Annotated in this window: 48 protein-coding genes, 3 pseudogenes and 1 riboswitch (2 of these 52 cut by a window edge); of the genes and pseudogenes, 39 read left to right on the top strand and 12 right to left on the bottom strand. The window is 70.1% G+C overall.

Annotated features, from left to right (window positions below; translation table 11 throughout):
* Positions 1-176, bottom strand: the start of a protein-coding gene (locus tag ACZ7L5_RS12425) for a saccharopine dehydrogenase family protein (protein ID WP_471516556.1). 1,006 nt of this gene lie to the left of the window's left edge; 176 of the gene's 1,182 nt are visible here — the first part of the coding sequence; the start codon lies at positions 174-176; its stop codon lies off the left edge, out of view.
* 91 nt (positions 177-267) lie between these two features.
* On the opposite strand from ACZ7L5_RS12425, the gene ACZ7L5_RS12420 reads away from it, so the two are divergent.
* The 6 genes and pseudogenes from ACZ7L5_RS12420 (at position 268) to ACZ7L5_RS12395 (ending at position 7,334) form a co-directional block, all read left to right on the top strand.
* Complete coding sequence (locus ACZ7L5_RS12420) at positions 268-651, top strand: MmcQ/YjbR family DNA-binding protein (RefSeq protein WP_328877942.1); 384 nt, start codon at positions 268-270, stop codon at positions 649-651.
* A gap of 135 nt (positions 652-786) precedes the next feature.
* A complete protein-coding gene (locus ACZ7L5_RS12415) occupies positions 787-1,953 on the top strand; it encodes a CaiB/BaiF CoA transferase family protein (protein ID WP_471516555.1) in 1,167 nt (388 codons plus the stop codon).
* Entirely contained in the window at positions 1,950-3,092 is a 1,143-nt protein-coding gene (locus ACZ7L5_RS12410) for an acyl-CoA dehydrogenase family protein (protein WP_471516554.1), read from the top strand. Before ACZ7L5_RS12415 ends, ACZ7L5_RS12410 begins: the two co-directional genes overlap by 4 nt.
* A gap of 45 nt (positions 3,093-3,137) precedes the next feature.
* On the top strand, positions 3,138-4,352 hold the full coding sequence (locus tag ACZ7L5_RS12405; RefSeq protein WP_363042954.1) for an acetyl-CoA C-acetyltransferase: 1,215 nt from the start codon (positions 3,138-3,140) through the stop codon (positions 4,350-4,352).
* Positions 4,353-4,386: 34 nt separating this feature from the next.
* Positions 4,387-6,564 carry a 3-hydroxyacyl-CoA dehydrogenase NAD-binding domain-containing protein gene (locus ACZ7L5_RS12400; protein WP_471516553.1) on the top strand — a complete coding sequence of 726 codons (2,178 nt, stop codon included), beginning with the start codon at positions 4,387-4,389 and terminating at the stop codon, positions 6,562-6,564.
* A 99-nt stretch (positions 6,565-6,663) separates the two neighbouring features.
* Positions 6,664-7,334 (top strand): annotated as a pseudogene (locus tag ACZ7L5_RS12395) (SDR family NAD(P)-dependent oxidoreductase).
* Here the strand turns inward: ACZ7L5_RS12395 and ACZ7L5_RS12390 are convergent.
* Positions 7,311-8,042 (bottom strand): MerR family transcriptional regulator, encoded by a 732-nt coding sequence (locus ACZ7L5_RS12390; protein ID WP_471516552.1) that lies wholly within the window; start codon positions 8,040-8,042, stop codon positions 7,311-7,313. The pseudogene ACZ7L5_RS12395 and the gene ACZ7L5_RS12390 sit on opposite strands and share 24 nt — an antisense overlap.
* Before the next feature lie 230 nt (positions 8,043-8,272).
* Here ACZ7L5_RS12390 and ACZ7L5_RS12385 point away from each other — a divergent pair, with 230 nt between their 5' ends.
* Both ACZ7L5_RS12385 and ACZ7L5_RS12380 read left to right on the top strand, forming a co-directional pair.
* Positions 8,273-9,739, top strand: a complete 1,467-nt coding sequence (locus ACZ7L5_RS12385; protein ID WP_471516551.1) for an amino acid permease — start codon at positions 8,273-8,275, stop codon at positions 9,737-9,739.
* Positions 9,740-9,904: 165 nt separating this feature from the next.
* Positions 9,905-10,774, top strand: coding sequence for a PfkB family carbohydrate kinase (locus tag ACZ7L5_RS12380; protein ID WP_471516550.1), 870 nt, complete (start codon positions 9,905-9,907; stop codon positions 10,772-10,774).
* Between the two features lie 14 nt (positions 10,775-10,788).
* Here the strand turns inward: ACZ7L5_RS12380 and ACZ7L5_RS12375 are convergent, their stop codons facing one another.
* Positions 10,789-12,282: a M1 family metallopeptidase gene (locus ACZ7L5_RS12375; RefSeq protein ID WP_471516549.1), complete on the bottom strand. Its 1,494-nt coding sequence runs from the start codon at positions 12,280-12,282 to the stop codon at positions 10,789-10,791.
* Between the two features lie 207 nt (positions 12,283-12,489).
* Between ACZ7L5_RS12375 and ACZ7L5_RS12370 the strand changes: the two genes are divergently transcribed.
* The 5 genes from ACZ7L5_RS12370 to ACZ7L5_RS12350 all read left to right on the top strand — a co-directional run bounded on the left by ACZ7L5_RS12370 (position 12,490) and on the right by ACZ7L5_RS12350 (position 20,422).
* The gene (locus ACZ7L5_RS12370; RefSeq protein ID WP_471516548.1) at positions 12,490-14,448 is read left to right on the top strand and encodes a Xaa-Pro dipeptidyl-peptidase; all 1,959 of its coding nucleotides are present in this window, start codon (positions 12,490-12,492) and stop codon (positions 14,446-14,448) included.
* Positions 14,445-15,716 carry a M14 family metallopeptidase gene (locus ACZ7L5_RS12365; protein ID WP_471516547.1) on the top strand — a complete coding sequence of 424 codons (1,272 nt, stop codon included), beginning with the start codon at positions 14,445-14,447 and terminating at the stop codon, positions 15,714-15,716. The genes ACZ7L5_RS12370 and ACZ7L5_RS12365 overlap by 4 nt, the downstream gene beginning before the upstream one ends.
* Before the next feature lie 88 nt (positions 15,717-15,804).
* The gene (locus ACZ7L5_RS12360) at positions 15,805-17,508 is read left to right on the top strand and encodes a BCCT family transporter (RefSeq protein WP_363042970.1); all 1,704 of its coding nucleotides are present in this window, start codon (positions 15,805-15,807) and stop codon (positions 17,506-17,508) included.
* A 170-nt stretch (positions 17,509-17,678) separates the two neighbouring features.
* On the top strand, positions 17,679-18,701 hold the full coding sequence (locus ACZ7L5_RS12355) for an oxidoreductase (RefSeq protein WP_365053384.1): 1,023 nt from the start codon (positions 17,679-17,681) through the stop codon (positions 18,699-18,701).
* 80 nt (positions 18,702-18,781) lie between these two features.
* The gene (locus tag ACZ7L5_RS12350) at positions 18,782-20,422 is read left to right on the top strand and encodes an ABC-F family ATP-binding cassette domain-containing protein (RefSeq protein ID WP_471516546.1); all 1,641 of its coding nucleotides are present in this window, start codon (positions 18,782-18,784) and stop codon (positions 20,420-20,422) included.
* Here the strand turns inward: ACZ7L5_RS12350 and ACZ7L5_RS12345 are convergent.
* From ACZ7L5_RS12345 to ACZ7L5_RS12330, 4 genes are all read right to left on the bottom strand, one after another.
* The gene (locus ACZ7L5_RS12345; RefSeq protein ID WP_471516545.1) at positions 20,419-20,994 is read right to left on the bottom strand and encodes a putative glycolipid-binding domain-containing protein; all 576 of its coding nucleotides are present in this window, start codon (positions 20,992-20,994) and stop codon (positions 20,419-20,421) included. The genes ACZ7L5_RS12350 and ACZ7L5_RS12345 overlap by 4 nt on opposite strands.
* A gap of 82 nt (positions 20,995-21,076) precedes the next feature.
* Positions 21,077-23,452 carry a Tex family protein gene (locus ACZ7L5_RS12340; protein ID WP_471516544.1) on the bottom strand — a complete coding sequence of 792 codons (2,376 nt, stop codon included), beginning with the start codon at positions 23,450-23,452 and terminating at the stop codon, positions 21,077-21,079.
* Positions 23,453-23,575: 123 nt separating this feature from the next.
* Positions 23,576-23,707: an LPFR motif small protein gene (locus ACZ7L5_RS12335; protein ID WP_010042827.1), complete on the bottom strand. Its 132-nt coding sequence runs from the start codon at positions 23,705-23,707 to the stop codon at positions 23,576-23,578.
* Between the two features lie 114 nt (positions 23,708-23,821).
* Complete coding sequence (locus tag ACZ7L5_RS12330) at positions 23,822-24,691, bottom strand: SCO6745 family protein (protein WP_471516543.1); 870 nt, start codon at positions 24,689-24,691, stop codon at positions 23,822-23,824.
* A 113-nt stretch (positions 24,692-24,804) separates the two neighbouring features.
* Between ACZ7L5_RS12330 and ACZ7L5_RS12325 the strand changes: the two genes are divergently transcribed.
* Together ACZ7L5_RS12325 and ACZ7L5_RS12320 are read left to right on the top strand one after the other, a co-directional pair.
* Positions 24,805-25,764 (top strand): GlxA family transcriptional regulator, encoded by a 960-nt coding sequence (locus ACZ7L5_RS12325; protein ID WP_363042980.1) that lies wholly within the window; start codon positions 24,805-24,807, stop codon positions 25,762-25,764.
* Positions 25,765-25,811: 47 nt separating this feature from the next.
* A pseudogene (locus ACZ7L5_RS12320) lies at positions 25,812-26,448 on the top strand (DJ-1/PfpI family protein).
* On the opposite strand, the gene ACZ7L5_RS12315 reads toward ACZ7L5_RS12320, so the two are convergent.
* Positions 26,435-27,190, bottom strand: coding sequence for an enoyl-CoA hydratase/isomerase family protein (locus ACZ7L5_RS12315; protein ID WP_471516542.1), 756 nt, complete (start codon positions 27,188-27,190; stop codon positions 26,435-26,437). The pseudogene ACZ7L5_RS12320 and the gene ACZ7L5_RS12315 sit on opposite strands and share 14 nt — an antisense overlap.
* Positions 27,191-27,487: 297 nt before the next feature.
* Between ACZ7L5_RS12315 and ACZ7L5_RS12310 the strand changes: the two genes are divergently transcribed.
* Positions 27,488-27,997 (top strand): ATP-binding protein, encoded by a 510-nt coding sequence (locus ACZ7L5_RS12310; protein WP_362382030.1) that lies wholly within the window; start codon positions 27,488-27,490, stop codon positions 27,995-27,997.
* 27 nt (positions 27,998-28,024) lie between these two features.
* Here the strand turns inward: ACZ7L5_RS12310 and idi are convergent, their stop codons facing one another.
* From idi to galE, 3 genes are all read right to left on the bottom strand, one after another.
* The gene (gene idi, locus ACZ7L5_RS12305; protein ID WP_471516541.1) at positions 28,025-28,618 is read right to left on the bottom strand and encodes an isopentenyl-diphosphate Delta-isomerase; all 594 of its coding nucleotides are present in this window, start codon (positions 28,616-28,618) and stop codon (positions 28,025-28,027) included.
* A 187-nt stretch (positions 28,619-28,805) separates the two neighbouring features.
* Positions 28,806-29,747, bottom strand: a complete 942-nt coding sequence (locus ACZ7L5_RS12300) for a cation diffusion facilitator family transporter (protein ID WP_328877920.1) — start codon at positions 29,745-29,747, stop codon at positions 28,806-28,808.
* Between the two features lie 166 nt (positions 29,748-29,913).
* Positions 29,914-30,897 carry a UDP-glucose 4-epimerase GalE gene (galE, locus tag ACZ7L5_RS12295; protein ID WP_471516540.1) on the bottom strand — a complete coding sequence of 328 codons (984 nt, stop codon included), beginning with the start codon at positions 30,895-30,897 and terminating at the stop codon, positions 29,914-29,916.
* Between the two features lie 277 nt (positions 30,898-31,174).
* On the opposite strand from galE, the gene ACZ7L5_RS12290 reads away from it, so the two are divergent.
* From ACZ7L5_RS12290 to ACZ7L5_RS12195, 20 genes are all read left to right on the top strand, one after another.
* Positions 31,175-32,983, top strand: a complete 1,809-nt coding sequence (locus tag ACZ7L5_RS12290; RefSeq protein ID WP_471516539.1) for a DUF5941 domain-containing protein — start codon at positions 31,175-31,177, stop codon at positions 32,981-32,983.
* Entirely contained in the window at positions 32,980-33,732 is a 753-nt protein-coding gene (locus ACZ7L5_RS12285) for a phosphocholine cytidylyltransferase family protein (protein ID WP_362381969.1), read from the top strand. Before ACZ7L5_RS12290 ends, ACZ7L5_RS12285 begins: the two co-directional genes overlap by 4 nt.
* Complete coding sequence (locus ACZ7L5_RS12280) at positions 33,720-34,781, top strand: iron-containing alcohol dehydrogenase family protein (protein ID WP_471516538.1); 1,062 nt, start codon at positions 33,720-33,722, stop codon at positions 34,779-34,781. Before ACZ7L5_RS12285 ends, ACZ7L5_RS12280 begins: the two co-directional genes overlap by 13 nt.
* Positions 34,759-35,538 (top strand): CDP-alcohol phosphatidyltransferase family protein, encoded by a 780-nt coding sequence (locus tag ACZ7L5_RS12275; RefSeq protein WP_328877915.1) that lies wholly within the window; start codon positions 34,759-34,761, stop codon positions 35,536-35,538. Before ACZ7L5_RS12280 ends, ACZ7L5_RS12275 begins: the two co-directional genes overlap by 23 nt.
* An 8-nt stretch (positions 35,539-35,546) precedes the next feature.
* On the top strand, positions 35,547-36,419 hold the full coding sequence (locus tag ACZ7L5_RS12270; RefSeq protein ID WP_391396531.1) for a glycosyltransferase family 2 protein: 873 nt from the start codon (positions 35,547-35,549) through the stop codon (positions 36,417-36,419).
* A 99-nt stretch (positions 36,420-36,518) separates the two neighbouring features.
* Complete coding sequence (locus tag ACZ7L5_RS12265) at positions 36,519-37,448, top strand: ABC transporter permease (protein ID WP_471516537.1); 930 nt, start codon at positions 36,519-36,521, stop codon at positions 37,446-37,448.
* Positions 37,441-38,229 (top strand): ABC transporter ATP-binding protein, encoded by a 789-nt coding sequence (locus ACZ7L5_RS12260; protein WP_471516536.1) that lies wholly within the window; start codon positions 37,441-37,443, stop codon positions 38,227-38,229. The genes ACZ7L5_RS12265 and ACZ7L5_RS12260 overlap by 8 nt, the downstream gene beginning before the upstream one ends.
* A gap of 358 nt (positions 38,230-38,587) precedes the next feature.
* Positions 38,588-39,517: a squalene synthase HpnC gene (gene hpnC / locus ACZ7L5_RS12255; RefSeq protein WP_471516535.1), complete on the top strand. Its 930-nt coding sequence runs from the start codon at positions 38,588-38,590 to the stop codon at positions 39,515-39,517.
* Entirely contained in the window at positions 39,514-40,476 is a 963-nt protein-coding gene (gene hpnD / locus ACZ7L5_RS12250) for a presqualene diphosphate synthase HpnD (RefSeq protein WP_471516534.1), read from the top strand. Before hpnC ends, hpnD begins: the two co-directional genes overlap by 4 nt.
* On the top strand, positions 40,476-40,619 hold the full coding sequence (locus tag ACZ7L5_RS12245) for a DUF6380 family protein (protein ID WP_328877909.1): 144 nt from the start codon (positions 40,476-40,478) through the stop codon (positions 40,617-40,619). The genes hpnD and ACZ7L5_RS12245 overlap by 1 nt, the downstream gene beginning before the upstream one ends.
* Complete coding sequence (hpnE, locus tag ACZ7L5_RS12240; RefSeq protein ID WP_471516533.1) at positions 40,616-42,043, top strand: hydroxysqualene dehydroxylase HpnE; 1,428 nt, start codon at positions 40,616-40,618, stop codon at positions 42,041-42,043. The genes ACZ7L5_RS12245 and hpnE overlap by 4 nt, the downstream gene beginning before the upstream one ends.
* A gap of 71 nt (positions 42,044-42,114) precedes the next feature.
* Positions 42,115-43,179: a polyprenyl synthetase family protein gene (locus ACZ7L5_RS12235; RefSeq protein ID WP_362382031.1), complete on the top strand. Its 1,065-nt coding sequence runs from the start codon at positions 42,115-42,117 to the stop codon at positions 43,177-43,179.
* Between the two features lie 143 nt (positions 43,180-43,322).
* Entirely contained in the window at positions 43,323-45,338 is a 2,016-nt protein-coding gene (gene shc, locus ACZ7L5_RS12230; protein ID WP_471516532.1) for a squalene--hopene cyclase, read from the top strand.
* Positions 45,338-45,979, top strand: a complete 642-nt coding sequence (locus ACZ7L5_RS12225; RefSeq protein ID WP_363034455.1) for a phosphorylase family protein — start codon at positions 45,338-45,340, stop codon at positions 45,977-45,979. The genes shc and ACZ7L5_RS12225 overlap by 1 nt, the downstream gene beginning before the upstream one ends.
* Positions 45,980-45,985: 6 nt before the next feature.
* Positions 45,986-47,008 carry an adenosyl-hopene transferase HpnH gene (hpnH, locus tag ACZ7L5_RS12220; RefSeq protein ID WP_362381989.1) on the top strand — a complete coding sequence of 341 codons (1,023 nt, stop codon included), beginning with the start codon at positions 45,986-45,988 and terminating at the stop codon, positions 47,006-47,008.
* A gap of 4 nt (positions 47,009-47,012) precedes the next feature.
* A complete protein-coding gene (gene ispG / locus ACZ7L5_RS12215) occupies positions 47,013-48,188 on the top strand; it encodes a flavodoxin-dependent (E)-4-hydroxy-3-methylbut-2-enyl-diphosphate synthase (protein WP_471516531.1) in 1,176 nt (391 codons plus the stop codon).
* A gap of 31 nt (positions 48,189-48,219) precedes the next feature.
* Positions 48,220-50,220, top strand: a complete 2,001-nt coding sequence (gene dxs / locus ACZ7L5_RS12210) for a 1-deoxy-D-xylulose-5-phosphate synthase (RefSeq protein ID WP_471516530.1) — start codon at positions 48,220-48,222, stop codon at positions 50,218-50,220.
* Positions 50,217-51,602 carry an aspartate aminotransferase family protein gene (locus ACZ7L5_RS12205; protein WP_471516529.1) on the top strand — a complete coding sequence of 462 codons (1,386 nt, stop codon included), beginning with the start codon at positions 50,217-50,219 and terminating at the stop codon, positions 51,600-51,602. Before dxs ends, ACZ7L5_RS12205 begins: the two co-directional genes overlap by 4 nt.
* Before the next feature lie 77 nt (positions 51,603-51,679).
* Positions 51,680-52,342, top strand: coding sequence for a helix-turn-helix domain-containing protein (locus ACZ7L5_RS12200; RefSeq protein WP_471516528.1), 663 nt, complete (start codon positions 51,680-51,682; stop codon positions 52,340-52,342).
* On the top strand, positions 52,339-52,461 hold the full coding sequence (locus ACZ7L5_RS12195) for a DUF6126 family protein (RefSeq protein ID WP_328877900.1): 123 nt from the start codon (positions 52,339-52,341) through the stop codon (positions 52,459-52,461). Before ACZ7L5_RS12200 ends, ACZ7L5_RS12195 begins: the two co-directional genes overlap by 4 nt.
* Before the next feature lie 86 nt (positions 52,462-52,547).
* Here the strand turns inward: ACZ7L5_RS12195 and ACZ7L5_RS12190 are convergent, their stop codons facing one another.
* Positions 52,548-53,345, bottom strand: coding sequence for a tyrosine-protein phosphatase (locus tag ACZ7L5_RS12190; RefSeq protein ID WP_471516527.1), 798 nt, complete (start codon positions 53,343-53,345; stop codon positions 52,548-52,550).
* Positions 53,346-53,534: 189 nt separating this feature from the next.
* On the opposite strand from ACZ7L5_RS12190, the pseudogene ACZ7L5_RS12185 reads away from it, so the two are divergent.
* From ACZ7L5_RS12185 to ACZ7L5_RS12175, 3 genes and pseudogenes are all read left to right on the top strand, one after another.
* Positions 53,535-55,601, top strand: a pseudogene (locus ACZ7L5_RS12185) (alpha-galactosidase).
* Between the two features lie 307 nt (positions 55,602-55,908).
* Positions 55,909-56,066, top strand: a riboswitch (cyclic di-AMP (ydaO/yuaA leader).
* 4 nt (positions 56,067-56,070) lie between these two features.
* The gene (locus ACZ7L5_RS12180) at positions 56,071-57,009 is read left to right on the top strand and encodes a LysM peptidoglycan-binding domain-containing M23 family metallopeptidase (RefSeq protein ID WP_471516526.1); all 939 of its coding nucleotides are present in this window, start codon (positions 56,071-56,073) and stop codon (positions 57,007-57,009) included.
* 263 nt (positions 57,010-57,272) lie between these two features.
* Positions 57,273-57,671, top strand: partial view of an SGNH/GDSL hydrolase family protein gene (locus ACZ7L5_RS12175; protein ID WP_471516751.1) — the 5' portion only. The gene runs 387 nt beyond the window's last position; only the first 399 of its 786 coding nucleotides appear in the window; the start codon lies at positions 57,273-57,275; its stop codon lies off the right edge, out of view.

Genomic DNA, 57,671 nt, shown 5'->3' with positions numbered 1-57,671 from the left:
TCCGGCAGCCGGTCGCGCAGCCGCTCCAGCTTCTCCTTGCTGCGACCTGCGATCGCCCAGCGCAACCCCTCGGGCGCATGCGCGGCCAGGTACTCCGCGGTGAGAATCCCGACGAATCCCGTCGCTCCGAAGAGCACGATGTCGTACGGGCGATCCGTCCTGTCCAGCCTGGTCATGACACCCCTCGGTCTCGCAGCACGCGCCGTTGTCGGTGGCCGAGGCTAGCGTGAGGGGTGCGGAGCCCGACGACGAGCCCGGAGGTTAGCGGTGGCCGTGCCCAGGACTGCCCTGAAGAAGTGGGAAAAAGTACGCGAGTTCGCCCTCGGGATGCCGGGTGCCGTCGAGGAGTTCCCCTGGGGCGAGACGGTCGCGAAGGTCAACAAGAAGGTGTTCGTCTTCCTCGGCGTCGCCGACGGCAGCTATCCGATGGGCGTCACCGTGAAGCTCAAGGACGAGTCGGCCCACGCCCACGCACTCACATGCCCGGGCGCCGAGCCCGCCGGATACGGCCTGGGCAAGGCGGGCTGGGTGAGCATCCCGCTGGAGCAGAAGGGCGCCCCGGCGGCGGAGCTGCTGTGCGACTGGGTGGAGGAGAGCTACCGGGTGATCGCGCCGAAACGGCTGATAGCGGAGCTGGACGGGCGCGACTGACCGACAGGACGGTGACCGGTCGGGTGACCGGCCGGTAAATTGGCTAAGCGCTTGCTCGTCAGGTCTTGTGTCCGCTGGAACACGTTCTTAGCATCACTGGTGTTACATCAGTTGTGTCACGCCAATGGGGGCAGGATGACAACGGCACCGACGCCCGGGCACGGCCCGCTCACCGGCGTGCGCGTGGTCGAGCTGGCCGGCATCGGGCCCGGCCCCTTCGCCGCCATGCTCCTGGCCGACCTGGGCGCCGACGTCGTCCGCGTGGACCGGCCCGGCGGCACGGGACTCGCGATCAACACCGAGTACGACATCACCAACCGCAACAAGCGCTCCGTGATCGTCGACCTGAAGTCCGCCGACGGCGCGGCCCGCGTCCTCGACCTCGCCGCCCGCGCCGACATCCTGATCGAGGGCAACCGCCCCGGCGTCGCCGAGCGCCTGGGCGTCGGCCCCGAGGCCTGCCACGCCCGCAACCCCCGCCTCGTCTACGGCCGCATGACCGGCTGGGGGCAGGAGGGGCCGCTCGCCCAACGCGCCGGCCACGACATCGCGTACATCGCGCTCACCGGCACCCTCGGCATGATCGGCAGCCCCGACGAACCCCCGGCGGTCCCCGCCAACCTGGTCGGCGACTACGCCGGCGGCTCCCTCTACCTCGTCGTCGGCGTCCTCGCCGCCCTCCACCACGCGCGCGCGACCGGCTCCGGCCAGGTCGTCGACGCCGCCATCGTCGACGGCACCTCCCACCTCGCCGCGATGATCCACGGCATGCTCGCCGCCGGCGGCTGGCAGGACCGGCGCGGTGCGAACCTCCTGGACGGCGGCTGCCCGTACTACGGCACCTACGAGACCGCCGACGGGCGGCACATGGCCGTCGGCGCGCTGGAGCCGCAGTTCTACGACGAGTTCGTGACGCTTCTGGAGATCCCCGAACACGCCGGCGCGCGCAAGGACTGGGCCCGCTGGGGCGAGCTGCGCGAGGCGGTCGCGGCGCGCTTCAAGGCCCGAACGCGGGACGAGTGGACGGCCGTGTTCGAAGGAACCGACGCCTGCGTGGCACCCGTACTGTCCCTGCACGAGGCCCCCCACCACCCGCACCTGGCGGCCCGCGGCACCTTCACCGACCACGGCGGCATCACCCAGCCCGCCCCCGCGCCCCGCTTCTCCGCGACACCCACCGCCGTACGCACCGGGCCCGCCCAGCCCGGCGCCGACACCGCGGACGTGGCACGCGACTGGGACGTACCCGACCTGATGAAGGGCCTCGATGTGGAGGACGCCGGTATGAAGGGCCACGAATGAAGCGGCAGATCTTCGCCCCCGAGCACGACGCGTTCCGCGCGACCGTGCGCAGCTTCCTGGCCAGGGAGGTGCAGCCGTACTACGAGCAGTGGGAGAAGGACGGCATCGTCTCCCGGGACGCCTGGCGCGCGGCCGGAAAGCAGGGCCTGCTCGGCTTCGCCGTGCCCGAGGAGTACGGAGGCGGCGACACCCCCGACTTCCGCTACAGCGCCGTCCTCGCCGAGGAGTTCACGCGCGCGGGCGCCCCGGGCCTCGCGCTCGGCCTGCACAACGACATCATCGGCCCGTACCTCACCTCGCTCGCCACCGACGAGCAGAAGCGGCGCTGGCTGCCCGGCTTCTGCGACGGGACGCTGATCACGGCCATCGCCATGACCGAACCCGGCGCCGGCTCCGACCTCCAGGGCATCCGCACCCACGCCGAGGACCGCGGCGACCACTGGGTCCTCAACGGCTCCAAGACGTTCATCTCCAACGGCATCCTCGCCGACCTGGTGATCGTCGTCGCGAAGACGACCCCCGAGGGCGGCGCGCACGGGCTGTCGCTGCTCGTCGTCGAGCGCGGCATGCAGGGCTTCGAGCGCGGCCGCAATCTCGACAAGATCGGCCAGAAGGCGCAGGACACGGCCGAGCTGTTCTTCCACGACGTCCGCGTGCCCAAGGAGAACCTCCTCGGCGCGCTCAACGGCGCCTTCGTCCATCTGATGACGAACCTCGCGCAGGAGCGGCTGAGTATCGCGGTCTCCGCGATCGCCGCGGCCGAGCACCTGCTGGAGATCACCACCGACTACGTCAAGGAACGCGAGGCCTTCGGCCGGCCGCTGGCCACCAAGCAGCACGTCCGGTTCGAGATCGCCGAGATGGCCACCGAGTGTGCCGTCACCCGCACCTTCCTCGACCGCTGCATAGCGGACCACGACAACGGCGAGCTCGACGCCGTGCACGCCTCCATGGCCAAGTGGTGGGCGACCGAGCTGCAGAAGCGGGTCGCCGACCGCTGCCTGCAATTGCACGGCGGCTACGGCTACATGAGCGAATTCCCGGTCGCCCGGGCCTTCACCGACGGCCGTATTCAGACCATCTACGGCGGGACGACCGAGATCATGAAGGAGATCATCGGCCGTTCCCTGCTGGGCTAAGGCTCTTTCCTGCTCGGCTGACCCTCATCCCCGAAAGGCTTCCCAGTGAGCACCGAAGCGTACGTGTACGACGCGATCCGCACCCCGCGCGGCCGCGGCAAGGCGAACGGCGCCCTGCACGGCACCAAGCCGATCGACCTGGTCGTCGGCCTCATCCACGAGCTCCGCGACCGCTTCCCGACCCTGGACCCGGCCGCGATCGACGACATCGTGCTCGGCGTCGTCGGCCCGGTCGGCGACCAGGGCTCCGACATCGCCCGCATCGCCGCGATCGCCGCCGGGCTGCCGGACACGGTCGCGGGCGTGCAGGAGAACCGCTTCTGTGCGTCGGGCCTGGAGGCGGTGAACATGGCTGCCGCCAAGGTCCGTTCGGGCTTCGAGGACCTCGTCCTCGCGGGCGGCGTCGAGTCGATGTCCCGGGTGCCTATGGCCTCGGACGGGGGCGCCTGGTTCAACGACCCGATGACCAACCTCGCCGTCAACTTCGTGCCGCAGGGCATCGGCGCCGACCTGATCGCCACCATCGAGGGCTTCTCGCGCCGCGACGTCGACGAGTACGCGGCGCTCTCCCAGGAGCGGGCGGCGACGGCCTGGAAGGAAGGCCGCTTCGACCGCTCCGTCGTCCCGGTGAAGGACCGCAGCGGCCTCGTCGTCCTCGACCACGACGAGCACATGCGCCCCGGCACCACCGCCGACTCCCTCGCCAAGCTGAAGGCGTCCTTCGCGGACATCGGCGACCTGGGCGGCTTCGACGCCGTCGCCCTGCAGAAGTACCACTGGGTCGAGAAGATCGACCACGTCCACCACGCGGGCAACTCCTCCGGCATCGTCGACGGTGCCTCGCTCGTCGCGATCGGCAACAAGGAGGTCGGCGAGCGATACGGCCTCACCCCGCGCGCCCGCATCGTCTCCGCCGCGGTCTCCGGTTCCGAGCCCACCATCATGCTCACCGGCCCCGCGCCCGCGACCCGCAAGGCGCTCGCCAAGGCCGGACTGACCATCGACGACATCGACCTCGTCGAGATCAACGAGGCCTTCGCGGCCGTCGTCCTGCGCTTCGTGAAGGACATGGGCCTGTCCCTGGACAAGGTCAACGTCAACGGCGGCGCGATCGCCCTCGGCCACCCGCTCGGCGCGACCGGCGCGATCATCCTCGGCTCGCTCGTCGACGAACTGGAGCGCCAGGACAAGCGGTACGGCCTCGCCACGCTGTGCGTGGGCGGCGGTATGGGCATCGCCACGATCGTCGAGCGCATCTGACCCCCTCCCGACGGATCACACGGAGCACCTCCACATGAGCACTGAGTCCACCACCATCCGCTGGGAACAGGACCGCGCCGGCGTCGTCACGCTGGTCCTCGACGACCCGAACCAGTCCGCGAACACCATGAACCAGGCGTTCCGCGACTCCCTCGCCGTGATCACCGACCGGCTGGAGGCCGAGAAGGACACCATCCGCGGTGTCATCATCACCTCCGCCAAGAAGACCTTCTTCGCCGGCGGCGACCTGCGCGACCTGATCCGGGTCACCCCGGACACCGCGCAGGACCTCTTCGAGGGCGGCATGGCGATCAAGCGCCAGCTGCGCCGCATCGAGACCCTGGGCAAGCCGGTCGTCGCCGCGATGAACGGCGCCGCCCTGGGCGGCGGTTACGAGATCGCGCTCGCCTGCCACCACCGCATCGCCCTCGACGCGCCCGGCTCCAAGATCGGCTGTCCCGAGGTCACCCTCGGCCTGCTCCCGGGCGGAGGCGGCGTCGTCCGTACCGTCCGCCTCCTCGGCATCGCCGACGCCCTGCTGAAGGTCCTCCTCCAGGGCACCCAGTACAACCCGCAGCGCGCCCTGCAGAACGGCCTGATCGACGACGTGGCCGCCACCCAGGAGGAACTGCTGGCCAAGGCCCGCGCCTTCATCGAGACCCACCCCGAGTCGCAGCAACCCTGGGACCGGCCGGGCTACAAGATCCCCGGCGGCACGCCCGCCAACCCCAAGTTCGCGGCGAACCTGCCCGCGTTCCCCGCCAGCCTGCGCAAGCAGACCAACGGCGCCCCCTACCCGGCCCCGCGCAACATCCTCGCGGCCGCCGTCGAGGGATCCCAGGTCGACTTCGAGACCGCGCAGGTCATCGAGGCGCGCTACTTCGTGGAGCTGGCGGCCGGCCAGACGTCGAAGAACATGATCCAGGCGTTCTTCTTCGACCTCCAGGCCGTCAACTCCGGTGCCAACCGGCCCGGCGGCATCGAACCCCGCAAGGTCCGCAAGGTCGCCGTGCTGGGCGCCGGGATGATGGGCGCGGGCATCGCCTACTCGTGCGCCCGCGCGGGCATCGAGGTGGTCCTGAAGGACGTGGCGCTGGAAGCCGCAGTCAAGGGCAAGGGCTACTCCGAGAAGCTGTGCGCCAAGGCGGTCTCCCGGGGCCGTACGACGCAGGAGAAGGCCGACGCGCTGCTGGCCCGCATCACGCCGACGGCCGACCCGCAGGACGTGGCCGGCTGCGACGCGGTGATCGAGGCCGTCTTCGAGAACCCCGAGCTCAAGCACAAGGTCTTCCAGGAGATCCAGGGCATCGTCGAGCCGGACGCGCTGTTGTGCTCCAACACCTCGACCCTGCCGATCACGGTGCTCGCCGAGGGCGTGGACCGCCAGGCCGACTTCGTCGGGCTGCACTTCTTCTCGCCCGTCGACAAGATGCCGCTCGTCGAGATCATCAAGGGCGAGCGGACGGGCGACGAGGCGCTGGCCCGCGCCTTCGACCTGGTCCGGCAGATCAACAAGACGCCGATCGTCGTCAACGACTCCCGCGGCTTCTTCACCTCCCGCGTCATCGGCCACTTCATCAACGAGGGCGTGGCGATGGTCGGCGAGGGCATCGAGCCCGCGTCGGTGGAGCAGGCGGCGGCCCAGGCGGGTTACCCGGCCAAGGTGCTGTCCCTGATGGACGAGCTGACGCTCACCCTCCCGCGGAAGATCCGCAACGAGTCGAAGCGGGCCGTGGAGGAGGCGGGCGGCGTGTGGGCGTCCCACCCCGCGGAAGCCGTCATCGACCGCATGGTCGACGAGTTCGGCCGCGAGGGGCGCAGCGGGGGAGCGGGCTTCTACGACTACGACGCGGACGGCAGGCGGGCGGGCCTGTGGCCGGGCCTGCGCGAGCACTTCACCCGCGAGGGCGCGCAGATCCCGTTCCGGGACATGCAGGAACGCATGCTGTTCTCCGAGGCCCTGGACACGGTCCGGCTCCTGGAGGAAGGCGTCCTGACGTCGGTCGCCGACGCCAACATCGGCTCCATCTTCGGCATCGGCTTCCCCGGCTGGACCGGTGGTGTCCTGCAGTACATCAACGGCTACGAGGGCGGCGTCGCCGGTTTCACGGCCCGCGCACGTGAGCTGGCGCAGCAGTACGGCGACCGGTTCACGCCGCCGGCGCTGCTGGTGGAGGAGGCGGAGAAGGGCGAGCGCTTCGGGGACGCGTGACGCCGGGGGCGGCGGGGAGTTCCTCGCCCCGCCGCCCCAAGGCCCATTGGGGAGCAAGGCCCCCTTGCCCAGTTCCTGACGGCTCATCACACTCGCCTCATGGAGACGCGTACCGCCCTGGTGACCGGAGCGGCGCAGGGCCTCGGGCAGGAGTTCGCCGTCGCGCTCGCCGGGCGCGGCTACCGGGTCGCCGGTCTGGACCTCGTCCCGCAACCGGAGACCGCCGGCAAGATCCTGGACTACGTGGAGTTGACGGCCGACGTCACCGACGAGACGCAGGTGCGCCGGGGACTGGAGCGCGTCATCGACCGGTTCGGCACGCTGCACGTCGTCGTCAACAGTGCCGACGTCCAGCCCGCGAACCCCTTCGAGGAGACGTCGGTCGAGGAGTGGCGCCGGATCATGCGCGTCAACCTGGAGGCACCGTTCCTAATGACCGCGCCGCGCTGCCGTACCTGAAGGCGGCCGGCCGGGGCCGCGTCGTCAACATCGCCTCGGCGGCCGTGCTCACCGCCCCGCCCACGATGGTCCCGTACGTCGCCTCGAAGATGGGACTGATCGGCTTCACCCGCTCGCTCGCCGCCGCCGTCGCGTCCTACGACATCACCGTCAACGCCATCGCGACCGGCCTGGTCCGCGACCGGCACACGGTGCCGAGGGCGCAGACGCCGTCCGACCTGGTCTCGACGCTGCTGTACGTCGTCGACGAGGGCAGCGGCTTCCTGACCGGGCAGACACTCAACGTGTCAGGCGGATCGGCCTTCATCTGAGACGCCGCCCAGCCAGTCCCGCAGCTCCTCGCGCAGCGACCGCTGAAAGGTCGTCAACAGGGCCTGCACCACCAGAGGTTGCATGTGCGCGGACAGCGACTTCACGTCCTGTGCCGCGCGTTCCGAGACCTCCCCGCGGAACAGCTGCGCCAACTCGTGCGCGGCGGCACGCGAGTGCTCGATGAGAACCTTGCGCGCCGCGAGGATCGCCTCCTGCGACAGCGGTACGTCCAGCAGCCCGACGCCCAGCCGCAGCAGTCCCAGGTCGACGCGATAGTCGGCACCGTCCTCGCCGCCGCCGTCCGGCTTCACCACGCCCATCGCGGCCAGCCGCTCCACGTCGTCGTCGCCGAGCGCCCGCCCCGCCCGCCGCTCCAGCTCCGCCCGCGAGACCGTCTCCACCGCCTCCGGCGCCCACGAGGCCACCACGGCCCGGTGAATGGCGAGGTCATGGGCGTCCAGATCCGGCGGCAGTTGCTGCACATACCGCTCGATCGCCGCGAGCGTCATGCCCTGCTGCTGCAACTCCTCGATGAGCGCCAGCCGGGCCAGGTGCTCGCGCCCGTAGTGGCCCACCCTGCGCGGACCCAGCACCGGAGGCGGCAGCAGCCCTTTGGTTCCGTAGAACCGCACCGTGCGGACCGTCATGCCCGCCCGCGCGGCCAGCTCGTCGATCGTGAGGGTCGTCTCCTCGGTGCCGGTCGTCATGTGCAGCAGTATCGCTGTCTCACCGGTGCTGTGACACCTCCGGCGACTCGTGGGGCGGGGCGGGACCGCCGTGTGAGAAGTAACGCTGTGTGACGTGCGCCACCGCGTGAGCCGGGTTCTCTGGGGGAAGGTGAGCCCTTGGTCTGTGCACTTATCGAGGGCACAGGCCATACGTACGTCCGGCCGCCCGAGCGCAATCCGCTCGGGCGCACCAGAGATTGGTACCACCCGTGAGCAAGGACGCCGTGAATACGGCAGTGGCCGCACCCCGCACCGACGCGGCCCAGGTGCCCGCGGATGCGGGCGACGCCGGTTACAGCAAGGACCTCAAGGCCCGCCACGTCAACATGATCGCCATCGGCGGGGCCATCGGCACCGGCCTCTTCCTCGGCGCCGGCGGCCGCCTCCACAACGCGGGCCCGGCGCTGGCGATCGCCTACCTGGTCTGCGGCATCTTCGCCTTCTTCGTGGTGAGGGCCCTCGGCGAGCTCGTGCTCTACCGCCCCTCGTCCGGCTCCTTCGTGTCGTACGCTCGCGAGTTCCTCGGTGAGAAGGGCGCCTACGTCGCCGGCTGGATGTACTTCCTGAACTGGTCGACGACCGGCATCGCCGACATCACCGCGATCGCGCTCTACACGCACTACTGGAGCCTGTTCACCGACATCCCGCAGTGGGTGCTGGCCCTGATCGCCCTGGCGGTGGTCCTCGCGGTGAACCTGATCTCGGTGAAGATCTTCGGCGAGATGGAGTTCTGGTTCGCGATCATCAAGGTCGCCACGCTGGTGGCCTTCATGTTCGTCGGCATCTTCCTGCTGGCCACTCAGCAGGAGGTGGGCGGCACGACGCCCGGCCTGAGCGTGATCACCGACAACGGCGGCGTCTTCCCGCACGGCTTGATGCCCGTCGTCCTGGTCATGCAGGGCGTGATCTTCGCGTACGCCGCCCTGGAACTGGTCGGCGTCGCGGCGGGCGAGACCGCCGAGCCGGAGAAGGTCGTCCCGCGCGCCGTGAACTCGATCATGTGGCGCGTCGGTGTCTTCTACGTCGGCTCGGTCGTCCTGCTGGCCCTCCTCCTGCCCGGCTCGGTGTACTCGGCCGACCAAAGCCCGTTCGTCACCGTGCTGTCGAAGATCGGCATCCCAGCCGCGGGCGACGTGATGAACCTGGTGGTCCTGACGGCGGCGATGTCCTCCCTGAACTCCGGCCTCTACTCCACGGGCCGCATCCTGCGCTCCATGGCGATGGCGGGTTCGGCCCCGAAGTTCACGGCCCGCATGAACCGCAGCCAGGTGCCCTACGGCGGCATCCTGCTCACCTGCGCGGTGTGCGTCCTGGGCGTCGGCCTGAACTACCTCATGCCCAGCCAGGCCTTCGAGATCGTGCTGAACGTCGCCTCCCTCGGCATCATCTCGACCTGGGTGATCATCATGATCTGTCACCTGATCTTCGTCCGCCGCGCCCGGGCGGGCCTGGTGGACCGACCGCACTTCCGCCTCCCCGGCAGCCCGGTCACGGAGATCGCCACGATCGTCTTCCTGCTCGCCTGCCTCGGCATGATGTGGAACGACCCCGAGGTCGGCCGCAAGACCCTCCTTCTCATCCCGGTGATCGCCGCGATGCTGGTCGCAGGCTGGTACGCGATCCGCCGCAGGGCGGCCCGCGCGGAGGACCAGGAGCTGACCGAGCTCACGAAGTAATCCGAAGGCCGTTGTCAGAGGCGGCCTCTACGGTGGCGTCATACCGGAGATCACGTATGTCCGGGGTGACGCCACCGTTGCGTTGGGCATGATCGCCCCAAGGGGGCGGTACGACCATGGGGGGCCGGAGTTGAGCCGAGACACCGACGTACGGGCGGCGCCGGCGTGGACACCATCGTGTACGTCCCCGAGCTGCCACTCCCGTACGCCGACAGCTACATGATCGACTCAGGGATCCGCACCCGCGCCGGACAGACCGGGGACTTCGTGGCCGTCGGTCTGAGCAGCCTCGGCCTGCGCACCCACCACGTCGACTTCCTCGGCGAGGACCCCGAGGGCGACCTCGTCCGCGCCCTGCACCGCGAACACGGCATCGCCCTCACCGCGATCCCGCAGCCCGCCGGCACCAAGCGCGCGGTCAACCTGGTCGGCCCGGACGGCAGACGGCTGTCCCTCTACGACACGAGCCGCGGACACGCCGAGGACCGCCTGCCGGAAGAGACGGTCCGGGCTCTCGCCGACGCGAGCCGCCATGCCCATGTCTCCATCACCCAGCCGTGCGCCCACGCACTGCCGCTCCTCCGCGAGGCCGGTGTCACGCTCTCCACCGACCTCCACAACTGGGACGGCGAGAACCCGTACCACGAGCCGTTCGCCCACGCGGCGGACGTCGTGTTCCTCTCGACGGCCGCCCTGGACGACCCCGAGCGGACCATGCGCCGAATCGCCGAGAAGGGGAGGGCCGAGGTGGTCGTGGCCACGGCCGGAGCCGAGGGCGCCTACCTGCTGACCGACGGCGAGCTGAGTCACGTCCCGCCGGTCCGGCCCCCGGCCCCAGTGGTCGACTCGAACGGCGCCGGCGACGCCTTCGCCGCCGCCTTCCTCTACGGCAGGCTCACCGGCGAGCCACCGCACCGATGTGCTCTGTACGGCGCGGTGGCCGGCGCCCATGCCTGCACGGTGCCGTCGACGCGGACGGCACCGATGGGCAGGGAAGAACTCATCGAGCGCGCAGCCGCATTCGAGGGTTCATAGGACGCCCGACGACGTCAGTGCTGGTGCACGCCGTTCGTCGCCGCGATCTTCTTCCAGGACTTCGGCTGTACCGGATCCGCGCCCGACCTGGCGATGGACGCCGCGCGTGCGGTCGGCGCGGCCGGCTTCGACGGCTCGAACAGCCATGTGTCGAAGAGCGCTGCCAGAGGCTGCCCGGACACCTCCTCGGCGTACCGCTGGAAGTCGGCCACCGACGCGTTGCCGTAGGCGTACTTCTGCGTCCAGCCCTTGAGGATGGCGAAGAACGCCTCGTCCCCGATCTCGTTGCGCAGCGCCTGCAGGGTCAGCGCACCCCGGTCGTAGACGGCGATGTGGAACTGCTTCTCCGGCCCCGGATCCCCGGGCTTGACCGACCAGAACGCATCGTCGGCCGCACGCGAGGCGTACACGTAGTCGGCGATCTCCTGCGCCGTGCCCTCACCCTCGTGCTCCGACCACAGCCACTGTGCGTAGCGGGCGAACCCCTCGTTGATCCAGATGTCCTTCCAGTCCTTCACGGACACCAGGTCGCCGTACCACTGGTGGGCGAGCTCATGGACGACGACGTTGGTGTTCACCCCGTTCGCGAAGTTCGCCGGGCTGTAGAACGGCCGGGTCTGCGTCTCCAGCGCGTACCCGGTGTTCGTGTTCGGCACATACCCGCCGAGGGCGTTGTAGGGATACGGCCCGAAGTACCCGGTCAGCCAGTCGGCGATCTCCCCGGTCCGCTCGATGCTCGCCCGCGCCGCGCCGTAGTTGGCGCCCAGGTCCTTGCTGTAGGCGTTGATGACCGGAATGCCGCTCTCGCTCGTCCCCGTCGTCACGTCGAACTTGCCGACCGCGAGCGTGGCGAGATAGGTCGCCTGCGGTTTGTCGGAGCGCCAGTTGTAGCGGGTCCAGCCCAGGCGTGAACTCGTCGACTGCAGCGTGCCGTTGGAGATGGCCTGCGTGCCGTCCGGGACCTGCACCGAGACGTCGTACGTCGCCTTGTCGAGCGGGTGGTCGTTGCTGGGGAACCACCACCAGGCGGCCTCGGGTTCGTTCGCCCCGACTCCGCCGTCCGCAGTGCGGTGCCAGCTGGTGAAGCCGTACGCCTTCTTCGACGACGGTACGCCGCGGTAGCGCACGACCACCGTGACGTCCGTGCCCTTGGCCAGCGGCTTCTTCGGCGTGATCTCCAGCTCGTGCTCGCCCGAGGTTGCGAACGACGCCTTCGCGCCGTTGACCCGGACCTCGCTGACGTCCAGCAGGAAATCAAGATTGAACCGGGACAGATCCTGCGTGGTCTTCGCCAGCAGGGTCGCCGTCCCCTCCAGCTCGTCCGTGGCCGGCTGGTACTTCAGCCGGAGGTCGTAGTGGGAGACGTCGTATCCGCCGTTGCCGTAGGCCGGGTAGTAAAGATCGCCGATGCCCGGAGCGCCGGGGGAGTGGCTCGCCGCCGAGGCCGGGATCGCCAGCATCAGCGAGGCGGCCGCGAGTGCGCCCGGCGCCATGAATCTGCGGTGCACGAAAGCTCCAAGTCGTAGGGGCCCGAAGTCTGTCCGGAGCCTATTCACCACCTGTGTCACGAGTGTGTCCATGACCACTGCTGTCACACGATCGCCATTCGGCCGACATGAATCCACTCGCCCGGCAGACGTTTATCGGCCACGAAGACCTCACACACCATCAGTCGCCCCCTTCTGCACGAGAGTTGACCGATGTACCGTCCGCGCATGCCGAAACGCATGCGCTTCACGATCTGGAGACCGCTCGCGACGGTGGCCGCAGCGGCGCTGACGGCCACGTTCCTCTCGCCCGCGACGGCGCACGCCGCCCCGCGGGAGAGCAAGCCCGTGTACTCGTACGACAACGCCATCCGCGAGGCCGTATGGGTGGACACGGGACTCGACGACGACCGCGACGGGAAGAACGACCGCGTCGCCGTCGATGTCGTCCGGCCCCGGGAGCCGGCGGCCCAGGGCCGCAGGATCCCCGTCATCATGGACGCCAGCCCGTACTACTCGTGTTGCGGGCGAGGCAACGAGAGCCAGAAGAAGACGTACGACGCCGACGGCGACGTCGTCGGGATGCCGCTGTTCTACGACAACTACTTCGTGCCCCGCGGCTACGCCTTCGTCGGCGTCGACCTCGCCGGCACCAACCGCTCCGACGGCTGCGTGGACGTCGGCGGCCGCTCCGACGTCCTCTCCGCGAAGGCCGTCGTCGACTGGCTGAACGGCCGCGGCAAGGCGTACACGACCCGCACCGGCACGACCAAGGCCAAGGCGACCTGGACCAACGGCCGCACCGGCATGATCGGCAAGAGCTGGGACGGCACCATCGCCAGCGGCGTCGCCGCAACCGGCGTCGAGGGCCTGAGGACCATCGTCCCGATCAGCGCCATCTCCTCCTGGTACGACTACTACTTCCAGCAGGGCGCCCCGCTGTACGACTCCGGCCCCGAGTGGCTCTCCGACTACGTCAACAGCCCCGACGCCCGCGCCAAATGCGGGGCCATCCAGCAGAAGCTCGTCGACGGGGCCCCGCGTACCGGGGACTGGACGCCGCTGTGGACCGAGCGTGACTACGTGAAGGACGCGCGCAAGGTCAGGGCGAGCGTCTTCCTGATCCACGGCATGCAGGACCTCAACGTCCGTATGAAGCACGTCGGCCAGTGGTGGGACGCGCTGGCGAAGAACGGCGTCGAGCGCAAGATCTGGCTCTCCCAGACCGGCCATGTCGACCCCTTCGACTTCCGCCGCGCCGAGTGGGTCGACACCCTGCACCGCTGGTTCGACCACGAGCTCCTCGGCTACGACAACGGCATCGACCGTGAGCCGATGGCCGACGTCGAGCGTCACCCCGACCAGTGGGCCACCTCGAAGGTCTGGCCGCCGCGCGGCACCGACCCGACCACCCTGCGCCCCGCCAAGGGCACCGAGGCGGGCGTCGGCACCCTCGGCCTGCGCAAGGGCAAGGGCACCGAGACCTTCACCGACGACCCGCAGCACAGCGAGACCGACTGGGCCGCGAACATCGACCGGACCACCCCGGACAAGGCGGGCTTCGTCACCGAGCCGCTCACCCGCGACCTGCGCCTGTCCGGCTCGTCCGAGGTCACCGTCACCGCGACCCCGACCACCTCGACGGCCCACCTCTCCGCCGTCCTCGTGGATCTCGGCCCCGACACCATCCGCGACTACGCGGCGAGCGGCGAAGGCATCACCACCCTGACCGACCGCACCTGCTGGGGCGCGAGCACCACCGGCGACAGCGCCTGCTTCAAGGAGACGCAGGCCAAGACGGCCGACGTCGGCCACACCGTCGTCAGCCGAGGCTGGGCCGACCTGGGCAACCACGCCTCCGACCTGGAGGGCGCGCCGCTCACCCCGGGCAAGGCGTACACCATCACCGTCGACCTGGCGGCCACCGACCACGTGGTCCCGGCCGGCCACCGCCTCGCCCTGATCGTCGCGGGCACGGACAAGGACCTGATCGACCCTCCGCCGACCAAGCCGACGCTCACCCTCGATCTCTCCCGTACGAAGGCCCGCGTCCCGCTGGTCGGTGGCGCCCACGCCTTCGCACGCGCCACGGCGGGTGCCGTCCTTGCAGCTCCCGAGGCCGCGCCGCTCGACGGCCTGAGCGCACCCCGCACCACCACTCACCGCATCCCGGAGGGAGGCCAGTGATCCGCACCCGAGCCGTCACCCTGGTCGCCGCGGCCCTCGCCGCATCCATCGTCGCCATACCGGCCCACGCCGCCGACTCCGCGCCCCGCACCGGCTTCGAGAAGTCGAACGGCGCCCGCTGGACCAGTCAGCCCGAGGAGCAGGACTTCCTCGCGGCCGTCGACAAGGCGAGCAACAAGGTCTCCGTCACCCGCATCGGTACGACGAAGCAGGACCGCCCGCTCCAGCTCGTCCGGATCGGCACCCGCCCCACCCCGAACAAGGTGCTGCTGATCTGCAGCCAGCACGGCGACGAACCTTCCGGCCGCGAGGCCTGTCTGTCCACCGTCCGCGATCTGGCCTGCGCGAAGGACCGGCAGACCCGGCGCTTCCTGGAGCGCACCACCCTGCTGGTGGTGCCCACGGCCAACCCCGACGGCCGGGCCGCCGACACCCGCGGCAACAGCGACGGCGTGGACGTCAACCGCGACCACCTCGCACTCCAGACCGCCGAGGGGCGCGCCATGGCCGCGGTCATCCGCGACCAGCGCCCCGACGTGATCTACGACCTCCACGAGTACGGCGCCACACCCCCGTACTACGACAAGGACCTGTTCGACCTGTGGCCGCGCAACCTCAACACGGACGCCCGCGTCCACGACGAGGCGCAGGCCCTCTCCGAGTCCTACGTGCGCCCCACCGCGTCCGGAGCCGGTTACTCGACCGGTACGTACGGGATCTGGACCGACCCCGTGACGGGCGAGCCGATCAAACAGGTCGCCGGTGACGGGCAGGAACGCATCCTGCGGAACATGTCCGGAGTGAAGCACGCGCTGGGGCTGCTGATCGAGAGCCGCGTCGATCCGCTGACCGAGGAGGAGAAGGCCGACGCGTCGCTCAACAACCGGCGCCGGGTGTACTCCCAAGTCGCCGCGCTGGACGGCCTGTTCGACTTCACCGACGCCCGTCGAGGACAGGTCGAGGTGGCGACCGGCCTGGCCAGGCTCGCGGGGTTCGCCGACACCGGACCCGTCTACATCGGCGGCGCCGACAACGACCCGGCGGAACCCGCCGAGGTGATCGCCGACCCGCCGTGCGGATACCGGCTCACCACCGACCAGTACGCGCAGGTCAAGGACGAGCTCGCGCTGCACGGAGTAAAGGCGAAATCGACCGCTACCGGGACGTTCGTCCCGCTTCGTCAGTCTTTGCGCGGCCTTGTCCCGCTACTTCTGGACGAGCGCGCTCCGTATCACCTGACTGCTGCTGAGCCGGACACCGACTGCTGAAACGGCTGCGATCGGCGGAATCTGTGGTAGGTCCTGGGAGACGACGTGGAGAGGGCGTATCCACGGTTTCCCGGGGAAGGTGCCGCTGATGACTGACGATCTTAAGAAGAGAGGTGGCCGGGAAGGCCCTGCGGACGACTCCGGCCACCGCAGCACCGACCGAGTGGTGTTCGGCGTCACCGCCGTCATCACCCTGGCCTTCGTGATCTGGGGCTGGGCAGCCACGGACTCGCTGGAGAGCGTGTCCACGAAGATGCTCAACGGCCTGATCCACAATGGCGGCTGGGCCTTCATGCTCGCCGCCTCCTGCTTCGTGGTCTTCGCCCTGTGGCTGGCGATCAGCCGCTACGGCCGCATCCACCTCGGCGCCGAGGGTGAGGAACCCGAGTTCAAGACGGTGTCCTGGGTCGCGATGATGTTCAGCGCGGGCATGGGTATCGGACTGATGTTCTATGGCGTGAGTGAGCCGCTCTCGCATTACAACACCCCACCGCCCGGCACCACCCCCGCCGACTCCGCCGAGCGCATGGAGACGGCGATGGCCACCACCCTCTTCCACTGGACGCTGCACCCCTGGGCGATCTACGCGGTGGTCGGCCTCGCCATCGCCTACAGCACCTTCCGCAAGCGCCGGCGCCAGACCATCAGCGCGGTGTTCACGCCGCTGATCGGTGAGAAGCACGCCAACGGTGCCGGGGGACGGGTAATCGACATTCTCGCGATCATCGCCACCGTCTTCGGCTCCGCGGCCTCCCTCGGTCTCGGCGCGCTCCAGATCGGCTCCGGCTTCCAGGAGCTGGACTGGATGGACGACGTGAGCGAGGGCCTGCTCGTCGCCATCATCGCCGTACTGACCCTGGCCTTCGTTCTCTCGGCCGTCTCCGGCATCGAGCGGGGCATTCAGTGGCTGTCCAACACCAACATGGTGCTCGCCCTGATCCTCGCGGTCTTCGTGTTCATCGCGGGCCCCACGATCATCGTGCTCGACCTGCTGCCCACCTCGATCTTCGCCTACCTGGGCGATCTGCCCCAGCTCGCCGGCCGCACCGAGGCCAGCGGCGGCGAGGGAGTCGCGGACTGGCTCGGCAGCTGGACCGTCTTCTACTGGGCCTGGTGGATCTCCTGGACGCCCTTCGTGGGCATGTTCATCGCGCGCATCAGCCGCGGGCGCACCATCCGGCAGTTCGTCGGCGGTGTCATCCTCGTGCCCAGCACCGTCAGCCTGATCTGGTTCGCGATCTTCGGCGGTACGGCGATGAAGCTGAAGGAGGGCGGCGCACTCGGCGGTGAGGAGACCCCGGAGGGTCAACTCTTCGCCGTGCTCCAGGAGTTCCCGATCGCGACCGTCACCAGCCTGCTGGTGATGATCCTGGTCGGCATCTTCTTCGTCTCGGGTGCCGACGCCGCGTCCATCGTGATGGGCACGCTGTCCCAGAAGGGCGCACTGGAACCCGGCCGGTTCGTCGTCGTGTTCTGGGGTGTGGTGACCGGAGCCGTCGCGGCCATCATGCTGCTCGTCGGCAGCGGTCAGGGCGACGCGCTCACCGGCCTGCAGAACCTCACGATCCTGGCCGCCGCGCCGTTCGTCCTCGTGATGATCGGCATGTGCGTCGCACTCGTGCGCGACCTGCGCCGGGACCCGATCATCGTGCGCACCGAGATGGGCTCGGAAGCCGTCGAACTCGCCGTGATCGAGGGCCACAAGAAGTACGACGGAGACTTCGAGATCAGGGTCGGCCCGGGCGCCGGCACCGAGACGGAGGGCGACCCGCTGGGCCACGACCACGGCTGAGCGGTACGCACGCAGGCGGGAGGAGGCGAGCCGGAGGGCCGCCCCCTCCCGCCTGCCTCGTCCGGGCGGGCCACGCATCCGGTCGGTCGCCTGTTCGCAGTCATCCAGGGACGTAAGCGGAATATGTCATGCCGCGCTCATATCGGTCCCGCCCTGGGGATACTCACAGCATGTCTGCCGAGTACGCGACCTTCGGCCTGGCACCGGCGATGCGTGCCGGTGGCGTCCTCGCCAACGGTGACTACCAGGTGCACCGGGACTTCGTGGACTTCATCGTCGACGGACGCCCGCTGCTGTTCCAGCTGTCCGACCTCGACGCCGTCTCCCCGCTCGCCTCCGACGTGCCACCCGCCATCTTCACCGCGCAGGTCCGCAGCCTGCTGCTGGAGGCGGAGGCCCCGCTTCCGGGCGGCCGCTATGTCATCTATGGCTGCCCCGAATGCGAGGACCTCGCCTGCGGAGCGGTCACCGCGCTCATCGACAAGGAGGGCGACGACTACATCTGGCGGGACTTCGCCTGGCAGACCGACGAACACGCCGACCTGGAGCTCAACGGCTACCACGGCATCGGACCCTTCCGCTTCCACTGCGCCGAGTACCGCTCGGCCCTGGGCTCCCTGCTCGACGGCGACTCCGAGGCACCGCGCCGCCGGGTCCTGCTCATCGGCGCCCGCGTCGCCCTCCTGGCCAAGCTCGCCGCCGCCCTGCGCACCATCGGCATCGGCGCCGAGATCACCGATGACGTGAGTGGCGTCGCCGTCGACGAACTGCGCACCTACGGCGCCGTCGCCTTCGGCCGTGGCATCGGCGAGGAGCAGCGTGCGGCCGCACGCCGTGCCTTCACGGAGGCCGGAGTCGACGTGGCGTATGTCGACGGCCTCGCGCCGATCGTGCCGTTGCTGGTCGCACAGATCGAACACGCCCTGGACCGCAGCCCGGTCGAACAGCGGCGCCTGACCCGTCTGGTGGCCGCCGACGGCGAGGCGGGTGTCGAGGTCACCTCGCCCTGCCGCGTCCAGCTCACCGCGTACCGCGTCGACCGCCTCTACCGCACCCACACCCACGAGGTCTTCGACGGCGTCCTGGAACCGGGCCGCCACCGCATCGCGCTGGACGCGAAAGCAGTGAAGGGAGAGGCGTTCGTGGTGGCGCGGACCTCGGGGGGTGTACTGGTGGAGGCGATGGCGCGGTGAGGGCGTACGGGCTCTCGGAGGCGCCGGCCCGCTGAGACGAAGGTGAACGCGGCCCTGCGCGGGGGCTAGGATCGCGCTCTGTGAGTGCCACCCTCGTCGCCAAGAACCTCGCCGCCGGTCACGGCGACCGTTCCCTGTTCAGCGGGCTCGACCTCGTCGTGGCGCCCGGAGATGTGATCGGCCTGGTCGGAGCCAACGGCGCGGGCAAGTCCACGCTGCTGCGCCTGCTCGCCGGGCTGACCGCACCGGAGGAGGGCGAGCTGCGGCTGTCCCCGCCGACCGCGACCGTCGGTCACCTCCCGCAGGAGCCCGAGCGGCGCCCCGGCGAGACCGTACGGGAGTTCCTGGCCCGGCGCACGGGAGTCGCCGAGGCCCAGCGCGCCATGGACGAGGCGACTCAGGCCCTCGTCGACGGGGCACCGGGCGCCGACGACGCGTACGCGACGAGCCTGGAGCGCTGGCTCGGTCTCGGCGGCGCCGACCTCGACGAGCGTGCCGAGGAGACCGCCGACTCACTGGGCCTGGCCGTGGACCTGGACCAGCCGATGACCTCCCTGTCCGGCGGCCAGGCGGCCCGCGCCGGCCTCGCCTCGCTGCTCCTGTCCCGCTACGACGTCTTCCTGCTCGACGAGCCGACGAACGACCTGGACCTCGACGGTCTGGAGCGCCTGGAGCGGTTCGTCGGCGGCCTGCGCGCCGGCACCGTGGTCGTCAGCCACGACCGCGAGTTCCTCACCCGCACGGTGACCAAGGTCCTCGAACTGGACCTCGCCCAGCAGCAGATCAACCTCTACGGCGGCGGCTACGAGGCCTACCTGGAGGAGCGCGACGTGGCCCGCCGCCACGCCCGCGACGACTACGAGGAGTACGCCGACAAGAAGGCCGCCCTCCAGGACCGCGCACAGACCCAGCGCGCCTGGATGGACAAGGGCGTGAAGAACGCGCGGCGCAAGGCGAGCAACGACAACGACAAGATCGGCCGCAAGTTCCGCAGCGAGGCCAGCGAGAAGCAGGCCGCGAAGGCCCGCCAGACCCAGCGCATGATCGAGCGCCTGGATGTCGTCGACGAACCGCGCAAGGAGTGGGAACTGCGCATGGAGATCGCCTCGGCACCGCGTTCGGGCGCGGTGGTCGCGACCCTGCGCGACGCCGAGGTGCGACGCGGCGCCTTCAGCCTCGGCCCGGTGTCCCTGCAGATCGACTGGGCGGACCGGGTGGCCGTCACCGGCGCCAACGGCGCGGGCAAGTCGACGCTGCTGGGCGCCCTGCTGGGCCGTATCCCCCTCACCGCCGGACAGTCGGCGCTCGGCTCCGGCGTCCTGATCGGCGAGGTCGACCAGGCCCGCAAACTCTTCCACGGGGACGAGTCCCTGCTGGACGCCTTCTGCGCCGCGGTCCCGGACACCGAACCGGCGGAAGTCCGCACCCTCCTGGCCAAGTTCGGTCTGAAGGCGGACCATGTCCTGCGCTCCGCGGCCACCCTCTCCCCGGGCGAACGCACCCGGGCCGCGCTGGCGCTTCTGCAGGGCCGGGGCGTCAACCTCCTGGTCCTCGACGAGCCGACCAACCACCTCGACCTGCCGGCCATCGAGCAACTGGAAGCGGCACTGGACGCCTACGAGGGCACGCTGCTCCTGGTCACCCACGACCGCCGCATGCTCGACGCGGTCCATGTCACGCGCCGCCTGGAGGTCGCCGACGGCAAGGTGACCGAGCGCTAGCGACGGGCTCCGCCGCCGGATCGAGCGAGTCGGCCGGCCAGCTCCGGGTAGTCGACGACCAAGCCGTCGTCGTCGAACTCGATGTCGCTGCGGAAGTCTCCGGAGGCGAAGCGAACCAGGTTGCGCCCCAGGTGCGTGTAGGTCTGCCGGGACGGCAGGACCGCCAGGTCGGGCACCGACACCCACGCCATCAGGAACTCCCGTTCCCCGGGCGACAGACGGAGCCCGTGCCGCAGCACCGGCATCGTGTTGGTCAGCGGGCACAGGCCCAGGTCGCAGTCGAGGGCGCCGTCGACGTCGGGCAGATGCTCACCGTCGGCCGTCCACCGGCCCGCTCCGTCGTGCCGCAGGTCGAGCGTGCGGGTGCCGTCCGCGGACTCGGCGGTGACGCGCAGCCGACGCGTCACGAAGCCGTCCGCCGTGTCGAGTTCGTACGAGATCCAGTACGGCTCCGGCGTCGTCCCTACGGCTCGGCCGCGGGCTCGCAGGGCATCGTCGCCGAGCTCGGCCCACGCGGTCTCGATGCCCTTGCTCCCCGACACCGCCCAGGTGATGACACGCGACTTCGGCATGCCGTCAGCCTAAGGGCGAACGGGCCCGGACCCTCCGTGTCACATCCGTGTCGTGCGGAGAGTCCGGGCCCTGCGTGTCGTGTCAGCGCTTGCCCTTCGGGTCGACCAGACCCGCGCGGCGCAGGGCGTCGGCCATGGCGCTGTTCGACGGAGGCGGTGCCTGGCGCGAGCCACCTCCGCCACCGCCACCGCCGCCGCGGCCCTGGCGCTGCTGGGGCGGCCGCCCGCCCCGCTGCCGGCGCTCGCCGCCGCCCCCGCCCTGCTGGGCCTGGGGAGCGGCCTCGTCGTCGAGGCGCAGGGTCAGGGAGATCCGCTTGCGCGGGATGTCGACGTCGAGGACCTTCACCTTGACGATGTCACCGGGCTTGACCACGTCCCTCGGGTCCTTGACGAAGGTCTTCGACATCGCGGAGACGTGCACCAGCCCGTCCTGGTGGACACCGACGTCCACGAACGCCCCGAAGGCCGCCACGTTCGTCACGACGCCCTCCAGGACCATCCCGGACGCCAGGTCGGCGATCTTCTCGACGCCCTCCTTGAAGGTGGCCGTCTTGAAGGCGGGACGCGGGTCGCGCCCGGGCTTCTCCAGCTCCTTCAGGATGTCCGTGACGGTCGGCAGACCGAACGTCTCGTCGACGTAGTCGTTGGGCTTCAGCGACCGCAGCACGCTCGTGTTGCCGACGAGTGCGGCGACCTCCTGGCCCGACGTCTTCACCATCCGCCGGACCACCGGGTACGCCTCGGGGTGCACGCTGGACGCGTCCAGCGGGTCGTCGCCGCCGCGGATGCGCAGGAAGCCCGCGCACTGCTCGTACGCCTTCGGGCCGAGCCGTGCCACGTTCTTCAGCTGCGAGCGGGACTTGAACGGGCCGTTCGCGTCGCGGTGGGACACGATGTTCTCGGCGAGTCCGGAGGTGATGCCGGAGACACGCGAGAGCAGCGGTGCGGAGGCGGTGTTGACGTCGACGCCGACGCCGTTCACACAGTCCTCCACCACCGCGTCCAGCGAGCGCGACAGCTTCACCTCGGACAGGTCGTGCTGGTACTGGCCGACGCCGATCGACTTCGGGTCGATCTTCACCAGCTCGGCGAGCGGGTCCTGGAGCCTGCGCGCGATGGAGACCGCGCCGCGCAGCGACACGTCCATGTCGGGCAGTTCCTGGGACGCGAAGGCGGAGGCCGAGTACACCGAGGCGCCGGCCTCGGACACCATCACCTTGGTGAGCTGCAACTCCGGGTGCTTGGTGATCAGTTCACCGGCGAGCTTGTCCGTCTCGCGTGACGCCGTGCCGTTGCCGATCGCGACCAGTTCGACCGCGTGCTCCTTCGCCAGTCGCGCGAGCTTGGCGATCGCCTCGTCCCACTTGTTCGCCGGGACGTGCGGATGGATCACGTCGGTGGCCACCACCTTGCCGGTGGCGTCGACGACGGCGACCTTCACACCCGTACGGAAGCCGGGGTCCAGGCCCAGCGTCGCGCGCGTGCCCGCCGGGGCGGCGAGCAGTAGGTCGCGGAGGTTGGCCGCGAACACGCCCACGGCCTCGTCCTCGGCGGCCGTGCGCAGGCGCAGCCGCAGGTCGATGCCGAGGTGAACGAGGATGCGGGTCCGCCAGGCCCAGCGGACCGTGTCCTTCAGCCACTTGTCGCCGGGGCGGCCGCGGTCGGCGATCGCGAACTTGTGGGCGACGATGCCCTCGTACGACGAGGGCCCCTCGGTGGGCTCCTCCGGCTCCAGGACGAGGTCGAGGACCTCCTCCTTCTCGCCGCGCAGCATCGCCAGGATGCGGTGCGACGGCAGGTCGGTGAACGGCTCGGCGAAGTCGAAGTAGTCCGCGAACTTCGCGCCCGCCTCCTCCTTGCCCTCCCGCACCTTGGCGGCCAGCCGGCCGCGGCCCCACATGCGCTCGCGCAGCTCGCCGATCAGGTCGGCGTCCTCCGAGAACCGCTCCGTGAGGATCGCCCGGGCGCCGTCCAGGGCGGCCTGCGGCTCGGCCACGCCCTTGTCGGCGTCCACGAACGCCGCCGCGGCGGCCAGGGGGTCGACCGTCGGGTCGCCGAGCAGACCCTCGGCGAGGGGCTCCAGGCCGGCCTCGCGGGCGATCTGCGCCTTGGTCCTGCGCTTCGGCTTGAACGGCAGATAGATGTCCTCGAGCCGCGCCTTCGTCTCGGCGCCGCGGATCCGGGCCTCCAACTCCTCGGTCAGCTTGCCCTGCTCACGCACCGACTCGAGGATCGCCGTGCGCCGCTCCTCCAGCTCCCGCAGATAGCGCAGCCGCTCCTCGAGCGTGCGCAGCTGCGCATCGTCGAGCATCTCGGTCGCTTCTTTGCGATAGCGGGCGATGAAGGGCACCGTCGAACCGCCGTCGAGCAGCTCCACGGCAGCCTTCACCTGCCGCTCTCGTACGCCGAGCTCCGCGGCGATCCTGTCTTCGATGGACCCTACGAGGGGTGTCGTCACGATCCCGTCCCGCCTTCTCACTGAGGTTGCGCGGCAATTGTGGCAGGTAGCACCGACAACCGGGGATCAGGGCGGCGACCCGGCCAGGTCGTGGCGGGTCGCGGGCCGGGCGGCGGGACGAAATCAGACCCTGCGGCTGCGCGTGCTGCTGGAGGCTCCGCCGAAGAGCCGAGCGAGAGCGCGGAACGGCAGCGTGACGACGGTCGCGATGGCGCCACCGATCTGGCGCAGTACGTCTGCGATTGCACGGAACACGTGATCACCCTTCCTTGTGGTTGGAGACCCCGAGTACCGCAGCTCGGCCCGGCTATGCAGCGTGATCCGAATGCCTTGTGCAGCCGGTTGTCCCAGCCCGGCCGGCGCAGGCGATCAGGACTTGCCGAGGAGGTCCTCGGGGAACGCCCCCGCCGCCACCACCGCGCGGGTGAACCCCGTGGCGAGTTCCGTGAGGCGGGCGACCCGCTCCGCGCCGAGGCGTTCGTACGGAGCCCGGTCGAGGCGGTCCGTCTCGGACTCGATGCGTTCGCGCAGGGCGACGCCCGCCGGGGTGAGGTCACCCGTGTCGTCCAGGAGGCCGCGCTCGCGCAGGCGGTCGGACGCCGCGTCCCAGTCCTCCCGGGTCCAGCCGCGCGTGCTGCACACCCACTTGGGCGTCATGCCCTTGCCGGTCGCCGTGTGGGTCACCACGGCTTCGAGGCCGTCGAGTCCCTCGGACATCAGTACGGCGAGGTGCCCGTCACCCCGGTGCTCGCGCAGCAGCGTCGTGGCGTGGAAGTACGCCAGGTGGGTCTCCTCGGGGACCGGCAGGTCAGCGTGCGCCGAGTACAGGGGCCGGGCGCTGCGGGAACAGGCCTCGGTGGCCTGGAGCGCCAGGTGCGCGGCCTCCGCCATCTCCGGGGACGTCACCGCCTCCTCGCCCAGCAGCCGACGCAGAGCCGCGTCGACCGCACGCGCGCGTGCCGCCAGTACGTCCTGCGGGGACGCGATCGCCCAGACCGCCGGTACGTGCCGGGCCACCAGGTCGTACTTGTAGTTGTAGAACGTCGCCGTCACCGCACCGGCCCCGACCGGGCCCAGCGCGGCCGCCCTGACCGCGAAGTTGACGGCCCGGGGGTGCGTGATCCCGAGGTCGCCCAGCTCCTTCCCCGTCTCGGGGGCGAAGTAGGACGTGGAGTGCAGGGAGTTGAGCATGTTGTGGCAGCGGCGGGCGGCACGCGGTTCCAGGGCGGAAGTAGTCATGCCCGGCACGTTACCAACCGCTTGGTACGTGATTCGTGCGGATCCGCAGCGTGGCAGGAAAGGAGGGGTCCTCGTCATTGCGGACATGCGGCCGCTCTCGAAGAATTGATGGCATGGCGCAGCGAACCGTCCTCTTCGTCCTCTTCGACGGCGTACAGAGTCTCGACGTGACCGGCCCGCTGGAGGTCTTCGCGGGAGCCGAGAAGCACCGCGCGGGCACCTATCGCATCCGCACGGCCTCCCTGGACGGCGCCCCCGTCCGCACGTCCAGCCACCTGACCGTCGTACCGGACGAGTCCCTCACCGACGTCTCCGAGCCGCACACACTGCTCGTCCCGGGCGGTGAGGGCACGCGCGGTCCTCAGCCGGGGCTGACCGACTGGCTGCGCGAGCACGGACCCCGCGCCGAGCGTCTGGTGTCCGTCTGCACCGGCGCGATCCTGCTCGCCGCCGCCGGTCTGCTGGACGGCCGCCGCGCCACGACCCACTGGGCGTACTGCGACAAGCTCGCCCGTGACCACCCGGCCGTGGAGGTCGACCCGGACCCCATCTACGTACGGGACGGGCGGGTCGCCACCTCCGCCGGTGTCACCTCCGGCATCGACCTCGCGCTCGCCCTGGTCGAGGAGGACCTGGGCCGGGACGTTGCCCTCGGAATCGCCCGCCACCTGGTGGTCTTCCTGCGCCGGCCGGGAAACCAGGCCCAGTTCAGCGCGCAGCTCGCCGCCCAGACCGCCCAGCGCGAGCCCCTGCGGGAGGTCCAGCGCTGGATCACCGAGCACCCCGACGCCGACCTGACCGTCGAGACGCTCGCCGCCCGCGCCAGCCTCTCCGCGCGCCATTTCGCCCGCGCCTTCCAGTCCGAGACCGGCATGACCCCCGGCCGCTATGTGGACCGGGTCCGGCTCGAACACGCCCGGCGCCTCCTGGAGGACACGAGCGACGGCATCGAGGAGATCTCCCGGGCCAGTGGCTACGGCACGCCCGAGGCCATGCGGCGCGCCTTCGTCAAGACGCTCGGGGCGGCCCCGATCGAGTACCGCCGCCGGTTCCGCCCGGTGCCCGCCGGCTGACTCCCTTGAGTTTCCTTCCGATGAGTTTCCTTCCGAAAGGACGAACCATGCAGATCGCGATGGTCTTGTACGACCGCTTCACCGCCCTCGACATCGTCGGACCGTACGAGGCGTTTGAGCCGCCTCCCGGACGTCCGGGTCGACTTCGTCGCCGAGTCCGCGGGACCGGTGCGTGCCGACACGGGGTTCCTCGCCCTCTCCGCCGACAAGGCCCTGGCCGACGTACCGCACCCCGATGTCGTCGTCGTGCCGGGCGGACCCGGGACGTTCGCCGAGGTCGAGAACGAGGCCTTCCTGGAGTGGCTCAGGACCGCCGACGCCACCAGCACCTGGACGACCTCCGTCTGCAGCGGCTCGTTGCTCCTCGGCGCCGCGGGCCTCCTGGAGGGCCGCCGCGCCACCTCGCACTGGCTCACCCTGGACTTCCTGCCGCAGTACGGTGCCGAACCCACGGGCGAGCGGGTCGTACCGGACGGCAAGTACATCACCGCGGCCGGTGTCTCCTCCGGCATCGACATGGGCCTGACCCTGGTCGGGAAGATCGCCGGCGACGAACACGCCCAGGCCGTCCAGCTGCTCACCGAGTACGACCCGCAGCCGCCCTACGACGCCGGCTCGCCGCAGAAGGCGCCCGCGCACCTCGTCGAGGAGTTCCGTACGAACAGCCGCTTCAGCCTGATGTAGGCACGTTCCAGGTGAAACGCGGCTGCCTGCGCTCCAGGAACGCGGCGACGCCCTCCGCGGTGTCGCCGCTTGCGCGCGCCTGCTCCGCCCAGTGATCGTCGCGGTCGGTGCGCCCGTCCGCGAACTCCTTGGCCGCGGCCTGCGTCAGCTGCGAGCGGGAGGCGAGGATCCGGGTGAACTCAGCCACCCGCTTGCCGAGTTCGCCCTCGGGCAGCACCTCGTCCACCAGGCCCGTACCCAGGGCCCGCTCCGTGCCGATCAACTCGCCCGAGAACAGCAGGTACTTGGTGGCGGCCGGGCCCACCAGCGCTGCCAACCGGCGCGTGGAGGAGGCCGGATACACGATTCCGAGCTTCGCCGGCGTCACCCCGAACAGCGACCCCTCCTCGGCGAACCGCAGATCGCACGCAGCCGCCAGCTGCGACCCGCCGCCCACGCAGTGCCCCCGGACCGCCGCCAGCGTCGGCTTCGGAAAGGCCGCCAGCGCCTCCTCGGCGGCCACCGCCAGCCCCTGAGCCTCCTGCGGCGAGCCCTGGAGCGTGGAGATGTCGGCGCCCGCGCAGAACGTCCTGCCCTCACCGGTGAGCACCAGCGCCCGTACGCCCGGATCGGCGGCCAAGGTGCCGAGCAGCGGCGGCAGCGCCCGCCACATCGCGGCCGTCATGGCGTTGCGCTTGGCCGGATGGTGGATGACGACGGTGGCCACCGAGTCGGTGACGCTGTGCAGCAGCTGGGGCTCCATGCGGCGGATGCTATCCGGCCCCGCCGAACGGCGATCAGGAAGGGGCGTTCGGCCGGCTCACGGCCCAGGGACGAGCGGAACGAGCCGGACGGCGGGGGCGCCAAACCCGTACAACCCGAATAGTTCGTGAAGTCGGCACAAGCGGCGTCGGAGTGGTCCCACAACTGACCGTGTCATACGCCAACGATCAGAAACGCTCGATACCTGCTGACTTCTGTTCAGTACTACGGCGCGGACCTGTGCGTTACCAACACTCGACGTGTGGTGACAATCGAGCGCGAGGGTGGCGACCGGACGATGGAGAACCACGGGCGCGGGTCCGGCCCACGCCCAGCAGGCGGCGCGGACGAGCCCCTCGTCCAGCGGCCGCCGAATCCACTGCCGTACGAGGGTGTCTGGCGGTTCACCGCCCCGGCCGTCGACGCCTCGGTCCCGCAGGCCCGGCACGCCGTACGGGACCTGCTGTACCGCCAGGGCGTGCCGGTCCCCGACGATCTGGTCCAGGGGGTGTTGCTGATCGTGTCGGAGCTGGTCACGAACGCCGTCCGGCACGCGGCGCTGCTGTCGCCGACGCTCGCCGTGGAGGTCGCCGTCGGCGCCGAGTGGCTGCGGGTGTCCGTGGAGGACAACCACCCCTACCGCCCGACCGCCCTGGAGGCCGACCACGGCCAGACCGGCGGCCGAGGCCTGCTCCTGGTGCGCGAGGTGACGCGGGAGGCGGGCGGTGTGTGCGACGTCGAGCACACGGCGAGCGGCGGCAAGGTGATCTGGGCCGCCGTACCGCTCAAACCCGCGCGAGTGCCCTAGGCCCCGTCGGACCCGCGCCGGCCCTCGTCACCAACCGGCCGACGGGCCCGTCAGCTCCTTGACCGCGGGGCGGGCCGCGTCAAGCACGGTCATGAACCAGGACGAGAAGGTGTCCTTGGCGTGGCGCTCGGCCAGCTCGGCCGGCGTCACGAAGGCCGTCTCGCCGACCTCCTCCGGGTTCGGCCGCAGCGGCGACTGCACGAGTCCGACGAAGAGGTGGTTGTACTCCTGCTCCACCAGGCCCGAGTCCGGGTCCGGGTGGTTGTAGCGGACCGTGCCCGCCTCGGCGAGCAGTGACGGGGAGACGCCGAGTTCCTCGTGGGTGCGCCGCGCCGCGGCGGCGAAGGGCGCCTCGCCGGGGTAGGGGTGGCCGCAGCAGGTGTTGGACCAGACACCGGGGGAGTGGTACTTGCCGAGTGCCCGCTGCTGCAGCAGCAGCCGGCCCTGCTCGTCGAAGAGGAACACGGAGAAGGCGCGGTGCAACTGCCCGGGAGGCTGATGGGCGGCGAGCTTCTCGGCGGTGCCGATCGTCACACCGTTCTCGTCGACCAGTTCCAGCAAAATCGCGTCTGCGGCGCCGTTCGACGGACTGTGCGTCGCGGTGGCAGGTGTGATCGGCATACCCATCCTTCACTTCGGTCTTGCGCCCCAAGTGTGCCGTACGAATCCGGCACTCCCGGCAGTTGATCGTGCCCGGCGCGGCGGGCACGGAACCGCCGCCGGGGGCGCTGTGAGCATCAGGACGCGGCCTACCACCGGATCGCTGCATTCCGTCCGTACTGACGTCTTATCGGACCGTACGGTTGTTTCAGTGACAGAGTCGGGCCTCGTGCTCCGCGTGCCCGATGGGCTCCAGCTGGAAGGTGCAGTGCTCCACGTCGAAGTGGTCGCCGAGGCAGCCCTGGAGCTCGTGCAGCATCTTCTCGTGGCCGATCGCGTTCAGTACGTCAGAACGCACCACGACGTGCGCCGACAGCACCGGCATACCGGACGTGATCGTCCAGGCGTGCAGATCGTGGATGTCCTCGACGCCGTCCAGGGCGAGTATGTGGGCCCGCACCTCCGCCATGTCGACGTCCTTGGGAGCCGACTCCAGCAGGACGTCGAGGGTCTCGCGCAGCAGCTTCAAGGTGCGCGGCACGATCATCAGGCCGATGACGAGCGAGGCGATCGGGTCCGCGGCCTGCCAGCCGGTGGTGAGGATCACGGCCGCGGAGATCAGCACCGCGAGTGAGCCCAGCGCGTCCGCGGCCACCTCGAGGAACGCGCCGCGCACGTTCAGGCTCTCCTTCTGGCCCTTCATCAGCAGCGTGAGCGAGATCATGTTCGCGACCAGGCCGATCGCGCCGAACACGATCATCAGGCCGCCGTTGGTGTCCGCCGGCGTCAGGAACCGTTCGATCGCCTCGTACAGGACATAGCCGCCGACGCCCAGCAGGAGCAGACAGTTGGCCAGGGCCGCGAGGATCTCCGCGCGGGCGAGACCGAAGGTGCGCTTCTCGCTCGGCGGGCGGTTCGCGAAGTGGATGGCGAGCAGGGCCATGGCCAGACCCACCGCGTCCGTCGCCATGTGGGCCGCGTCCGCGATCAGGGCGAGCGAGTCGGCGGCCACACCGCCGACGATCTGGACCACCATGACGCCGAGGGTGATCGACAGCGCGACGCGCAGTCTTCCGCGGTACGCGGCCGCCGCCGTGCCGGTCGTCGGCGCGTGCGTATGCGCGTGCCCGTGATCGTGCCCAGCCCCCATGAGAAAGCCGCCCTTCTGCGGTCCGTCGAGGATCGGAATGTCCGATCGGATTCCGTCCGGGATCACAGTGAACTACGGGTGGGGGGTATCCGGCAACGCGGCACTGAACACCGTTGTCATGTGCCCTGACCTGCGGAAACGATCCGCAGGTCAGGACGCTGCATGATCATCCGGATGTTCGGCCGCCGTGGTGCAGCAGCCACCCCTGCCACGCCGACTCGACCATCTCGGGTACCCCGCGCCGAGCCGTCCAGCCGAGCTCCTCGGCGGCCAGCGCGGCCGACGCGACCGCGCGCGGGGCGTCCCCGGGGCGCCGGGCCTCGACGACGGCGGGGCGTGCGTCGCCGGTGACTTCTCCGATCACGGTGATCAGCTCGCGCACGGAGACGCCCTCGCCGCGACCGATGTTGACCGTGAGATCGCCGCCCGCGTCCGCTTCGGTGAGCCGCCGGGCCGCCGCCAGGTGTGCCTCGGCGAGGTCGGCGACATGGATGTAGTCGCGGACGCAGGTGCCGTCCGGCGTCGGATAGTCGTCGCCGAAGATCCGCGGGGCCTCGTCGCGGGTGAGCCGGTCGAAGACCATGGGGACGATGTTGAAGACACCCGTGTCGGCCAGCTCGGGCGACGCGGCGCCCGCGACGTTGAAGTAGCGCAGGCACACCGTCGAGATGCCGTGCGCCCGGCCCGCCGCCCGCACCAGCCACTCCCCGGTGAGCTTGGTCTCGCCGTACGGGTTCACCGGAGCGCACGGAGTGTCCTCCGTGATGAGGTCCACGTCCGGGTTGCCGTACACCGCCGCGGACGACGAGAACAGGAACCGCTTGATCCCCGCCTCGGCGACCGCCTCCAGGAGCGTGGCGAGGCCCCCCACGTTCTCCCTGTAGTAGCGGGTCGGCTGCGCCACGGACTCGCCGACCTGCTTGCGTGCCGCGAGATGCACCACACCGGTTACCGCATGCTCCGCGAACACCCGCTTCAGCAGGTCACCGTCCAGCGACGAGCCCTCGACGAGCGGGACGTCCGCGGGGAGCCGTGCGGGATACCCGGCCGAGAGGTCGTCCAGTACGAGGACCCGCTCCCCGGCGTCGGTCATGGCCCGCGCCACGTGTGCTCCGATGTAGCCGGCTCCGCCTGTGATCAGCCATGTCATGGTCGCCCACCCTATGACGGGCACGCGGCGGGGCATGCAATGTCCCCGATGCCCCGGTCTGCGGGCGCGAGTTTGTGGGCGGACCCCGCGATCCCCGATGATGATCGCGGCAAAGCCCAGGGCAAACCACGTTGATCGCTCCGCCAAACGGCCGGTGAACGTTGGCTTCTATTAATCCGATAGCCTCTGCCGACACGCCGCCCGGCCGTCACCTGCGGGGGCGCCGCCACCATGTACATGACCGGCGCGAATGCCGGTATCCAGGGAGTGAGTTCGCTTGTCGACCGCCATCCTCACCGGTCAGCCGGTGCCCGGATCGTCGCTCGAGGGCGATCTGCGGTCCCTCGGCTACGACGTGCGGGTCGCCGCCGACACCGCGGACGCCGAGACCCTGCTCGCCCAGGTGCCCGGCGAGCAGCGGGTCGCCGTGGTCGACGCCCGCTTCGTCGGCCACCTGCACGCGCTGCGCCTCGGCCTGACCGACCCCCGCTTCCCGCTCGCCGCGATCCCGGGCGCCGTGACGGCCCAGTCGGCCGGACGCCAGGCGCTGACCCGGGCGATGGCTCGCGAGAACTCCGCGGGCGGCGGTACGGCAGTCGCCGTCGACAGCCTCGCCGACCGCATCGTCACCGCCCTCGACCACGACGGCACCGACGTGCACCGCCCCGAGCTCGGCAGCCTGGTCGCCGCCGTCCCGGCCGACCCGCAGGCCCGCAACGAGGCCCGGCAGGCCGTCGCCGCCGTCGACGACGAGGCCGTACGCCTGAAGTCGGCCGTGAAGTCCCGCGACGGCTTCTTCACCACCTTCTGCATCAGCCCGTACTCCCGCTACATCGCCCGCTGGTGCGCCCGCCGGGGCCTGACCCCCAACCAGGTCACCACCGCCTCCCTCATCACCGCGCTCATCGCGGCGGGCTGCGCGGCCACCGGCACCCGGGGCGGGTTCGTCGCGGCCGGCGTCCTGCTGATCGCGTCCTTCGTCCTCGACTGCACCGACGGCCAGCTCGCCCGCTACTCCCTGCAGTACTCCACGCTCGGCGCCTGGCTCGACGCAACCTTCGACCGGGCCAAGGAGTACGCCTACTACGCCGGCCTCGCGCTGGGAGCCGCCCGCGGCGGTGACGACGTATGGGCCCTGGCCCTCGGCGCGATGATCCTGCAGACCTGCCGGCACGTCGTCGACTTCTCCTTCAACGAGGCGAACCACGACGCCACCGCGAACACCAGCCCCACCGCAGCCCTCTCCGACAAGCTCGACAGCGTCGGCTGGACGGTGTGGGTGCGCCGGATGATCGTCCTGCCGATCGGCGAGCGCTGGGCGATGATCGCCGTGCTCACGGCCGTCACGACGCCCCGGATCACCTTCTACGTCCTGCTCGTCGGCTGTGCCTTCGCGGCGACGTACACCACGGCGGGGCGGGTGCTGCGGTCGCTGACCCGGAAGGCGCGCCGCACCGACCGGGCCGCGCAGGCGCTGGCCGACCTCGCGGACTCGGGGCCGCTCGCGCAGGGCCTCGCCGGGGTCTTCAAGAACGCCGCGAGCCGGCTGCCCGGCATCGCCGCCCCCGCCGTGGCCCTCCTCGGCGGCCTCGTCCTCCTCGGCCTGGCCGCGCAGCCCGGCTTCGGCGGTCCATGGGCGGTCGTCGGCGCCGTCGTCTACGCCGTCACCTCGGCCCTGGCCGTCGCCCGCCCCCTCAAGGGCGCCCTCGACTGGCTGGTTCCGCCCTTCTTCCGGGCCGCCGAGTACGGCGTCGTTCTGCTGCTCGCAGCCAAAGCCGAGGTAAACGGAGCCCTTCCTGCGGCTTTCGGTCTGGTGGCCGCTGTCGCCTACCATCACTACGACACGGTGTACCGCATCCGCGGCAACGCCGGAGCGCCCCCGGCCTGGCTGGTGCGCGCCATCGGGGGGCACGAAGGACGGACGCTGCTCGTCACCGTCCTCGCCACGGTGCTCTCCGCCTCGCAGTTCAGTGTCGCGCTCACGGTGCTCGCCGTGGCCGTGGCCTTGGTGGTGCTCGTCGAGAGCATCCGCTTCTGGGTGTCCTCCGGGGCACCCGCCGTTCACGATGAAGGAGAACCCGCATGATCGGCCTCGTGCTGGCGGCCGGCGCCGGACGGCGTCTGCGCCCCTACACCGACAGCCTTCCCAAGGCTCTGGTGCCGGTGGGGCCCGCGGGCATAGAGGGCGAACCCACGGTTCTCGACCTGACTCTCGGCAACTTCGCCGAGATCGGTCTGACCGAGGTCGCGGTCATCGTCGGCTACCGCAAGGAAGCCGTGTACGCGCGCAAGGAAGCCCTTGAGCAGAAGTACGGCCTGAAGCTCACCCTCATCGACAACGACAAGGCCGAGGAGTGGAACAACGCCTACTCCCTGTGGTGCGGTCGTGACGCCCTCAAGGACGGCGTGATCCTCGCCAACGGCGACACCGTGCACCCGGTCTCCGTCGAGAAGACGCTGCTCGCCGCCCGTGGCGACGGCAAGAAGATCATCCTCGCACTGGACACGGTGAAGAGCCTGGCGGACGAGGAGATGAAGGTCGTCGTCGACCCCGCGAAGGGCATGACGAAGATCACCAAGTTGATGGACCCCGCCGAGGCGACCGGTGAGTACATCGGCGTGACCCTCATCGAGGGCGACGCCGCCCCCGAGCTGGCCGACGCCCTCAAGGCGGTGTGGGAGACGGACCCGCAGCAGTTCTACGAGCACGGCTACCAGGAGCTCGTGAACCGCGGCTTCCGCATCGACGTGGCGCCGATCGGCGACGTCAAGTGGGTGGAGATCGACAACCACGACGATCTCGCCCGCGGACGGGAGATCGCGTGCCAGTACTGACCCGGCTGATTCCCTCGCCGGTGGTCGTGGACATCCGCCCGGGTGCCCTCGACGACCTGGCCTGTGTGCTCGCCGACGAACGCATCTCGCACTCCGGCAAGCTGGCCATCGCGGTCAGCAACGGCTCCGGCGCCCGGCTCAAGGAGCGGCTCGCTCCCGCGCTGCCCGGCGCCACCTGGTACGAGGTCGGCGGCGGCACCCTCGACGACGCGGTCCAGCTGGCCGGTGCCATAAGGGCCGGCCACTACGACGCGGTCGTCGGGCTCGGCGGCGGCAAGATCATCGACTGTGCCAAGTTCGCCGCGGCGCGCGTCGGCCTGCCCCTGGTCGCCGTACCGACGAACCTGGCGCACGACGGTCTGTGCTCGCCGGTCGCCACCCTCGACAACGACGCCGGGCGCGGCTCCTACGGTGTGCCGAACCCGATCGCGGTCGTCATCGACCTGGACGTCATCCGTGACGCCCCGGTGCGTTTCGTGCGGGCCGGCATCGGTGACGCCGTCTCCAACATCTCCGCGATCGCGGACTGGGAGCTGGCGAACCGCGTCAAGGGCGAGAAGATCGACGGCCTCGCGGCGGCGATCGCCCGGCAGGCGGGCGAGGCGGTGCTGCGGCACCCCGGCGGCATCGGGGACACCGACTTCCTCCAGGTGCTGGCCGAGGCGCTGGTGCTCAGCGGTATCGCCATGTCGGTGTCGGGTGACTCCCGCCCGTCCTCCGGCGCGTGCCACGAGATCAACCACGCCTTCGACCTGCTGTACCCGAAGCGCGCCGCCGCCCACGGCGAGCAGTGCGGACTGGGCGCGGCCTTCGCGATGTACCTGCGCGGAGCTCACGAGGAGTCGGCCTACATGGCCGAGGTGCTGCGTCGGCACGGGCTGCCGGTACTGCCGGAGGAGATCGGCTTCACGGACGACGAGTTCGTCCGCGCCGTGGAGTTCGCTCCGCAGACCAGGCCCGGCCGCTACACGATCCTCGAACACCTCGACCTGACAACCGACCAGATCAAGGACATCTACGCCGACTATGTCAAGGCCATCGGTAGCTGAACTCCGCCCCGTCGTTCACCCCGCGGGGGTGAAGGACAGGCGCAGCGGTGAGCACTGGATGGGACGCCTCTACATGCGCGAGGTGTCCCTGCGGGTCGACCGCTACCTGGTGAACACCAGGGTCACGCCCAACCAGCTCACATACCTGATGACCGTATGCGGCGTCCTCGCGGCCCCGGCACTTCTCGTGCCGGGGATCCCGGGGGCCGTGCTCGGCGTGGTCATGGTCCAGCTCTACCTGCTGCTGGACTGCGTCGACGGCGAGATCGCGCGCTGGAAGAAGCAGTACTCCCTGGGTGGCGTCTACCTCGACCGCGTCGGCGCCTACCTCACCGACGCGGCGGTGCTCGTCGGCTTCGGCCTGCGCGCGGCCGACCTGTGGGGCAGCGGCCGCATCGACTGGCTGTGGGCCTTCCTCGGCACCCTGGCCGCCCTCGGCGCCATCCTGATCAAGGCCGAGACGGACCTCGTCGGCGTCGCCCGGCACCAGACCGGCAAGCCGCCGGTCCAGGAGGCCGCGTCCGAGATGCGCTCCTCCGGCATGGCGCTGGCACGCAAGGCCGCCGGTGCCCTCAAGTTCCACCGCCTGATCCTCGGCATCGAGGCGTCCCTGCTGATCCTGGTCCTGGCGATCGTCGACCAGATCCGCGGCGACCTGTTCTTCTCCCGGCTCGGCGTCGCGGTGCTGGCCGGCATCGCGCTGCTGCAGACCGTGCTGCACCTCGTGTCCATCCTCGCGTCGAGCAGGCTGAAGTGAGCGCGCCGATGAAGGTCGGCGCGGTGATCATCACGATGGGCAACCGCCCCGACGAACTGCGCGCCCTGCTCGACTCGGTCGCCAAGCAGGACGGCGACCGGGTCGAGGTCGTCGTCGTCGGCAACGGCTCCCCGGTCCCTGACGTCCCCGAGGGCGTCCGGACGATCGAGCTGCCCGAGAACCTCGGCATCCCCGGCGGCCGCAACGTCGGCATCGAGGCCTTCGGCCCCGGCGGTCGTGATGTCGACATATTGCTGTTCCTCGACGACGACGGCCTGCTCGCCCACCACGACACCGCCGAGCTCTGCCGCGAGGCCTTCGCCGCCGACCCGCAGCTCGGCATCATCAGCTTCCGCATCGCCGACCCGGACAACGGCGTCACCCAGCGCCGCCACGTCCCCCGGCTGCGCGCCTCCGACCCGATGCGCTCCTCGCGGGTCACCACGTTCCTCGGCGGCGCCAACGCCGTCCGTACCCAGGTCTTCGCCGAAGTCGGCGGGCTGCCGGACGAATTTTTCTACGCCCACGAGGAAACCGACCTGGCATGGCGGGCCCTCGACGCGGGCTGGATGATCGACTACCGGTCCGACATGGTGCTGTACCACCCGACGACCGCGCCCTCGCGGCACGCGGTCTACCACCGCATGGTCGCCCGCAACCGCGTCTGGCTCGCCCGCCGCAACCTCCCCGCCCCCCTTGTCCCGGTCTATCTGGGCGTCTGGATGCTGCTGACCCTCGCCCGTCGCCCCTCCCGCCCCGCCCTGCGGGCATGGTTCGGCGGATTCCGGGAAGGCTGGACCACTTCGTGCGGTCCCCGCAGGCCCATGAAGTGGCGTACGGTGTGGCGGCTGACCCGACTGGGCCGACCTCCCGTCATCTGACAAGCTCGACCCTGAGAGCAGCCACCGGACCGTACCCCGGCCCCAGGTTCATGCCATGCCCGCACAGGCTGCGCATCTCGAAGACGAAAGTTTCAACTGGTGAGTGAGACAACGCACGACGGCTCAGTCGCGGTGAGCGCGCCTCCGTCGCCCGACGAGGGACTCACGGCGGCCGAGCTGGCCGCCAAGTACGGGCTGTCCGTGAGCGGCGCCCGCCCCACGCTGTTGGAGTACGTCCGCCAGCTCTGGGACCGGCGTCACTTCATCCTCGCGTTCTCGCGGGCGAAGCTGACCGCCCAGTACAGCCAGGCGAAGCTCGGCCAGCTCTGGCAGGTGGCCACCCCGCTGCTGAACGCGGCCGTGTACTTCTTCATCTTCGGCCTGATCCTCGAGGCCGACCGCGGCATGTCCCGCGAGGTGTACATCCCGTTCCTGGTCACGGGCGTCTTCGTCTTCACCTTCACCCAGAGCTCGGTGATGGCGGGTGTACGCGCGATCTCCGGCAACCTCGGCCTGGTCCGCGCCCTGCACTTCCCACGCGCCTCACTGCCGATTTCGTTCGCGCTCCAGCAGCTCCAGCAGCTGCTGTTCTCGATGATCGTGCTGTTCGCCGTGGCCCTGGCCTTCGGCAGCTACCCGGCGATGTCCTGGCTGCTGATCGTGCCGGTGCTCGTCCTGCAGTTCCTCTTCAACACCGGCCTCGCGATGATCATGGCCCGGGCCGGCTCCAAGACGCCGGACCTGGCGCAGCTCATGCCGTTCGTGATGCGTACGTGGATGTACGCGTCCGGCGTGATGTTCTCCATCCCGATCATGCTCAAGAGCAAGCCGGAGTGGATCGCGACCGTCCTGCAGTGGAACCCGGCCGCCGTCTACATGGACCTGATGCGCTTCGCGCTGATCGACGGCTACGGCTCCTCGAACCTGCCCGACCACGTCTGGGCGGTCGCACTCGGCTGGTCCGTGCTGGTGGCCGTCGGCGGCTTCGTGTACTTCTGGAAGGCGGAGGAGAGGTACGGCCGTGGCTGAGCAGAGGACGGATTCCCACATCCCCACCGTCATCGCGGACGAGCTGCACATCGTCTACCGCGTCAACGGCGCCAAGACCGGCAAGGGCAGCGCCACCGCCGCGCTCAGCCGCATCCTCAAGAGGGGCTCCGACGACGCGGCGCGGGGCGTGCGCAAGGTGCACGCGGTCCGCGGCGTCTCCTTCGTCGCCTATCGCGGCGAGGCCATCGGCCTGATCGGCTCCAACGGTTCCGGCAAGTCCACCCTGCTGCGCGCCATCGCGGGCCTGCTCCCGCCCGAGAAGGGCAAGGTCTACACAGACGGCCAGCCCTCGCTGCTGGGCGTGAACGCGGCGCTGATGAACGACCTCACCGGCGAGCGCAACGTCATATTGGGCGGGCTCGCCATGGGCATGACGCGCGAGCAGATCAAGGAGCGCTACCAGGAGATCGTCGACTTCTCGGGCATCAACGAGAAGGGTGACTTCATCACCCTGCCGATGCGCACCTACTCCTCCGGCATGGCGGCCCGGCTGCGCTTCTCCATTGCCGCCGCCAAGGACCACGACGTCCTCATGATCGACGAGGCGCTGGCAACCGGCGACCGCAAGTTCCAGAAGCGCTCCGAGGAACGCATCCGTGAGCTGCGCAAGGAAGCCGGCACCGTGTTTCTCGTCAGTCACAACAACAAGTCGATCCGCGACACCTGCAACCGCGTCCTGTGGCTGGAACGTGGCGAGCTGCGGATGGACGGACCTACGGACGAGGTCCTCAAGGAGTACGAGAAGTTCACGGGCAAGTAGTCCACCCGGACATGGGCCGAGCGGCCCAGCACGCTTCCCCGGGCCCCGCCGGAACTGCCCCGGCGGGGCCCCGCGTCTGCAAAGGAAACGTCAACTTCGCCTGGTCCTGGGAAGCTTGACGCCAATCGGTGTGTTGTTGTGATGTGCAGGACACCCCCACGGGCCCCGCACCGTTGTACAACGTAAGCTGTACCGGTACCGAAACGCGGCAAGTAGGGCGATAAGGCACGACACCCCTCTCTCCGGGCTGCGGCGCGGACAGTCGGGCGGCGTGTCCGAAATAGTGTGCATTGGGTCTGCGGTGTAGAACGGGAGATGTGACGGCAATGGCTACGGAAACTCCCCAGCTCCACGCAGCATGTGCCGTCCCCACGCCGGGCAGTCCACGGTGACGGGAAAATCCGCGCGCCCAGGTGACCCGGAGCGCGACACACTCGACAAGGCCGCCGCGGAGAACTTCCCCGTGGCGCCGTTCTTCCTGCCCAGGGCCTGGCGGACCGACCTCATGGCCGTCTACGGCTTCGCCCGCCTCGTGGACGACATCGGCGACGGCGATCTCGCTCCCGGTGGTGCCGACGCCCGTCTGCTCGGCGTGTCGCCCGAGGAGGCCGAGGACCGCCTCGCGCTCCTCGACGCCTTCGAGACCGACCTGCGCCGGGTCTTCGACGGCACGCCCGGCCACCCCCTGCTGCGCCGTCTGCAGTACACCGTCCGCCGCTGCTCACTGACCCCCGAGCCCTTCCTGGGGCTGATCGCCGCCAACCGCCAGGACCAGCTCGTCGGGCGGTACGAGACCTACGACGATCTCCTTGCCTACTGCGAACTGTCCGCCAACCCCGTCGGCCGGCTCGTCCTCGCCGTCACCGGCACTGAGACGCCCGAGCGGATCCGCCGTTCCGACGCGGTGTGCACCGCCCTGCAGATCGTCGAGCACCTCCAGGACGTCGCCGAGGACCTCGGCCGTGACCGGATTTATCTCCCCGCGCAGGACATGAAGCGTTTTCACGTTCAGGAAACCGACCTGGCGGCAAAAACAGCAGGCGCATCGGTGCGCGCACTGGTTGCATACGAAGCCGAACGTGCCCTGAACCTCCTGAATGAAGGCACCCCCCTGGTGGGTAGCGTCCACGGCAGGCTCAAGCTGCTGCTGGCGGGTTTCGTGGCCGGGGGAAGGGCGGCGGTCCGGGCGATCGCCGCCGCCGAATACGACGTACTTCCCGGCCCGCCCAAGGCCAGCAAGCTCCAGCTGCTGCGCGAGGCGGGCGTGACTCTGCGAGGAGAGGGGTGATCCGGACCGTGGAGTCTGCACCACACGCGTCCGCACCGGTACTCGCCGCCTACAGCTACTGCGAGGCCGTCACGGGTCAACAGGCCCGGAACTTCGCCTACGGCATCAGGCTGCTGCCCACGCCCAAGCGCCGCGCGATGTCGGCGCTGTACGCGTTCTCGCGCCGCGTCGACGACATCGGCGACGGCGCCCTGAGCGGCGACGTCAAGATCGCCAGGCTCGAGGACACCCGGAAGCTGCTGACCCGGATCCGCGACGGAGCGGTCGCCGAGGACGACACGGACCCCGTGGCCGTCGCCCTCGCCCACGCCGCCGGCGCCTTCCCGATCCCGCTCGGCGGCCTGGACGAGCTCATCGACGGCGTCCTGATGGACGTACGCGGCGAGACCTACGAGACCTGGGACGACCTCAAGGTCTACTGCCGCTGCGTGGCCGGCGCCATCGGACGGCTCTCGCTCGGCGTGTTCGGCACCGGATCCGGCGCGCGCGGCGCCGAGCGCGCCCCTGAGTACGCCGACACGCTCGGGCTGGCCCTCCAGCTCACCAACATCCTGCGGGACGTCCGCGAGGACGCCGAAGGCGGGCGCACCTATCTGCCCTCCGACGACCTCGCGAAATTCGGCTGCTCGGCCGGCTTCAGCGGGCCGACCCCACCGGAGGGCTCCGACTTCGCGGGCCTCGTGCACTTCGAAGTGCGTCGGGCCCGCGCCCTTTTCGCCGAGGGCTACCGGCTGCTCCCCATGCTGGACCGGCGCAGCGGCGCCTGCGTCGCCGCGATGGCCGGCATCTACCTGCGCCTGCTCGACCGCATCGAGCGCGACCCGGAGGCCGTGCTGCGCGGCCGGGTCTCCCTGCCCGGGCGCGAGAAGGCCTACGTCGCGGTGCGTGGCCTGTCCGGTCTGGACGCCCGGCATGCGACCCGCCGAACCGTCAGCCGTGCCGTCAGGAGGCGTGTCTGATGGACATTCCGGTCCAAGGTGATGCCACCGGTGAAAAGTGGCGGGCAACCCTCCGCTGCCGGGCCGCGTCCCTGACTGAGACGACCGGCCGTGCAGCGTTCAAGCACCTGCACGGCGGTCGGGCAGGGGAGGGTGCACGATGACCGACGGCACGCCGCCACAAGCGTCGCTCGCCGACATCCCGTCAGGCTCCGGGAAGGACGCCGTCGTGGTCGGCGGCGGGCTCGCCGGTATCACCGCCGCGCTCGCCCTCGCCGACGCCGGAGTGCGCGTCACCCTGATCGAGGGCAGGCCGAGGCTCGGTGGCCTGGCCTTCTCCTTCCAGCGCGGCGACCTGGTCGTCGACAACGGCCAGCACGTCTATCTGCGCTGCTGCACCGCCTACCGCTGGTTCCTCGACCGGATCGAGGGCGCGGCGCTGGCACCGCTGCAGGACCGGCTCGACGTGCCCGTGATCGACGTCGAACGGCCCGAGGGGCGGCGCCTGGGCAGGCTACGGCGCGACGCGCTGCCCGTACCCCTGCACCTGGGCCGGAGCCTGGCGACGTATCCGCATCTGTCGCTCGCCGATCGCGCCAAGGTCGGGCGTGCCGCGCTCGCGCTCCAGGGGCTCGACCTCGCCGATCCGGCCCTGGACACCCAGGACTTCGGCAGCTGGCTGGCCGCGCACGGTCAGTCGGCGCGTGCCGTCGAGGCCCTGTGGGACCTGGTCGGGGTCGCCACCCTGAACGCGGTCGCGGGCGACGCCTCGCTGGGGCTCGCCGCGATGGTGTTCAAGACCGGTCTGCTGTCCGACCCGGGCGCGGCCGACATCGGATGGGCACATGTCCCGCTGGGCGACCTGCATGACCGGCTGGCCCGCAAGGCGCTCGACTCCGCGGGCGTTCGTACTGAGGTCCGTACACGAGTCACCTCCATCTCCCCTGACGAGAACGGACGTTGGAGCGTCCAGGTTCCCGGCGAGACGCTGCGGGCGGACACCGTCGTGCTCGCCGTCGCCCAGCGTGAGGCTCACGACCTGCTGCCCGAGGGCGCCCTCGACGCCCCCGAAAGGCTGCTGGAGATCGGCACCGCGCCGATCCTGAACGTGCATGTCGTCTACGACCGCCAGGTGCTGACCCGGCCGTTCTTCGCGGCGCTCGGCACCCCGGTGCAATGGGTGTTCGACCGCACCGCTGCCTCCGGGCTGCGCGGCGGCCAGTACCTCGCCCTGTCCCAGTCGGCCGCGCAGCACGAGATCGACGCACCCGTCGCCGCACTGCGCGAGCGGTATCTGCCGGAGCTGGAGCGGCTGTTGCCCAGGACGCGGGGCGCGCGGGTGAAGGACTTCTTCGTGACCAGGGAGCGCACGGCGACGTTCGCTCCCACCCCCGGCGTCGGGCGGCTGCGGCCCGGCGCTCGTACCAAGGCACCCGGTCTGTATCTGGCCGGAGCGTGGACCGCCACAGGGTGGCCCGCGACCATGGAGAGTGCGGTCCGCAGTGGCGTGAGTGCGGCCGGCGCCGCGCTGAGCGCCCTGGGCCGGCCCCGCCCCAGCCACCTCTTCGACGTAGAGGAGGCGGCGTGATGCTGAACCAGCACACGGCGGCAGGCCCCCGCACCCCCGGTACCGCAACAAGAGGAGAGAACGTGCCCACTGTGCCCCCGGCCTCGAAGGCCGCTCGAGAGACCGCGGTCGACGTGACCGCGCTCCTGGAGCGCGGTAGGACCCTGGCCACGCCGGTACTGCGGGCGGCGATCGACCGCCTGGCCCCTCCCATGGACACCGTTTCCGCCTACCACTTCGGCTGGATCGACGCCGACGGCAAGCCCACGGCCGGCGACGGCGGCAAGGCCGTTCGTCCCGCCCTCGCGGTGCTCTCCGCCGAGGTCACTGGTGCCACGCCCGAGGTCGGCATCCCCGGCGCCGTCGCCGTCGAACTGGTCCACAACTTCTCGTTGCTGCACGACGACCTGATGGACGGCGACGAACAGCGCCGCCACCGCGACACCGTCTGGAAGGTGCACGGCCCCGCCCAGGCCATCCTCGTCGGCGACGCCCTGTTCGCCCTCGCCAACGAGGTCCTGCTGGAGCTCGGCACCGTCGAGGCCGGCCGCGCCACCCGTCGCCTGACCACCGCGACCCGCGCCCTCATCGACGGCCAGGCGCAGGACATCTCCTACGAGCACCGCGACCGCGTCAGCGTCGAGGAGTGCCTGGAGATGGAGGGCAACAAGACCGGCGCCCTGCTCGCCTGCGCCAGCTCGATCGGCGCCGTGCTCGGTGGCGCGGACGACCGCACCGCCGACACCCTGGAGAAGTACGGCTACCACCTGGGCCTCGCCTTCCAGGCCGTCGACGACCTCCTCGGCATCTGGGGCGACCCGGTCTCCACCGGCAAGCAGACCTGGAGCGACCTGCGCCAGCGCAAGAAGTCCCTGCCGGTCGTGGCCGCGCTCGCGGCGGGCGGGTCCGCCTCCGAGCGGCTCGGCGAGATCCTCGCCGCCGACGCCAAGAGCAGCGACTTCGAGAACTTCTCGGAGGAGGAGTTCGCCGCCCGCGCCGCCCTCATCGAGGAGGCGGGCGGCCGTGAGTGGACCGCCGACGAGGCACGTCGTCAGCACGCCGTCGCCGTTGAGGCCCTCGACGCCGTCGACATGCCCGACCGGGTGCGGGACCAGTTCACGGCACTCGCCGACTTCGTCGTCGTACGAAAGAGATGAGCACCACCGGGCGAAAAGAGATGATCAGTATCGGTCGAATAACCCTCGCTTAGTCGCCGGCCGGTGCAGCGTGAACGAGCGCACCGGCCGACGGCGGACCCACAGCAGACGCACTACCAGGAGCACTGCACGAAGGGGAAGCCATGACAGCGACGACCGACGGAAGCACCGGGGCACTGCCGCCCCGGGCAGCCGCGGCCAGCGACACCGACAGCGAAATCCCCGCGGCGGCCGGGGTCCACGAAGCCGCCGTACGCGCCGCCCGGCGCGCCACCGACTTCCTGCTGGCGAAGCAGGACGCCCAGGGCTGGTGGAAGGGCGACCTCGAGACGAACGTCACCATGGACGCCGAGGACCTGCTGCTCCGTCAGTTCCTGGGCATCCGCGACGAGAAGACCACGCAGGCCGCCGCGCTCTTCATCCGGGGGGAGCAGCGCGAGGACGGCACCTGGGGCACCTTCTACGGCGCGCCCGGCGAACTCTCCGCCACCATCGAGGCGTACGTCGCCCTCCGCCTGGCCGGTGACGCGCCCGACGCCCCGCACATGGCGAAGGCCTCCGCCTGGATCCGCGAGCAGGGCGGCATCGCCGCCTCCCGCGTGTTCACCCGGATCTGGCTGGCCCTGTTCGGCTGGTGGAAGTGGGAGGACCTGCCCGAACTCCCGCCGGAGCTCATCTACTTCCCCACGTGGGTACCGCTCAACATCTACGACTTCGGCTGCTGGGCACGGCAGACCATCGTCCCGCTGACGATCGTCTCCGCGAAGCGCCCGGTACGGCCCGCGCCCTTCCCGCTCGACGAACTGCACACCGACCCGGCGAACCCCAACCCGCCCAAGCCCCTGGCCCCGGCGGCCAGTTGGGACGGAGCCTTCCAGCGACTCGACAAGGCCCTGCACCAGCTGCGCAAGGTCGCACCGCGCAAGCTGCGCAGAGCGGCCATGAACAGCGCCGCCCGCTGGATCATCGAGCGGCAGGAGAACGACGGCTGCTGGGGAGGCATCCAGCCGCCGGCGGTGTACTCGGTCATCGCCCTGCACCTGCTCGGCTACGACCTCCAACACCCCGTGATGCGCGAGGGGCTGGCATCGCTGGACCGTTTCGCCATCTGGCGCGAGGACGGGGCCCGGATGATCGAGGCCTGCCAGTCGCCGGTCTGGGACACCTGCCTCGCGACCATCGCGCTGGCCGACGCGGGGGTGCCCGCCGACCATCCGCAGCTCGTCAAGGCCGCTGACTGGATGCTGGGCGAGGAGATCGTCCGGCCCGGTGACTGGGCGGTCAAGCGTCCTCAACTGCCCCCGGGCGGCTGGGCGTTCGAGTTCCACAACGACAACTACCCCGACATCGACGACACCGCGGAGGTGGTCCTCGCGCTGCGCCGGGTCAAGCACCACGACCCGGAGCGGATGGAGCGGGCGATCGGGCGCGGCGTGCGCTGGAACCTCGGGATGCAGTCGAGGAACGGGGCGTGGGGCGCGTTCGACGTCGACAACACCAGCCCGTTCCCCAACCGGCTGCCGTTCTGCGACTTCGGCGAGGTCATCGACCCGCCGTCGGCGGACGTCACGGCCCACGTGGTGGAGATGCTGGCCGTCGAGGGCCTCGCCCACGACCCGCGCACCCGGCGCGGCATCGAGTGGCTGCTCGCCGAGCAGGAACCGGACGGCTCGTGGTTCGGGCGCTGGGGCGTCAACTACGTCTATGGCACCGGATCCGTCGTACCCGCCCTGGTGGCGGCCGGCTTCCCGGGCTCGCACCCGGCGATCCGCCGCGCGGTGAGCTGGCTGGAGTCCGTCCAGAACGACGACGGCGGCTGGGGCGAGGACCTGCGCTCCTACAAGTACGTCAAGGAGTGGAGCGGCAAGGGCGCGTCCACGGCCTCGCAGACCGCGTGGGCGTTGATGGCGCTGCTGGCGGCGGGGGAGAAGGACTCCAAGGCCGTCGAGCGCGGCATCGAGTGGCTCGCCGCCACCCAGCGGGAGGACGGCTCCTGGGACGAGCCGTACTTCACCGGCACCGGCTTCCCCTGGGACTTCTCGATCAACTATCACCTCTACCGGCAGGTCTTCCCGCTCACCGCACTCGGCCGGTACGTCCACGGGGAGCCCTTCCCCGAGAAGCCCAAGGCATCGCTCGCCGAGGTCAAGGTGAGCTGATGACCCCACAGCCCGCCCCGGCCCCGTTGCTGATCGCCTGCGCGCTCGGCATCGAGCAGTTCGCCCTGCGCACGAGCGACCGCGGCGGTGCCGGCGGGCCCGTCACCGTGCTACGGACCGGCATGGGCCCCCGGGCGGCCGAGCGCTCCGTGACCAGGATCCTGGCCGACCCGGCCCTCAGTGGTGCCGCCGTGCTCGCCACGGGGTTCTGCGCGGGGCTAGCCCCCGGTATGCACCCCGGCGACCTGGTCGTCGCCGAGGAGACCCGGGATCCGGGGGGAACCATTCCGTGCGTCGGGACCGACCTACTCGTCAAAGAGCTCGCGCGGACCATTCCAGGCCGCACCGTCCACACCGGACCCCTCACCGGCTCCGATCACATCATCCGTGGTCAGGAACGGTCCGATCTGCTCTCGACCGGCGCAATCGCGGTCGACATGGAATCGGCGGCCACGCTCCTGAGCGCCGTGCGCGCGGGTGAGCGCCCGGTTGCGGCCGTCCGGGTGGTCGTGGACGCTCCAGAACATGAACTCGTCCGGATCGGCACGTTGCGCGGTGGAATATCAGCTTTCCGCGTCCTTCGTTCCGTTCTACCCGCATTCTTTGAATGGCACCGTTCTTTGCTGCTCCCCAGGAGGTGAGCCCAGATGGCCATGCCGCTGCGTCAATCCATCAAGGTCGCTACTTACTTGGCCGAACAAAAGCTCCGTCGGCGGGACAAGTTCCCGCTGATCGTCGAGCTGGAACCGCTCTTCGCCTGCAACCTCAAGTGCGAGGGCTGCGGCAAGATCCAGCACCCGGCCGGAGTACTCAAGCAGCGCATGCCGGTGGCCCAGGCCGTGGGGGCCGTGCTCGAATCCGGTGCGCCGATGGTGTCCATCGCCGGCGGCGAGCCGTTGATGCATCCGCAGATCGACGAGATCGTGCGGCAGCTGGTGGCCAAGCGGAAGTACGTCTTCCTGTGCACCAACGCCCTGCTGATGCGCAAGAAGATGGACAAGTTCAAGCCCTCGCCCTATTTCGCCTTCGCCGTGCACATCGACGGCCTGCGCGAGCGCCACGACGAGTCCGTGGCCAAGGAGGGCGTCTTCGACGAGGCCGTGGAGGCGATCAAGGAGGCCAAGCGACGCGGCTTCCGGGTCACCACCAACTCGACCTTCTTCAACACCGACACCCCGCAGACCATCATCGAGGTGCTCAACTTCCTCAACGACGACCTCAAGGTCGACGAGATGATGATCTCGCCCGCCTACGCCTACGAGAAGGCCCCCGACCAGGAGCACTTCCTCGGCGTCGAGCAGACCCGCGAGCTGTTCAAGAAGGCCTTCGCGGGCGGCAACCGCAGGAAGTGGCGGCTCAACCACTCCCCGCTGTTCCTCGACTTCCTCGAGGGCAAGGTCGACTTCCCGTGCACCGCGTGGGCGATCCCGAACTACTCGCTGTTCGGCTGGCAGCGCCCCTGCTACCTGATGAGCGACGGCTACGTCCCGACGTACCGCGAGCTGATCGAGGACACCGACTGGGACAAGTACGGCCGCGGCAAGGACCCGCGCTGCGCCAACTGCATGGCGCACTGCGGCTACGAGCCCACCGCCGTCCTCGCCACCATGGGCTCGCTCAAGGAGTCGCTGCGAGCCATGCGCGAGACGGTCTCCGGAAACCGGGAGTGACGTCATGACCGCCATCTCCTTGGGCGTTCCCGAGGTACCCCTCCGGCCGATCGCCGAGCGGCGTGTGTCGCGGCAGATCCAGGTCGGCCCGGTGGCGGTCGGGGGCGGTGCCCCGGTGTCGGTGCAGTCGATGACGACGACGCGTACGTCGGACATCGGGGCCACTCTCCAGCAGATCGCGGAGCTCACGGCCTCCGGCTGCCAGATCGTGCGCGTGGCCTGCCCGACGCAGGACGACGCGGACGCGCTCGCCACGATCGCCCGCAAGTCCCAGATCCCGGTGATCGCGGACATCCATTTCCAGCCGAAGTACGTGTTCGCGGCGATCGAGGCCGGCTGTGCGGCGGTCCGTGTCAATCCCGGCAACATCAAGCAGTTCGACGACAAGGTCAAGGAGATCGCGCGGGCGGCCAAGGACCACGGCACGCCGATCCGCATCGGCGTCAACGCCGGCTCGCTGGACCGCCGTCTGCTCCAGAAGTACGGCAAGGCGACGCCGGAGGCGCTCGCCGAGTCGGCGCTGTGGGAGGCGTCGCTCTTCGAGGAGCACGACTTCCGGGACATCAAGATCTCGGTGAAGCACAACGACCCGGTCGTGATGGTCGAGGCGTACCGGCAGCTGGCCGCCCAGTGCGACTATCCGCTGCACCTCGGCGTGACGGAGGCGGGCCCGGCGTTCCAGGGCACGATCAAGTCGGCCGTGGCCTTCGGGGCCCTGCTCTCCCAGGGCATCGGCGACACGATTCGCGTGTCCCTCTCGGCCCCGCCGGTCGAGGAGGTCAAGGTGGGCATCCAGATCCTGGAGTCCCTGAACCTCAGGCAGCGCGGCCTGGAGATCGTGTCCTGCCCGTCGTGCGGGCGTGCGCAGGTCGACGTCTACAAGCTGGCCGACGAGGTCACGGCGGGCCTGGAGGGCATGGAAGTGCCGTTGCGGGTCGCCGTCATGGGGTGTGTGGTGAACGGCCCCGGCGAGGCGCGGGAGGCGGACCTGGGGGTCGCCTCCGGCAACGGCAAGGGCCAGATCTTCGTCAAGGGCGAGGTGATCAAGACCGTCCCCGAGTCCAGGATCGTCGAGACCTTGATCGAAGAGGCGATGAAGATCGCCGAGCAGATGGAGCGGGACGGGGACGCCACGGGCGCCTCCATCGTCACGGGGAAACCAGAAGTGACTGTGAGCTGAAGCAAGGCACGGACCGAGAGGGGGCCCGAGCGTGACGATTCTGGAGAGCATCCGGCGACCACGTGACCTGAAGGCGCTGTCCGAGGCGGAACTCGGTGACCTGTCCGACGAGATCAGGGAGTTCCTGGTGCACGCGGTCGCCAGGACCGGTGGACATCTCGGGCCCAATCTGGGGGTGGTGGAACTCTCCATCGCGCTCCACAGGGTCTTCGAGTCGCCGGTCGACCGCATCGTCTGGGACACGGGTCACCAGAGCTACGTACACAAGCTTTTGACGGGTCGTCAGGACTTTTCCAAGCTGCGCGGCAAGGGCGGCCTGTCCGGCTACCCGTCACGCGAGGAGTCCGAGCACGACATCGTCGAGAACAGCCACGCCTCCACCGCGCTCGGCTGGGCCGACGGCCTGGCCAAGGCGCGCGATGTGCAGGGTGAGAAGGGGCACGTCGTCGCGGTGATCGGCGACGGGGCGCTGACCGGTGGCATGGCCTGGGAGGCGCTCAACAACATCGCGGCCGCCAAGGACCGGCCCCTGATCATCGTCGTCAACGACAACGAGCGCTCGTACGCGCCCACCATCGGAGGCCTCGCCAACCACCTGGCCACCCTGCGTACGACCGACAGCTACGAGAGGGTCCTGGCCTGGGGCAAGGACGTACTGCTGCGGACACCGCTGGTGGGCAACACGATCTACGAGTCGCTGCACGGCGCGAAGAAGGGCTTCAAGGACGCCTTCGCGCCGCAGGGCATGTTCGAGGACCTGGGTCTGAAGTACGTCGGCCCGATCGACGGGCATGACATCGGCGCTGTCGAGTCCGCGCTGCGGCGGGCCAAGCGCTTCCACGGGCCCGTGCTGATCCACTGCCTCACGGAGAAGGGGCGCGGCTACGAACCCGCCCTCGCCCACGAGGAGGACCACTTCCACACCGTCGGGGTGATGGACCCGCTGACCTGCGAGCCGCTCGCGCCGTCCAACGGACCCTCCTGGACGTCGGTGTTCGGCGACGAGATCGTGCGGATCGGCGAGGAGCGCGAGGACGTCGTGGCGATCACGGCGGCCATGCTGCATCCCGTCGGGCTCGGCAAGTTCGCGGAGCGGTTCCCGGGCCGGGTCTGGGACGTCGGGATCGCCGAGCAGCACGCGGCCGTGTCGGCGGCGGGGCTCGCGACGGGTGGGCTGCACCCGGTCGTCGCCGTCTACGCGACCTTCCTGAACCGTGCCTTCGACCAGCTGCTGATGGACGTCGCGCTGCACGGGTGCGGGGTGACCTTCGTACTGGACCGGGCCGGCGTCACGGGCGCCGACGGGGCGTCCCACAACGGCATGTGGGACATGTCGATCCTCCAGGTCGTGCCGGGTCTGCGGATCGCCGCGCCGCGCGACGCCGACCAGCTGCGGGCACAGCTGCGGGAGGCGGTGGCCGTCGACGACGCGCCCACGCTGGTGCGGTTCCCCAAGGAGTCGGTCGGACCGTCGATCCCGGCGGTCGACCGGGTGGGCGGCCTGGACGTGCTGCACCGGGACGCGGGCGAGCCGGAGGTCCTCCTGGTCGCCGTCGGCGTGATGGCCCCGGTGTGCCTCCAGGCCGCCGAACTGCTCCAGGCACGCGGCATCAGTTGCACCGTCGTCGATCCGCGTTGGGTCAAGCCGGTCGACCCCGCTCTCGCACCGCTCGCCGCCGGGCACCGGTTGGTTGCCGTGGTCGAGGACAACAGCCGCTCGTCCGGAGTGGGCTCCGCCGTGGCGCTCGCGCTGGGCGACGCCGAAGTCGACGTGCCGGTAAGGCGGTTCGGCATCCCGGAACAGTTCCTCGCGCACGCCAAGCGGGGCGAGGTGCTCGCCGACATCGGGCTCACGCCCGTGGAGGTCGCCGGTCGGATCAGCGCGAGTCTCGCGCTCAAGGAGGCCGAGGTCGGCCAGGGCGGCCGTACCGGCAGCGATCGCGGTCGTGCCAGCGGTGATGACGGTCGTGCCGACGTACCGGTCAAGAAGAAGGCAGCCAAGGGGAAAGCAGTCAAGGAGAAAGCCGAATGACCACGGAGTTCGACCTCGGCCACCTCCTCGCCGAGCGCGGAGCCGAGCGCTACGAGCTGCACTCCAAGTACCTCAACCACCAGCTACCGCGCATGCTGCACACCATCGGCTTCGACAAGGTCTACGAGCGGGCCGAGGGCGCGTACTTCTGGAACGCGGACGGCGACGACCACCTGGACATGCTCGCCGGGTTCGGGGTGATGGGCCTGGGGCGCCACCACCCCGTCGTCCGCAAGGCGCTGCACGACGTCCTCGACGCCCAGCTCGCCGACCTGACCCGGTTCGACTGCCAGCCGCTGCCCGGGCTGCTGGCCGAGAAGCTGCTCGCACACAGCCCGCATCTGGACCGGGTGTTCTTCGGCAACAGTGGTACGGAGGCGGTGGAGACCGCGCTGAAGTTCGCGCGGTTCGTCACCGGCAAGCCGCGCATCCTGTACTGCGACCACGCCTTCCACGGGCTGACCACCGGCTCGCTGTCGGTCAACGGCGAGTCCGGGTTCCGGGACGGCTTCGCCCCGCTGCTGCCCGACACGGCCGTACCACTCGGCGATCTCGACGCCTTGGCAAGGGAGTTGAAGAAGGGCGACGTCGCCGCCCTGATCGTCGAGCCGATCCAGGGCAAGGGCGTGCACGAGGCCCCGCCCGGCTATCTGCGGGCCGCCCAGGAGTTGCTGCACCAGCACAAGGCCCTGCTCATCGCCGACGAGGTGCAGACGGGGCTCGGCCGGACCGGCGACTTCTACGCCTATCAGCACGAGGACGGTGTCGAGCCGGACCTGGTGTGCGTGGCCAAGGCGCTCTCCGGTGGATATGTGCCGGTGGGCGCCACCCTCGGCAAGGACTGGATCTTCAAGAAGGTCTACTCGTCCATGGACCGCGTGCTGGTCCACTCGGCGAGCTTCGGGTCCAACGCACAGGCCATGGCCGCCGGGCTCGCCGTGCTGTCCGTCATCGAGGACGAGCAGATCGTCGCGAATGCGCGGGCGACCGGGGAGCAGCTGAGGTCCCGGCTCGCGGCACTGACCGACAAGTACGAACTGCTCGCCGACGTCCGCGGGCGGGGCCTGATGATCGGCATCGAGTTCGGCAGGCCCGACTCGCTGAAGCTGCGGAGCCGCTGGACCATGCTGCAGGCCGCGCGCAAGGGCCTGTTCGCGCAGATGGTCGTCGTACCGCTGCTTCGGCGGCACCGGATCCTCACCCAGGTCTCGGGGGACCACCTGGAGGTGATCAAGCTGATCCCGCCGCTCATCATCGGCGAGCGCGAGGTGGACCGGTTCGTCGACGCCTTCACGGACGTGATGGACGATGCCCACAGCGGGGGCGGGCTGATGTGGGACTTCGGCAAGACGCTGATCAAGCAGGCGGTCGCCAACCGCTGACATCCCGGGCCCCGAGCGCTTTTGCCTCTGAGGCAAGGAATTTGCCGCAGAGGCAATCCTCGGGCTGAATGGAGAGCATGAACTCTCCCGAGGCAGAGCCACAGCCAGAGCCCGACCCCGGGGTCGACGCCGAGGCTGATGCGACCGGGCTGGTCGATGCCCTGCCGGCCGTCGCGCCCCAGCTCCGCGCGCTGCGCCGCCGTGCCTCCCTCACGCTGGAGGCCGCGGCTCGCTCGGCCGGCCTGTCGCCCGCGCACCTGTCCCGCCTGGAGACCGGACAGCGTCAGCCCTCGCTGCCGATGCTGCTCGCGCTCGCACGTATCTACGGTACGACCGTCTCCGAGCTGCTCGGCGAGACGGTCGCCGACCGGGACGCCGTGGTGCGTGCCGCCGACATGGAGCCGACCGCGGCCGGCGGCTGGACGTACTGGCAGGCGGGCGCGTCAGGGCGTGGGATGCAGGCCCTGCGCGTCCACGTGCCGTACGGCTCGCAGGGCGACATCGTGCGCGTGCATCCCGGCGAGGAGTGGCTGCACGTCCTCAAGGGGCGGCTGCGGCTGCGCCTCGGGGACGCCACGCACCGGCTCGAGCCCGGCGACAGCGCGCACTTCGACTCGCTCACCCCGCACCGGATCGCCGCCCTCGACCAGGACGGGGTCGAGCTCCTGTTCGTCCACACCCTGCTGCAGAGCCCTACGGCCACCCTGTGCCTGGGCCCCACCCCTGGAGAGACGCCATGAGCGACATGGAGGAGAAGTTCCCGCGAGCCCTGTGGGTGCGGCTCATCATCTACATCGCGGTGGGGCACGTCTTCGCGGCGTTCATCTACCTGCTCTTCGAGATGGGCGCGCGGCAGTAGCCGGGCAGCAGCAGCCAGGCAGCAGCAGCCGGGTCGGAGGGCCGCGAAGCGCGTTCGCACAGGGCGTGCACCGCCGCCGCCCGGCGTCAGTCGAGCAGACGCTCCCGCAGCCGCTCCCGGGTCTCCGGGGTGAGCCCGAGGCCCTGCTCCAGGTAGGTGTCGACGCCGCCCCACACCTCGTCGATCGTCTCGAGGGCCGCCGTCAGATACTCGGCCCGCGCGTCGAACAGTGGGCTGAGCAGCTCCATGACCTCCGGCGAGTAGGCCGAGGCGTCGCTGCCGCTGCGGCGCACCTTGTAGCGGCGGTGCTTGGCGTTGGACTCCAGATAGTCGGCGACGATCGCCTCGCGCTCGACGCCGAGAGCGAGCAGCGTCACGGCGATGGACAGGCCGGCGCGGTCCTTGCCGGCCGCGCAGTGCATCAGGGCGGGGACGCTGTCCTCCGCGAGTGCGTGCAGCACCCGGGAGTGCTCCGCGGTGCGCTCCCTGATGATCATGCGGTAGGAGGCGATCATCCGGTCGGCGCCCTTGCCGTCGGCCAGGATCTCGCGGAGCTGGTCCAGGTTGCCGTCCCGGACCATCTTCCAGAATTCGGCGCCGTCCGCGGGGTCCGACAGCGGCAGGTTCACATTGCGTACGCCCCGCAGCTCCACATCGGCGCCTTCCAGCTTCTGGTCGGCCGCGTTGCGGAAGTCGAAGATCGTGTGCAGCCCCAGGGTGTCGAGGAAGGCAGCGTCGTCCTCGGTCGCGTGCGCGAGGTGGCCGCTGCGAAACAGGACCCCGTGTCGCACCCGCCGTCCGTCCACCGTCGGCAGTCCGCCCACATCGCGAAAGTTGCGAACTCCGGCCAGCTCGGGCTCGGTCGACGGGATCTGCTGCGTCACGGGGGCTCCTCCCAGTCGGCCCGTCGACGCGGCTCGGCGATGCGGCCGACGGGGTGCGCTGTCGACGATACGACATGGCTTCCTGGGCCAATGAGTTGTCCACAGGCGTTGCCCCGGGGCAGCTCGAACCTTGATGATGTAGATACTTGGTGATATTCATTCGTATCTGTTTAGATCTGTAAGGGCTTGATGCTGGAGATCTCCGGCAACGGCCGTACGTGGCTCCTCTCCGGGCCGACCAGCAGTTACGCCGTCCATCTGACGGACGCCGAGGAGCTCCTGCACCTCCACTGTGGGCCACGCATCGCCCTCGCCGAGCCGAGGCCCTCGCCGTGCGCCCGCTGCCGGAGTACTGGACCTTCGAATCCCGCTCGACGGCCGCGAGGAGCACCCGGTCGCGGGCGGCCCCCACTGCGTACGGCCCGCCCCTGTCCGTGCGCACCGACGAGCGGCGTGGCACCGAGTGGGGTTTCGAGCGGTACGAGGCCGAGGGCGACGAGCCGCGGTTGCGCTTTCGTGACGGCGGGCTGGACGTCACCCTGCACTACCGGATGCGCGCAGACGTCGTGGAGCGCTGGGTCACCCTGGACAACCAGGCGCCCGTCCTGGAGCTGCTGCGCGCCGACTCGGCCGCCTGGACGCTGCCCGACCGGCAGAGCTGGCGGTTGTCCCAGCTGCACGGCCGCTGGGGTGCCGAGTCCCGGCTTGCGCAGGGTCCCCTCAACTACGGTGAGAAGGTCATCGGCAGCCGCCGCGGACACACCGGGCATCAGCATCTGCCCTGGGTCGCGCTCGACACGGACGCAACCGAGGAGCGCGGCGAGGTCTACGGCTGCGCTCTCGGCTGGTCGGGATCCTGGCGCATCGCCGTGGCGCAACTCCCCGACGCGCGCGTGCAGATCACCGGCGGTGCCGGACACGACGACTCCGGCTTGCTGCGCCTGGCGGCGGGGGAGTCCTTCACGACGCCCGTCTTCGCCGGCCTGTGGAGCGACGGCGGCTTCGGCGGGGCCAGCCGCGCCTGGCACGCGTTACCAGCGTGCGTTCGTGATCCCGGACGCGGACCGGGACCGGCCGGTGCTGTTCAACTCCTGGGAGGCCACGGAGTTCGACATCTCAGAGGAGCAGCAGAGCCTGCTCGCGCGGCGGGCCACGGCCATCGGCGTCGAGCTGTTCGTCGTCGACGACGGCTGGTTCGGGAAGCGCACCAGCGACCGCGCCGGGCTCGGGGACTGGACCCCCAACCCCGACCGCTTCCCGTCCGGGCTCAAGGCGCTCGCCGAGTATGTGCACGCACTCGGCATGCAGTTCGGCATCTGGGTCGAAACGGAAATGGTAAATCCGGACAGTGAGTTGTATCGCGCCCATCCTGAATGGGTTCAGCATCAAACGGTACGAAAGCGGACGGAACTCCGCAATCAACTCGTACTGAATCTCGCGCGCGACGACGTCCAGGAGTACCTCTGGGAACAGCTCGACGGGCTACTCTCCAGTGCCCCGATCGACTATGGAGTGGGACTTCAACCGCTGCTTCACCGACGCCGGCTGGCCCGGTGAGGCATACCCGCAGCGCCTGTGGGTCGACCATGTCCGCGCCTTGTACGGCCTGCTGGACCGGCTGCGCGCCGCTCACCCCGGCGTCGCCTTCGAGTCCTGCTCGGGTGGCGGCGGACGGATCGACCTGGGCGCGCTCAGCCGTACCGACCAGGCGTGGACCTCGGGCAACACCGACCCCCTCGACCGGCTCGCGATCCAGCACGGCTTCAGCCAGATCCAGTCGGCGAGGGCCATGGCCGCCTGGGTGACGGACAGCCCGAACGCCATGCTCAACCACCGGGCCGCCACCCTGCGCTTCCGGTTCGTGAGCGCCATGGCCGGCGTGCTCGGCGTCGGCGGCGACCTCACCCGGTGGACCGAGGGCGAGCTCGCCGAGGCAGGGAGTGGGTGACGCTCTACTAGGAGATCCGGCCCCTGGTGCAGCACGGCGACCTGTATCGGCTGCGGCCTCCGAAGGGCGGGCCGAGTGCGGTGCAGTACGTGCTCGGTGACGAGACGGTCGTCCTGGCCTGGCTCCAGGCCCAGAGCTACGGCGAGCCCGCCCCGGCGCTGCGGCTGCGCGCCCTTGACCCGACAGAATCGTACGAATGCCTTGAAACGGGCGAAGTTCACCGAGCGGCTGTATTGGCGCATCACGGACTTCGCACCGGCCTACGGGGTGACCTTGATGCGACGGTTATCCGACTGCGTCGCATCTAGGAGTTCTGTCCTAATTGGCGCCTTCATTCCAACTCGCTCTGGAGTAAAGGGAGCTGGAGAAGTGTCACGTGAGGAGCGTCATATTCGTGACCGTGCGTCGCTCGTCATGTTCACGTAATTCACATGCTTTTCGAGGGGTTTTGAGTCCGGCGACGTCCGCATAATTCACGGAGTGTGACCGGTAATTCCCACAAGGGATCAACAGGAACGCATTCGGACGGAACCCCTCACTTGTTCCCGTGCGTCTTTCTCGCTTACGTTCCACACCAATCCGGACGGACGCCTAATCCTGCCGCCGACCGGATCCCGCGCTAACTCACCCGTACCCGGCAGGAGCGGGGGACCCACAGGTACAACCGCCTGTTCCGGTCTCCGGAACGGCTTGGGGTCAAGTCGCGTCCCGACGCGACCGGGCATCTCCAGCCCGCACCCGACAGCTCACCTCGCAGGCGCCGGAGAGGAATTCGCCATGCCCGCGAAGGGTAAGCATCGCCGCCCGAAGTCCCTGCGCTTCACCCGCTCCATCGCCGTCGCCGGAACCGGTGGCGCCGCTCTCGCTCTCCCGCTCATCGGAGCCACCGGCGCCCACGCCGCTCCCTCTCAGTCCGTTTCGGAAAAGGCCGTTCAGTCCGCTCCGGTCGCCGAGAAGAAGGCCAGCGACAAGAAGGCGGACGCGCGGACCTATTCGGTCAAGGTCGGCGACTACCTTGCGAAGATCGCCGACGACCAGAACGTCAGCGGTGGCTGGAAGAAGCTCTACGCCGACAACCGTGAGGCCGTCGGCGCGGACCCGGCGCTGATCCACCCCGGTCTGAAGCTCACCATCGGCGGCAAGCAGGCCGAGAGCGCCCCCAAGTCTTCGTCCGCGCCCTCGTCTTCCTCCTCCGCGCCTTCGAAGTCGTCCTCGGACACGACCGCCTCGAAGTCCTCGGCGTCCAAGTCCGCCGCGTCGAAGACCACCACGACCGCGCAGAGCGCCGACAACGCCGGCGCCTCCAGCGGCTTCTCCGCCCCCCTCGACGGCGCCACCCTCGGCACCGCCTACAAGGTGGCGGGCAGCATGTGGTCCAGCGGCTACCACACCGGTGTCGACTTCTCCGCCCCCACCGGCACCCCCCTGAAGGCGGTCGGTGCGGGCACCGTCGTCTCGGCCGGCTGGGGCGGCGCGTACGGCAACCAGGTCGTCATAGAGCTCGCCGACGGCCACTACGCCCAGTACGCCCACCTGTCCTCGCTGTCCGTCTCCAGCGGCCAGTCCGTGACGGGGGGCCAGCAGATCGGACTCTCCGGCGCGACCGGCAACGTCACCGGCCCGCACCTCCACTTCGAGATCCGCACCACCCCGGACTACGGCTCGGACCTGGACCCGGTCGCCTACCTCCGCTCGAAGGGCGTCTCCATCGGCTGACGCCTGCCGCGGAACCACCTGCCTGACACGCTGCCGAAGGCCGGACCCAGATCCCCGGGTCCGGCCTTCGGTCCGCGCGCACACGGCTGCATGGCGGTTGCGCCCACAACACCCCTCATCAGAGGGTTATTCCACGTTTGGTGAACACTTTAGGAGTGGCTTATCTCACCGCTCGTCAACCCCGTCCTACGGTCGCGTAGGTCACATTCGAAGGTGAATCATGGGCCGACGTGGCAGACGATTCGAAGAGTGACAGCAGATCAGTGATCGGGTCGTACGTTGCGGTGGGGGACAGCTTCACCGAGGGCGTCGGCGACCCCGGCCCCGACGGGGCGTTCGTCGGTTGGGCCGACCGGTTCGCGGTCCTGCTCGCGGACCGACGACCCGAGGGCGACTTCAACTACACGAACCTCGCCGTGCGCGGCAAACTGCTCGACCAGGTAGTCGAGGACCAGCTTCCGAAGGCCGTCGAACTGGCCCCGGACCTGGTCTCGTTCTGCGCGGGCGGCAACGACATCATCCGGCCCGGCACCGACCCCGACGAGGTCGCCGAGCGCTTCGAGCGGGCGATCGCCCGGCTCACCTCCGAGGTCGGCACCGTCATGGTGACGACCGGGTTCGACACACGCGGCGTGCCCGTGCTGAGGCATCTGCGCGGCAAG

The organism is Streptomyces sp. NPDC107528 (genome assembly GCF_055639295.1).
This window is presented reverse-complemented; position numbering and strand designations above follow the sequence as displayed.

What these genes read in the sequence shown, in the direction of transcription:
- ACZ7L5_RS12415 (WP_471516555.1), top strand. Translation starts at nt 787, where the DNA reads ATGACAACGGCACCGACGCCCGGGCACGGCCCGCTCACCGGCGTGCGC.
- ACZ7L5_RS12410 (WP_471516554.1), top strand. Translation starts at nt 1,950, where the DNA reads ATGAAGCGGCAGATCTTCGCCCCCGAGCACGACGCGTTCCGCGCGACC.
- ACZ7L5_RS12400 (WP_471516553.1), top strand. Translation starts at nt 4,387, where the DNA reads ATGAGCACTGAGTCCACCACCATCCGCTGGGAACAGGACCGCGCCGGC.
- ACZ7L5_RS12390 (WP_471516552.1), bottom strand. Translation starts at nt 8,042, where the DNA reads ATGACGACCGGCACCGAGGAGACGACCCTCACGATCGACGAGCTGGCC.
- ACZ7L5_RS12370 (WP_471516548.1), top strand. Translation starts at nt 12,490, where the DNA reads ATGCCGAAACGCATGCGCTTCACGATCTGGAGACCGCTCGCGACGGTG.
- ACZ7L5_RS12360 (WP_363042970.1), top strand. Translation starts at nt 15,805, where the DNA reads ATGACTGACGATCTTAAGAAGAGAGGTGGCCGGGAAGGCCCTGCGGAC.
- ACZ7L5_RS12355 (WP_365053384.1), top strand. Translation starts at nt 17,679, where the DNA reads ATGTCTGCCGAGTACGCGACCTTCGGCCTGGCACCGGCGATGCGTGCC.
- ACZ7L5_RS12345 (WP_471516545.1), bottom strand. Translation starts at nt 20,994, where the DNA reads ATGCCGAAGTCGCGTGTCATCACCTGGGCGGTGTCGGGGAGCAAGGGC.
- ACZ7L5_RS12330 (WP_471516543.1), bottom strand. Translation starts at nt 24,691, where the DNA reads ATGACTACTTCCGCCCTGGAACCGCGTGCCGCCCGCCGCTGCCACAAC.
- ACZ7L5_RS12325 (WP_363042980.1), top strand. Translation starts at nt 24,805, where the DNA reads ATGGCGCAGCGAACCGTCCTCTTCGTCCTCTTCGACGGCGTACAGAGT.
- ACZ7L5_RS12315 (WP_471516542.1), bottom strand. Translation starts at nt 27,190, where the DNA reads ATGGAGCCCCAGCTGCTGCACAGCGTCACCGACTCGGTGGCCACCGTC.
- ACZ7L5_RS12310 (WP_362382030.1), top strand. Translation starts at nt 27,488, where the DNA reads ATGGAGAACCACGGGCGCGGGTCCGGCCCACGCCCAGCAGGCGGCGCG.
- idi (WP_471516541.1), bottom strand. Translation starts at nt 28,618, where the DNA reads ATGCCGATCACACCTGCCACCGCGACGCACAGTCCGTCGAACGGCGCC.
- ACZ7L5_RS12300 (WP_328877920.1), bottom strand. Translation starts at nt 29,747, where the DNA reads ATGGGGGCTGGGCACGATCACGGGCACGCGCATACGCACGCGCCGACG.
- galE (WP_471516540.1), bottom strand. Translation starts at nt 30,897, where the DNA reads ATGACATGGCTGATCACAGGCGGAGCCGGCTACATCGGAGCACACGTG.
- ACZ7L5_RS12285 (WP_362381969.1), top strand. Translation starts at nt 32,980, where the DNA reads ATGATCGGCCTCGTGCTGGCGGCCGGCGCCGGACGGCGTCTGCGCCCC.
- ACZ7L5_RS12275 (WP_328877915.1), top strand. Translation starts at nt 34,759, where the DNA reads ATGTCAAGGCCATCGGTAGCTGAACTCCGCCCCGTCGTTCACCCCGCG.
- ACZ7L5_RS12270 (WP_391396531.1), top strand. Translation starts at nt 35,547, where the DNA reads ATGAAGGTCGGCGCGGTGATCATCACGATGGGCAACCGCCCCGACGAA.
- hpnC (WP_471516535.1), top strand. Translation starts at nt 38,588, where the DNA reads ATGTGCCGTCCCCACGCCGGGCAGTCCACGGTGACGGGAAAATCCGCG.
- ACZ7L5_RS12245 (WP_328877909.1), top strand. Translation starts at nt 40,476, where the DNA reads ATGGACATTCCGGTCCAAGGTGATGCCACCGGTGAAAAGTGGCGGGCA.
- hpnE (WP_471516533.1), top strand. Translation starts at nt 40,616, where the DNA reads ATGACCGACGGCACGCCGCCACAAGCGTCGCTCGCCGACATCCCGTCA.
- shc (WP_471516532.1), top strand. Translation starts at nt 43,323, where the DNA reads ATGACAGCGACGACCGACGGAAGCACCGGGGCACTGCCGCCCCGGGCA.
- ACZ7L5_RS12225 (WP_363034455.1), top strand. Translation starts at nt 45,338, where the DNA reads ATGACCCCACAGCCCGCCCCGGCCCCGTTGCTGATCGCCTGCGCGCTC.
- hpnH (WP_362381989.1), top strand. Translation starts at nt 45,986, where the DNA reads ATGGCCATGCCGCTGCGTCAATCCATCAAGGTCGCTACTTACTTGGCC.
- ispG (WP_471516531.1), top strand. Translation starts at nt 47,013, where the DNA reads ATGACCGCCATCTCCTTGGGCGTTCCCGAGGTACCCCTCCGGCCGATC.
- ACZ7L5_RS12205 (WP_471516529.1), top strand. Translation starts at nt 50,217, where the DNA reads ATGACCACGGAGTTCGACCTCGGCCACCTCCTCGCCGAGCGCGGAGCC.
- ACZ7L5_RS12200 (WP_471516528.1), top strand. Translation starts at nt 51,680, where the DNA reads ATGAACTCTCCCGAGGCAGAGCCACAGCCAGAGCCCGACCCCGGGGTC.
- ACZ7L5_RS12195 (WP_328877900.1), top strand. Translation starts at nt 52,339, where the DNA reads ATGAGCGACATGGAGGAGAAGTTCCCGCGAGCCCTGTGGGTGCGGCTC.
- ACZ7L5_RS12180 (WP_471516526.1), top strand. Translation starts at nt 56,071, where the DNA reads ATGCCCGCGAAGGGTAAGCATCGCCGCCCGAAGTCCCTGCGCTTCACC.